Annotated in this window: 56 protein-coding genes, 10 tRNA genes and 2 pseudogenes (2 of these 68 only partly in view); 30 read left to right on the top strand and 38 right to left on the bottom strand. The window is 40.0% G+C overall.

Going from position 1 to position 57671, the window contains the following annotated elements; all coding sequences use genetic code 11:
* The 15 genes and pseudogenes from AC5NT5_RS11555 to AC5NT5_RS11485 all read left to right on the top strand — a co-directional run.
* Positions 1 to 2537 carry the 3' portion of a monovalent cation/H+ antiporter subunit A gene (locus tag AC5NT5_RS11555; RefSeq protein WP_024603510.1) on the top strand. The gene continues 256 nt to the left of window position 1, outside the view, so 2537 of the gene's 2793 nt are visible here — the last part of the coding sequence; its start codon lies beyond the left edge, outside the window; the stop codon is at positions 2535 to 2537.
* Positions 2537 to 2890: a Na+/H+ antiporter subunit C gene (locus AC5NT5_RS11550; RefSeq protein WP_010554685.1), complete on the top strand. Its 354-nt coding sequence runs from the start codon at positions 2537 to 2539 to the stop codon at positions 2888 to 2890. Before AC5NT5_RS11555 ends, AC5NT5_RS11550 begins: the two co-directional genes overlap by 1 nt.
* A complete protein-coding gene (locus AC5NT5_RS11545; protein ID WP_494514075.1) occupies positions 2887 to 4404 on the top strand; it encodes a monovalent cation/H+ antiporter subunit D in 1518 nt (505 codons plus the stop codon). The genes AC5NT5_RS11550 and AC5NT5_RS11545 overlap by 4 nt, the downstream gene beginning before the upstream one ends.
* Entirely contained in the window at positions 4404 to 4940 is a 537-nt protein-coding gene (locus AC5NT5_RS11540) for a Na+/H+ antiporter subunit E (RefSeq protein WP_002958499.1), read from the top strand. Before AC5NT5_RS11545 ends, AC5NT5_RS11540 begins: the two co-directional genes overlap by 1 nt.
* Positions 4934 to 5203, top strand: coding sequence for a K+/H+ antiporter subunit F (locus AC5NT5_RS11535; protein WP_007378493.1), 270 nt, complete (start codon positions 4934 to 4936; stop codon positions 5201 to 5203). The genes AC5NT5_RS11540 and AC5NT5_RS11535 overlap by 7 nt, the downstream gene beginning before the upstream one ends.
* A 9-nt stretch (positions 5204 to 5212) precedes the next feature.
* Positions 5213 to 5545 (top strand): Na+/H+ antiporter subunit G, encoded by a 333-nt coding sequence (locus AC5NT5_RS11530; protein ID WP_002958501.1) that lies wholly within the window; start codon positions 5213 to 5215, stop codon positions 5543 to 5545.
* A gap of 130 nt (positions 5546 to 5675) precedes the next feature.
* Entirely contained in the window at positions 5676 to 6173 is a 498-nt protein-coding gene (locus AC5NT5_RS11525) for a DUF2059 domain-containing protein (RefSeq protein WP_182673883.1), read from the top strand.
* 508 nt (positions 6174 to 6681) lie between these two features.
* Positions 6682 to 7125 carry a MerR family transcriptional regulator gene (locus AC5NT5_RS11520; protein ID WP_309168583.1) on the top strand — a complete coding sequence of 148 codons (444 nt, stop codon included), beginning with the start codon at positions 6682 to 6684 and terminating at the stop codon, positions 7123 to 7125.
* Positions 7115 to 9361 (top strand): heavy metal translocating P-type ATPase, encoded by a 2247-nt coding sequence (locus AC5NT5_RS11515; RefSeq protein WP_494514076.1) that lies wholly within the window; start codon positions 7115 to 7117, stop codon positions 9359 to 9361. The genes AC5NT5_RS11520 and AC5NT5_RS11515 overlap by 11 nt, the downstream gene beginning before the upstream one ends.
* Positions 9362 to 9381: 20 nt before the next feature.
* Positions 9382 to 9721 (top strand): annotated as a pseudogene (locus AC5NT5_RS11510) (cupredoxin domain-containing protein).
* 80 nt (positions 9722 to 9801) lie between these two features.
* On the top strand, positions 9802 to 10017 hold the full coding sequence (locus tag AC5NT5_RS11505) for a TIGR02450 family Trp-rich protein (protein ID WP_002958506.1): 216 nt from the start codon (positions 9802 to 9804) through the stop codon (positions 10015 to 10017).
* A 597-nt stretch (positions 10018 to 10614) separates the two neighbouring features.
* On the top strand, positions 10615 to 10827 hold the full coding sequence (locus AC5NT5_RS11500; RefSeq protein WP_007585535.1) for an EF-hand domain-containing protein: 213 nt from the start codon (positions 10615 to 10617) through the stop codon (positions 10825 to 10827).
* A gap of 169 nt (positions 10828 to 10996) precedes the next feature.
* Positions 10997 to 11203: a calmodulin gene (locus tag AC5NT5_RS11495; protein ID WP_182673880.1), complete on the top strand. Its 207-nt coding sequence runs from the start codon at positions 10997 to 10999 to the stop codon at positions 11201 to 11203.
* Between the two features lie 367 nt (positions 11204 to 11570).
* A pseudogene (locus AC5NT5_RS11490) lies at positions 11571 to 11765 on the top strand (EF-hand domain-containing protein); the annotation flags it as partial.
* A gap of 220 nt (positions 11766 to 11985) precedes the next feature.
* Positions 11986 to 12933: a PDC sensor domain-containing protein gene (locus tag AC5NT5_RS11485; RefSeq protein WP_024603579.1), complete on the top strand. Its 948-nt coding sequence runs from the start codon at positions 11986 to 11988 to the stop codon at positions 12931 to 12933.
* A gap of 38 nt (positions 12934 to 12971) precedes the next feature.
* Here AC5NT5_RS11485 and AC5NT5_RS11480 read toward each other — a convergent pair whose 3' ends face one another.
* Both AC5NT5_RS11480 and AC5NT5_RS11475 read right to left on the bottom strand, forming a co-directional pair.
* Entirely contained in the window at positions 12972 to 14591 is a 1620-nt protein-coding gene (locus AC5NT5_RS11480; RefSeq protein ID WP_494514077.1) for a M28 family metallopeptidase, read from the bottom strand.
* Between the two features lie 404 nt (positions 14592 to 14995).
* Positions 14996 to 15235 carry an RNA recognition motif domain-containing protein gene (locus AC5NT5_RS11475; protein WP_494514078.1) on the bottom strand — a complete coding sequence of 80 codons (240 nt, stop codon included), beginning with the start codon at positions 15233 to 15235 and terminating at the stop codon, positions 14996 to 14998.
* Between the two features lie 255 nt (positions 15236 to 15490).
* Between AC5NT5_RS11475 and AC5NT5_RS11470 the strand changes: the two genes are divergently transcribed.
* On the top strand, positions 15491 to 16777 hold the full coding sequence (locus tag AC5NT5_RS11470; RefSeq protein WP_188162039.1) for a VCBS domain-containing protein: 1287 nt from the start codon (positions 15491 to 15493) through the stop codon (positions 16775 to 16777).
* A 78-nt stretch (positions 16778 to 16855) separates the two neighbouring features.
* On the opposite strand, the gene lipA is transcribed toward AC5NT5_RS11470, so the two are convergent.
* The 13 genes from lipA to leuS form a co-directional block, all read right to left on the bottom strand.
* Entirely contained in the window at positions 16856 to 17821 is a 966-nt protein-coding gene (gene lipA / locus AC5NT5_RS11465; RefSeq protein ID WP_002958515.1) for a lipoyl synthase, read from the bottom strand.
* Positions 17818 to 18471: a lipoyl(octanoyl) transferase LipB gene (gene lipB, locus AC5NT5_RS11460; protein WP_010554695.1), complete on the bottom strand. Its 654-nt coding sequence runs from the start codon at positions 18469 to 18471 to the stop codon at positions 17818 to 17820. The genes lipA and lipB overlap by 4 nt, the downstream gene beginning before the upstream one ends.
* 19 nt (positions 18472 to 18490) lie before the next feature.
* The gene (gene ybeD, locus AC5NT5_RS11455) at positions 18491 to 18769 is read right to left on the bottom strand and encodes a DUF493 family protein YbeD (RefSeq protein ID WP_002958517.1); all 279 of its coding nucleotides are present in this window, start codon (positions 18767 to 18769) and stop codon (positions 18491 to 18493) included.
* A 174-nt stretch (positions 18770 to 18943) separates the two neighbouring features.
* Positions 18944 to 20107, bottom strand: coding sequence for a serine hydrolase (locus tag AC5NT5_RS11450; protein WP_002958518.1), 1164 nt, complete (start codon positions 20105 to 20107; stop codon positions 18944 to 18946).
* A 53-nt stretch (positions 20108 to 20160) separates the two neighbouring features.
* Entirely contained in the window at positions 20161 to 20925 is a 765-nt protein-coding gene (locus tag AC5NT5_RS11445) for a septal ring lytic transglycosylase RlpA family protein (RefSeq protein WP_182682065.1), read from the bottom strand.
* On the bottom strand, positions 20925 to 22031 hold the full coding sequence (gene rodA, locus AC5NT5_RS11440) for a rod shape-determining protein RodA (RefSeq protein ID WP_182671323.1): 1107 nt from the start codon (positions 22029 to 22031) through the stop codon (positions 20925 to 20927). Before rodA ends, AC5NT5_RS11445 begins: the two co-directional genes overlap by 1 nt.
* A complete protein-coding gene (mrdA, locus tag AC5NT5_RS11435) occupies positions 22028 to 23896 on the bottom strand; it encodes a penicillin-binding protein 2 (RefSeq protein ID WP_182736027.1) in 1869 nt (622 codons plus the stop codon). Before mrdA ends, rodA begins: the two co-directional genes overlap by 4 nt.
* A 9-nt stretch (positions 23897 to 23905) precedes the next feature.
* A complete protein-coding gene (gene rlmH / locus AC5NT5_RS11430; protein ID WP_002958522.1) occupies positions 23906 to 24376 on the bottom strand; it encodes a 23S rRNA (pseudouridine(1915)-N(3))-methyltransferase RlmH in 471 nt (156 codons plus the stop codon).
* Between the two features lie 37 nt (positions 24377 to 24413).
* On the bottom strand, positions 24414 to 24731 hold the full coding sequence (gene rsfS / locus AC5NT5_RS11425; protein WP_494514079.1) for a ribosome silencing factor: 318 nt from the start codon (positions 24729 to 24731) through the stop codon (positions 24414 to 24416).
* A 55-nt stretch (positions 24732 to 24786) separates the two neighbouring features.
* Positions 24787 to 25422: a nicotinate-nucleotide adenylyltransferase gene (gene nadD, locus AC5NT5_RS11420; protein WP_182673876.1), complete on the bottom strand. Its 636-nt coding sequence runs from the start codon at positions 25420 to 25422 to the stop codon at positions 24787 to 24789.
* Positions 25423 to 25439: 17 nt separating this feature from the next.
* The gene (holA, locus tag AC5NT5_RS11415; RefSeq protein ID WP_002958525.1) at positions 25440 to 26477 is read right to left on the bottom strand and encodes a DNA polymerase III subunit delta; all 1038 of its coding nucleotides are present in this window, start codon (positions 26475 to 26477) and stop codon (positions 25440 to 25442) included.
* Entirely contained in the window at positions 26477 to 26968 is a 492-nt protein-coding gene (locus tag AC5NT5_RS11410; RefSeq protein WP_024594704.1) for an LPS-assembly lipoprotein LptE, read from the bottom strand. The genes holA and AC5NT5_RS11410 overlap by 1 nt, the downstream gene beginning before the upstream one ends.
* A 1-nt stretch (position 26969) precedes the next feature.
* Complete coding sequence (leuS, locus tag AC5NT5_RS11405) at positions 26970 to 29558, bottom strand: leucine--tRNA ligase (RefSeq protein WP_182673875.1); 2589 nt, start codon at positions 29556 to 29558, stop codon at positions 26970 to 26972.
* A gap of 175 nt (positions 29559 to 29733) precedes the next feature.
* On the opposite strand from leuS, the gene AC5NT5_RS11400 reads away from it, so the two are divergent.
* The 5 genes from AC5NT5_RS11400 to AC5NT5_RS11380 all read left to right on the top strand — a co-directional run bounded on the left by AC5NT5_RS11400 (position 29734) and on the right by AC5NT5_RS11380 (position 34141).
* A complete protein-coding gene (locus AC5NT5_RS11400; protein WP_002958528.1) occupies positions 29734 to 30192 on the top strand; it encodes a zinc ribbon-containing protein in 459 nt (152 codons plus the stop codon).
* 77 nt (positions 30193 to 30269) lie between these two features.
* Complete coding sequence (locus AC5NT5_RS11395; protein WP_234047851.1) at positions 30270 to 32699, top strand: Lon protease family protein; 2430 nt, start codon at positions 30270 to 30272, stop codon at positions 32697 to 32699.
* Positions 32700 to 32701: 2 nt separating this feature from the next.
* A complete protein-coding gene (gene bamJ / locus AC5NT5_RS11390) occupies positions 32702 to 33178 on the top strand; it encodes a BamJ family beta-barrel-assembly machinery protein (RefSeq protein ID WP_039489326.1) in 477 nt (158 codons plus the stop codon).
* A gap of 25 nt (positions 33179 to 33203) precedes the next feature.
* Positions 33204 to 33458, top strand: a complete 255-nt coding sequence (locus AC5NT5_RS11385) for a hypothetical protein (RefSeq protein ID WP_169059895.1) — start codon at positions 33204 to 33206, stop codon at positions 33456 to 33458.
* Between the two features lie 146 nt (positions 33459 to 33604).
* Complete coding sequence (locus AC5NT5_RS11380) at positions 33605 to 34141, top strand: hypothetical protein (RefSeq protein ID WP_182673873.1); 537 nt, start codon at positions 33605 to 33607, stop codon at positions 34139 to 34141.
* Between the two features lie 21 nt (positions 34142 to 34162).
* On the opposite strand, the gene AC5NT5_RS11375 is transcribed toward AC5NT5_RS11380, so the two are convergent.
* Both AC5NT5_RS11375 and AC5NT5_RS11370 read right to left on the bottom strand, forming a co-directional pair.
* On the bottom strand, positions 34163 to 34687 hold the full coding sequence (locus AC5NT5_RS11375; protein WP_494514080.1) for a CIA30 family protein: 525 nt from the start codon (positions 34685 to 34687) through the stop codon (positions 34163 to 34165).
* Between the two features lie 67 nt (positions 34688 to 34754).
* A complete protein-coding gene (locus AC5NT5_RS11370; RefSeq protein ID WP_494514081.1) occupies positions 34755 to 35531 on the bottom strand; it encodes a hypothetical protein in 777 nt (258 codons plus the stop codon).
* 180 nt (positions 35532 to 35711) lie between these two features.
* Here AC5NT5_RS11370 and AC5NT5_RS11365 point away from each other — a divergent pair, with 180 nt between their 5' ends.
* From AC5NT5_RS11365 to AC5NT5_RS11350, 4 genes are all read left to right on the top strand, one after another.
* On the top strand, positions 35712 to 36797 hold the full coding sequence (locus AC5NT5_RS11365; protein ID WP_494514082.1) for an alkene reductase: 1086 nt from the start codon (positions 35712 to 35714) through the stop codon (positions 36795 to 36797).
* 152 nt (positions 36798 to 36949) lie between these two features.
* Positions 36950 to 37960, top strand: coding sequence for an RDD family protein (locus AC5NT5_RS11360; protein WP_494514083.1), 1011 nt, complete (start codon positions 36950 to 36952; stop codon positions 37958 to 37960).
* 29 nt (positions 37961 to 37989) lie between these two features.
* Positions 37990 to 38838, top strand: coding sequence for an alpha/beta hydrolase (locus tag AC5NT5_RS11355; RefSeq protein ID WP_494514084.1), 849 nt, complete (start codon positions 37990 to 37992; stop codon positions 38836 to 38838).
* An 89-nt stretch (positions 38839 to 38927) separates the two neighbouring features.
* Complete coding sequence (locus AC5NT5_RS11350) at positions 38928 to 39377, top strand: hypothetical protein (protein ID WP_039489341.1); 450 nt, start codon at positions 38928 to 38930, stop codon at positions 39375 to 39377.
* Between the two features lie 480 nt (positions 39378 to 39857).
* Here AC5NT5_RS11350 and lnt read toward each other — a convergent pair whose 3' ends face one another.
* Genes lnt through miaB form a run of 5 tightly spaced genes read right to left on the bottom strand, consistent with a single transcriptional unit; the run spans position 39858 to position 45316 of the window.
* Complete coding sequence (gene lnt, locus AC5NT5_RS11345) at positions 39858 to 41408, bottom strand: apolipoprotein N-acyltransferase (RefSeq protein ID WP_494514085.1); 1551 nt, start codon at positions 41406 to 41408, stop codon at positions 39858 to 39860.
* Entirely contained in the window at positions 41389 to 42273 is an 885-nt protein-coding gene (gene corC, locus AC5NT5_RS11340; protein ID WP_002958541.1) for a CNNM family magnesium/cobalt transport protein CorC, read from the bottom strand. The genes lnt and corC overlap by 20 nt, the downstream gene beginning before the upstream one ends.
* 22 nt (positions 42274 to 42295) lie before the next feature.
* The gene (gene ybeY / locus AC5NT5_RS11335; protein WP_149594559.1) at positions 42296 to 42754 is read right to left on the bottom strand and encodes an rRNA maturation RNase YbeY; all 459 of its coding nucleotides are present in this window, start codon (positions 42752 to 42754) and stop codon (positions 42296 to 42298) included.
* 4 nt (positions 42755 to 42758) lie between these two features.
* Positions 42759 to 43817: a PhoH family protein gene (locus tag AC5NT5_RS11330; protein ID WP_182682085.1), complete on the bottom strand. Its 1059-nt coding sequence runs from the start codon at positions 43815 to 43817 to the stop codon at positions 42759 to 42761.
* Between the two features lie 50 nt (positions 43818 to 43867).
* Positions 43868 to 45316, bottom strand: coding sequence for a tRNA (N6-isopentenyl adenosine(37)-C2)-methylthiotransferase MiaB (miaB, locus tag AC5NT5_RS11325; RefSeq protein WP_494514086.1), 1449 nt, complete (start codon positions 45314 to 45316; stop codon positions 43868 to 43870).
* A gap of 256 nt (positions 45317 to 45572) precedes the next feature.
* On the opposite strand from miaB, the gene AC5NT5_RS11320 reads away from it, so the two are divergent.
* Together AC5NT5_RS11320 and AC5NT5_RS11315 are read left to right on the top strand one after the other, a co-directional pair.
* A complete protein-coding gene (locus AC5NT5_RS11320; RefSeq protein ID WP_494514087.1) occupies positions 45573 to 46742 on the top strand; it encodes an FAD-dependent monooxygenase in 1170 nt (389 codons plus the stop codon).
* 154 nt (positions 46743 to 46896) lie between these two features.
* Positions 46897 to 48480, top strand: a complete 1584-nt coding sequence (locus AC5NT5_RS11315; protein ID WP_494514088.1) for a putative bifunctional diguanylate cyclase/phosphodiesterase — start codon at positions 46897 to 46899, stop codon at positions 48478 to 48480.
* A gap of 41 nt (positions 48481 to 48521) precedes the next feature.
* Here AC5NT5_RS11315 and AC5NT5_RS11310 read toward each other — a convergent pair.
* The 16 genes from AC5NT5_RS11310 to lolB all read right to left on the bottom strand — a co-directional run bounded on the left by AC5NT5_RS11310 (position 48522) and on the right by lolB (position 55202).
* Positions 48522 to 48596, bottom strand: a tRNA-Gln gene (locus AC5NT5_RS11310).
* A gap of 39 nt (positions 48597 to 48635) precedes the next feature.
* A tRNA-Leu gene (locus AC5NT5_RS11305) sits at positions 48636 to 48720 on the bottom strand.
* A 71-nt stretch (positions 48721 to 48791) separates the two neighbouring features.
* Positions 48792 to 48866 (bottom strand) — tRNA-Gln (locus tag AC5NT5_RS11300).
* 39 nt (positions 48867 to 48905) lie between these two features.
* Positions 48906 to 48990, bottom strand: a tRNA-Leu gene (locus tag AC5NT5_RS11295).
* Between the two features lie 71 nt (positions 48991 to 49061).
* Positions 49062 to 49136, bottom strand: a tRNA-Gln gene (locus AC5NT5_RS11290).
* Positions 49137 to 49174: 38 nt separating this feature from the next.
* A tRNA-Leu gene (locus AC5NT5_RS11285) sits at positions 49175 to 49259 on the bottom strand.
* A gap of 90 nt (positions 49260 to 49349) precedes the next feature.
* A tRNA-Met gene (locus AC5NT5_RS11280) sits at positions 49350 to 49426 on the bottom strand.
* A 5-nt stretch (positions 49427 to 49431) separates the two neighbouring features.
* A tRNA-Gln gene (locus AC5NT5_RS11275) sits at positions 49432 to 49506 on the bottom strand.
* A 39-nt stretch (positions 49507 to 49545) separates the two neighbouring features.
* Positions 49546 to 49630, bottom strand: a tRNA-Leu gene (locus AC5NT5_RS11270).
* A gap of 47 nt (positions 49631 to 49677) precedes the next feature.
* A tRNA-Met gene (locus AC5NT5_RS11265) sits at positions 49678 to 49754 on the bottom strand.
* Between the two features lie 454 nt (positions 49755 to 50208).
* On the bottom strand, positions 50209 to 51300 hold the full coding sequence (gene ychF / locus AC5NT5_RS11260) for a redox-regulated ATPase YchF (protein WP_002958547.1): 1092 nt from the start codon (positions 51298 to 51300) through the stop codon (positions 50209 to 50211).
* A gap of 53 nt (positions 51301 to 51353) precedes the next feature.
* On the bottom strand, positions 51354 to 51938 hold the full coding sequence (gene pth, locus AC5NT5_RS11255) for an aminoacyl-tRNA hydrolase (protein WP_002958548.1): 585 nt from the start codon (positions 51936 to 51938) through the stop codon (positions 51354 to 51356).
* 19 nt (positions 51939 to 51957) lie between these two features.
* The gene (locus AC5NT5_RS11250; protein ID WP_002958549.1) at positions 51958 to 52569 is read right to left on the bottom strand and encodes a 50S ribosomal protein L25/general stress protein Ctc; all 612 of its coding nucleotides are present in this window, start codon (positions 52567 to 52569) and stop codon (positions 51958 to 51960) included.
* 149 nt (positions 52570 to 52718) lie between these two features.
* Positions 52719 to 53666, bottom strand: coding sequence for a ribose-phosphate pyrophosphokinase (locus AC5NT5_RS11245; protein ID WP_002958550.1), 948 nt, complete (start codon positions 53664 to 53666; stop codon positions 52719 to 52721).
* Positions 53667 to 53754: 88 nt separating this feature from the next.
* A complete protein-coding gene (gene ispE, locus AC5NT5_RS11240) occupies positions 53755 to 54612 on the bottom strand; it encodes a 4-(cytidine 5'-diphospho)-2-C-methyl-D-erythritol kinase (protein ID WP_494514089.1) in 858 nt (285 codons plus the stop codon).
* Positions 54613 to 54614: 2 nt separating this feature from the next.
* Positions 54615 to 55202: a lipoprotein insertase outer membrane protein LolB gene (gene lolB, locus AC5NT5_RS11235; RefSeq protein WP_033020640.1), complete on the bottom strand. Its 588-nt coding sequence runs from the start codon at positions 55200 to 55202 to the stop codon at positions 54615 to 54617.
* Positions 55203 to 55285: 83 nt separating this feature from the next.
* On the opposite strand from lolB, the gene hemA reads away from it, so the two are divergent.
* The 3 genes in view from hemA to prmC are tightly spaced (at most 7 nt apart) and all read left to right on the top strand, a layout consistent with a single transcriptional unit that may run on beyond the window.
* Entirely contained in the window at positions 55286 to 56542 is a 1257-nt protein-coding gene (hemA, locus tag AC5NT5_RS11230) for a glutamyl-tRNA reductase (RefSeq protein ID WP_175413900.1), read from the top strand.
* A 7-nt stretch (positions 56543 to 56549) separates the two neighbouring features.
* On the top strand, positions 56550 to 57635 hold the full coding sequence (gene prfA, locus AC5NT5_RS11225; protein ID WP_002958554.1) for a peptide chain release factor 1: 1086 nt from the start codon (positions 56550 to 56552) through the stop codon (positions 57633 to 57635).
* A gap of 2 nt (positions 57636 to 57637) precedes the next feature.
* Positions 57638 to 57671, top strand: partial view of a peptide chain release factor N(5)-glutamine methyltransferase gene (gene prmC / locus AC5NT5_RS11220; protein WP_149602955.1) — the 5' portion only. 806 nt of this gene lie beyond the right edge of the window; 34 of the gene's 840 nt are visible here — the first part of the coding sequence; it begins with the start codon at positions 57638 to 57640; the stop codon falls past the right edge of the window.

Genomic DNA, 57671 nt, shown 5'->3' with positions numbered 1-57671 from the left:
TAGGCATAGGCTTGCTCGTTATCCTCTACACGCGTTACTACCTCAGTGCCAACGACTCAATGGCTAAGTTATATAGTTATTTAATGCTGTTTATGACCGCAATGCTTGGCATTGTTATGTCTAACAATGTTATTCAGCTGTGGTTGTTTTGGGAATTAACGAGCATCAGCTCATTTTTATTAATTAGTTTTTGGTGGCATAAGTCTGAAGCGCGAAAGGGGGCTCGTATGGCTCTTGCTGTAACAGGCGCGGGCGGCTTAGCGTTACTTGCAGGCTTAATGCTATTAGGTGATATTGTTGGTAGTTATGACCTAGATGTTATCCTAGCGAGTAAAGCGATAATTCAATCTCACGATTTATACGAAGTAGCATTAGTATTGGTGCTATTGGGTGCGTTTACTAAATCGGCACAATTTCCATTTCATTTTTGGCTTCCTCATGCAATGGCAGCGCCTACGCCAGTGAGCGCGTATTTACATTCTGCAACCATGGTAAAAGCCGGTATATTTTTATTAGCACGTTTTCATCCTGCCTTAGCTGGCACCGATACGTGGTTCTTACTTGTTGGGTTAACAGGTTTAGCTACGCTGTTGTTTGGTGCTTATATAGCGTTATTCAAACACGATTTAAAAGGATTGTTAGCCTACTCAACAATAAGTCATTTGGGTTTAATAACGCTATTACTCGGGCTTGATACTGAGCTTGCGACTGTTGCTGCTATATTTCATATAATTAACCATGCAACGTTTAAAGCGTCGTTATTTATGGCCGTTGGTATTATCGATCATGAAACAGGCACGCGCGATATGCGTAAATTAAATGGTATGTGGCGATACTTACCATACACTGCAACGCTTGCAATGGTCGCGGCGGCTGCAATGGCAGGGGTTCCATTACTTAATGGGTTTTTATCTAAAGAAATGTTTTTTGCAGAAACGCTGCATCAGCAAGTGCTTGGTTCTATGTCGTGGTTAATTCCAGTACTGGCAACCGTTGCAGGCGCATTAGCTGTTGCGTACTCCGCACGCTTTATTCATGACGTGTTCTTTAATGGTGAGCCAATTGATTTACCTCGCACGCCGCACGAACCGCCACGTTATATGCGAGTACCAATAGAAATATTAGTTGTGATTTGTTTGCTAGTGGGTATGTTCCCACACTTTACAATTGATGGCATTTTATCTGCGGCGTCTTTAGCTGTACTTGGAAAAGAAATGCCAGTTTACGAATTGGCTATTTGGCACGGGTTTAACTTGCCTCTATTAATGAGTGCAATGGCGATTGCTGGCGGTTTATTTATTTATATTAATCGTAAATATCTATTTCAGTTTCAAGCGTCATTACCACCTTTAAACGCTAAAAAAACCTTTGAACGTGTAATTTTAAGTGTTGTTGCCTGGTGTCAGTCAAAGGTAAGCAGTATCGAAAATGGATCGCTGCAGCGCTACCTAGTAATTATGTTAGCGGTAGTCTTACTGTGTGCTGGTTGGCCATTATTTGAAATGCAACAACTTGCCGGCAGCATGCCACTTACCCCTGTTGATGTGCACAATGCAATTGGGGCAGGCTTATTGATTATTGGTGCTCTTGCTACCGTTATTTGGCATCGCTCTCGAATGGTATCGTTGTTAATGCTCTCAATCGTAGGGTTAATGGTATCGGTTGTGTTCACACGTTTTTCTGCTCCAGATTTAGCGCTTACACAGTTAACTGTTGAGGTTGTTACTATTATTTTACTAATGCTGGCATTGTTTTTCTTGCCCCAGCATACGCCAAAAGAATCAAGTTCATTACGCGTACTTCGAGATTTAGGAATTGCCTCTACTTTAGGTGTAGTTATAGCGAGTATCTGTTATGCATTACTTACACGTCCATTAGATTCAATCTCAGACTTCTTTATTGCTAACGCTAAAATTGGTGGCGGTGGTACTAATGTAGTTAACGTTATTTTAGTCGACTTTAGGGGCTTTGATACGCTTGGTGAAATTACCGTATTAGGCATTGCCGCATTAGGTATATTTAAAGTACTTTCTCGAATCCCATTATTTATGCCAGCAAGTGACAGCGAAGGGCGCCCATGGGCACGAGAGCGCCACCCAATCTTACTGGCGAGTATTTCACAAAGTTTATTACCGCTTGCGTTATTGGTTTCTGCATATATTTTCTTACGCGGACATAACTTACCTGGCGGTGGCTTTATTGCAGGACTGGTAACGTCAATCGCGTTTATTTTGCAATACATGGCGCATGGTACAGCATGGATAAACGGACGTTTTGATGTTAATTATCGTAAAATCATAGCTTCAGGCATTGGTATTTCACTGTTCACTGGTGTGGGTAGCTGGTTCTTTGATAAGCCATTTTTAACAACTTGGTTTGACTACTTTGATATTCCGTTTGTCGGTAAAACAGAGCTTGCCAGCGCGATTGCATTTGACCTAGGTGTTTACTTAACGGTTGTAGGCGCTACGCTAATGATTTTGGCAAGCTTAGGTAATATGACGGCAGATACCCAGAAAAAAGAGGTAAATATTTAATGGAATTATTGTACGCATCTTGCGTTGGAGTATTGGTCAGTTGCGGTGTGTTTTTACTGCTAAGAGCTCGTACGTTCCCTGTAGTACTTGGGCTTACTATGATTTCATATGCTGTTAACTTATTTTTGTTTTCAGCAGGTCGCCTTACTATTAATAAAGCGGTAGTGCTTGGTACTGGTACAGAATATGCCGACCCATTACCTCAAGCTTTAGTGCTTACAGCTATTGTTATTGGTTTTGCGATGACCGCATTCGTGGTTATTTTGGCAATACGTGGACGCGCCGATTTAGGTAGCGACCATGTTGATGGTTATGTGCCTAACACCTCGGCAGATAATAAGGAGCAAAAATGATCCAACATTTAGCTTCGCTCCCTATTTTATTACCTATGCTGACGGCTGTAATTTTATTGCTACCGCCATGTGGTAAAAGCGTTAAAATTCGCCGCTTAGTTTCAATTGTAATGGCAATAGCTACTTTTGCCATTAGTGTGCTTTTACTTGTACATATTAATAATACGGGTATTAACGTTTACGCTATTGGTAATTGGTCTGCACCATTTGGAATAGTCTTAGTAGCCGATATGTTGTCTACCTTATTGGTTACGTTAACTTCATTTTTAGGTTTGGGCGCTATTTTATATGGTAGTGCTGGCGATGATGAAAAAGGCAGCTTTTATCACCCACTTGTTCACTTTCTGATATTAGGTGTAAATGGCGCGTTTTTAACTGGCGATTTATTTAACCTATTTGTATTTTTTGAAGTGCTACTGATTGCATCATATGCACTGTTAATGCACGCAGGTGATAAACAAAATACTCGCGCGGCATTGCAATATGTAATATTGAATTTAGTTGGCTCAAGTGTATTTTTAATCGGTTTGGGGATTTTGTACGGTGTGCTTGGTACGCTTAATATTGCAGATATGACGCAAAAGGTATCACTACTTACAGGTGACGATGTATATCTAGCAAAAGCAGGCGGCTTACTACTATTAATAGTATTTGCTTTAAAAGGCGCACTATTACCTCTGCATTTATGGCTTCCAAATACTTACGCAAGTGCTAAACCTGTGGTTGCTGCATTGTTTGCGATTATGACCAAAGTAGGCGTTTACGCCATGCTTCGTGTTTACACTGTGATATTTGGTGAACAAGCCGGAGCGCTTGAACACATGGCGCAGCCTTGGCTTTGGGGCTTAGCAATTGCGACCATTATAGTAGGTGCAATTGGTGTGATGGCAGCGCAAGACTTACGTAAACTCACCTCTAACTTAGTATTAGTATCGGTAGGTACGCTGGTTGCGCTAATAGCATTGCAAAATGTAAATGCCACTGCTGCACTTTTATATTATTTAGTGCATTCAACACTTGTTAGTGCCGCACTATTTTTACTAGCAGACTTAGTTTCAATCCAGCGCGGTAAAGTTGGCGATAGACTAGTAGCAGGTCGCTCTGTAAAACAGCCACTTTTATTAGGTGTGTGCTTTATTATTGCGTCTTTAACGGTAGTTGGTATGCCACCACTGTCAGGCTTTGTAGGTAAAATTTGGATACTTAAAGCGACATTAAACAGTGAGCAAGCTTTACTATTTTGGCCAGTATATTTAGTAACAAGTTTTGCGTTGTTAGTAGCGCTTTCGCGCGCTGGCACAACTTTGTTCTGGGAGCATAGAAGCAAAAGTAGCGAAAATGCCGATTGTGCAAGTGCACACCCGTTGCAGGTAACTGTAATTATAGCTTTACTTGCATGTTCGCCATTGCTCGTTATTTTGGGCGGACCAATAAGTGAATATATGCTAAATGCTGCTACTCAGTTACATGATCTAAGCGGCGGTATTAATGCTGTACTTAAAGGAGGCATGTGATGAGATTACAAGCCCGTTTTCGTTGGTTACCAACGCCATTTCGTAGCTTATTTTTGTTTATGGTTTGGTTATTGTTAAACAATAGCGTATCGGTAGGGCACTTAGTATTAGCGACTATTTTTGCGATACTTATCCCTATTTTAAGTTTTTCGTTTCGAGACCCTCAGCCACTGATTTTAAAGCCAGGCTTGGCGCTTAAGCAGTTACTTATAGTGCTGTACGATATTGTTGTTGCAAATTTACAAGTGGCTTTACTTATACTTGGGCCATCAAAAAAATTGCGTCCGGCATTTATAAAAGTACCGATAGATTTAACACACGACATGCCAATTACTATATTGGCTAGTTGTGTATCGCTTACACCTGGTACTGTGAGTGCAGAGGTTTATCCAATTGCTGAGTCGTTACCTGAAGGTGAAGAGCCAACGCAACGCTACTTACTGATACATGTGCTTGATCTTAAAGATGAAGAAGCACTTATCAAACAAATAAAACAACGCTACGAAGCTCCACTAAAAGAGATATTTCAATGTTAGATACTGTATTACTCATTGTTTTTTCGATGATTGGCTTATCATTATTGCTTAATTTATGGCGATTGATCATCGGTCCGTCAGTGCCTGACCGTGTTTTAGCGCTCGATACTATGTACATTAACGTCATCGCACTGATTATTTTATACAGCATTAGTATGGATACAGGGCTTTATTTTGAAGCTGCACTGCTTATTGCCATGCTCGGCTTTATAAGTACGGTTGCAGTGTGTAAGTATTTACTACGTGGCGATATAATTGAATAAGGTGAAAACATGATCAGCGAATGGGTTGTATCAATATTATTGTTATTTGGTGGTACGTTTATTTTAATTGGCTCAATAGGTTTAATTAAACTACCTGACTTTTTTATGCGTTTGCATGGACCAACTAAAGCAACCACGTTAGGCATGGCGAGTATGTTAATTGCGGCTATGGTCTATTTTGCAAGTTCAGAGCATGGCCTAAGTGTTAAAGAAATACTCATCACTATATTTTTACTAATTACAGCACCGATTAGTGGTTACATGCTAATAAAGTCAGCTATTCATCATAAGCTAAAAGCCAAAGAAGGCACTAAAGGTCTAGATAATGTAGAAGACGACTAACGCAAAAATTAATTTATAAAAGGCCGAATAAATTCATTTTATTCGGCCTTTTTAATGATTGCTTGTACCCTTTACAATACAAATTATTCATGTGACTATAAATTAATTATTTATATGAAAGGATATTATTATGGGTAAGGTACTACTTTTATCGTTGCTAATTTTTTCTAGTAGTTTATATGCTGAACAAAATACTAAGCAGCAAAAAATAGATGAACTCATTAAAGTAATGAATTTAGATTCAATGGTTGACTCTATGTACGGCCAGGTTGAAGGTATGATGAAAGGCATGTCAGACCAAATGGGTGTTAAGCCTTCTGAGCAAGCAATTTTTGATAAGTACTACGGCGACATGACGACGGTATTAAAAACTGAGATGAGTTGGGCTAAAATGCAGCCAATGATGGTCAATGTATACGACAAGCATTTTAGTGAGCAAGAAATTGCCGATATGTTAGCATTTTATAAAACAGATACAGGGCAAAAAATACTCGAAAAAATGCCTGTTGTAATGCAAGAGTCTATGCAAATGTCACAAAGCTTAATGAAAGATGCTATGCCTAAAATACAAACTTTAGCGCAGCAACTAAGCGACGAATTAGAGCAAAGCCGTAGCGAATCAAACTAGGGCAGCGCATGTTTGGTATTTATGCTGCGTTAACGCCTGTTTATGGGGGATAACCACACTACATAGGCTCTGGCTTGCCTAAAGACCAAACAGTCTGCATAAATTAAATCACCAATGATCAACACGCCCTTAGATTAATACGCGCCTTACTTAGGCGCTTCTGTGCTAAATTACGCCCCCTTCAAATAATACACGGCCAATACCAGCTTAAGTTAATTATGTTTGTGTCACTATACCAATGAGCAACAATACATAATCAATTTGAAGGAATAAATTCGGCGCTAACTGCGTTAAACATTTTTGGGATACGACTGCATGGATGCAGGGGCAATTAATAATAACAACTAAATAACGAAACCTTTGCTCTGTTATCCACTCGATTTATTGTCTTAAATAGAGCACTTAATTGAGCCAATTAGTATTATTTTGTTACTTTTAAAATAGCCATTGACCAATGTGTTGCACCTAGGTTTATTATGAAGCTATTGAAACACGACGGAGCTAAATTATGTATGTTAAACAACTTGCCAAGTTAATGGGCGTGACTGCCGATACTGTACGTCATTACACACGAATTGGGTTACTTCATCCAATACGCAGTGAAGGAAATGGCTATCAAGAATATACAAAGCAAGACCAGCAGCGTTTAAAGTTTATTATTAGCTCTCGTCAACTTGGTTTTTCTCTCAAAGATATTCAACACATTATAGGCGAGTCAGAGCAGGGGAATTGTCCTTGTCCGTTAACGCGTAAACTCATTACTAAACGCCTAGAAGAAACCGAAGCACTATTTCAAGAAACATTAAAATTACGAAACAGAATGCATGCAGCTCTGGCGCAATGGGATACATCAGCCGATGGTGCAAATGCCAGTGACGTGTGTAGTTTAATAGAATCTTTTGTTGATCCAATAAACGATTCTGCAAATAAGGAGCAGCGTAATGACGACTAATACAAAAGACACCGCGCAAAACTTTATTATTGAAGGTGCTAATTGCGGCAGTTGTGTGGCTAAAATTGAAAAAGCCCTTAATAGCGTGCAAGGCGCGCAAAACGTGGAAATGAACTTTGCACAGCGTACTGTCCGTGTAGAAGGTAAAGCCCGCGAAAGCACGCTTATTAAAGCAGTCGAAAACATTGGTTATTCAGCTAAGCCAATGAGTAATGAGTCTGATCAAGATGCACTTGATGAAAAAGCAAAGTCGGACGAGGCACATTACAAAAAGCTAATGCGTAATATGATATTAGCGTTAGGAGTCGGTGCACCGTTAATGATATACGGGCTTATTTTTGATATGAGTGTGACCACCGACACACAACGAATAGCCTGGTTTTTAGTGGGTATAGTCACGCTTGTGGTTATGGCTATATCAGGTAAGCAATTTTACAACGGTGCTTGGCAGGCATTTAAAAACCATGCTGCCAATATGGATACATTAATAGCGCTTGGTACAGGTACTGCGTGGTTGTATTCAATGTTCGTAGTAATAGCACCAAACTTATTACCACAAGTCGCAAGACACGTATATTTTGAAGCATCATCGATGATCATCGGTTTAATTAGTTTAGGGCTCGCTTTTGAAGTAAAAGCACGTGGGCGCACCTCACAAGCAATTAAACGCTTAATTGGCCTGCAACCAAAAACTGCACGCGTTATTCGCGATGCTCAAGAGCAAGACATCGACATTAGTGATGTTGTAAAAAATGATGAAGTACGCGTACGCCCGGGTGAAAAAATCCCTGTGGATGGCGATGTTATTGAAGGCAGCAGTACGGTTGATGAGTCAATGCTTACTGGTGAGCCAATGGCTGTAAGCAAAAAAACGGGCGACAAAGTCGTTGCCGGAAGTATTAATAAAAGTGGCACTTTATTATTTAAAGCCACGCACATTGGTAGCGAAACCACACTTGCCAATATTATCAATATGGTAAAGCGTGCACAAAACTCAAAGCCATCAATAGGGCGCTTAGCTGATGTTATATCAGGGATATTTGTACCAACAGTCATGATTATTGCGGTGCTTGCAGGCCTTACATGGTTAAACTTTGGACCTGAGCCATCAATTGCTTATGCCGTTGTTGCGGTTACCACTGTACTTATTATTGCTTGTCCTTGTGCGCTAGGACTCGCAACCCCTATGTCGGTTATGGTGGGTATTGGTAAAGCTGCAGAGTCAGGAATATTAATTCGAAATGGTGAGTCGCTGCAAACAACATCTAAAATCACCACCATGATTTTAGATAAAACAGGCACTATTACTCAAGGCACACCGCAAGTTACCGATGTAGTTACCTTTAATAACAGTAATGAAAATACAGTAATGCAACTTGTTGCCAGCCTTGAAAGTAGCTCAGAGCATCCACTGGCCCAAGCAATTACGGCATACGCTAAAAAGCAGGGCTTAGCTTTGAGTAAAGTAGCCGACTTTAGTGCAATTACAGGTAAAGGTGTCACTGGCAGTGTTGACGGGCAAACATTATTGTTTGGCAATAAAGCGCTAATGGATAAATACAACGTGGCCGTTGATGATGCAACCGAGCAAGCTCAAACACTTGCCAGTGATGCTAAAACGCCCATGTATTTTACAAGTAATAATAAGCTCCACGCTATTATTGCAGTAGCCGATCCAATTAAAGAGGATTCAGTTGAAGCTATTAAACGCCTGCAAGATAAAGGTATCCACCTAGTTATGCTAACAGGTGACAACAAAGCCACTGCACAAGCCGTTGCTAAGCAAGTCGGTATTGATGACTTTATTGCAGAAGTAATGCCCGATGACAAAGTAAACGAAGTAACAAAACGCCAAGCAAATGGTGAAATAGTGGGTATGACAGGTGATGGTATTAACGATGCCCCTGCACTTGCACAAGCCGACGTAGGATTTGCAATTGGTACAGGTACCGATGTTGCAATAGAAAGTGCAGACATTACCTTAATGCGTGGATCGCTGCATGGCCTTGCTGATGCAATTGCAGTGAGTAATGCAACTATTTCAAATATTAAACAAAACCTATTTGGTGCCTTTATTTATAACGTGGCGGGTATTCCGATTGCAGCCGGCGTGTTGTATCCATTTTTTGGCATACTACTTAACCCTGTTGTTGCAGGTGCAGCTATGGCACTTTCATCGCTTACAGTGGTAAGTAACGCTAATCGCTTACGTTTTTTCAAACCAAATGAATCGTAATTTAAGCTAAGGAGTACATTATGTTGATGATTAATATAGGTGGTGCACTGTTAATAGCCGCAATTATTTATTGGTTTTGGCTATACAAACCAGAGCAAACACAAAGTAATGATAGTCGTTGATAACGGTGTTTATAAGCCAGGACATATTATAGTGGCAGCCAACAAAGAGGTTGTACTTACCTTTGATAGAAAAGACAGCGCGCCGTGCGCCGAAACAGTGGTATTTCCACAGCTTGATATAAGTAAAACGCTGGCAATGGGTGATGGCAATACAGTTAAACTACCTACGCTTGAAGCCGGTGAATACGACTTTCATTGCCAAATGCAAATGTATAAGGGCAAGCTAGTTTCAGAGTAACCTGAACTAAGTAGGTGTTGGGGTCGTATAGTTGCCTTATATAAGCTGTATAAATAGATGAATAGGAGTCGTTATACTAAATGAATAAACTAAACCCTAAAAAATTATTGAATAGTAAATGGACCGCAACACCTGCTATAAATAAAGAAAAACACTTCATTATTGTTGAGGTGGAATTTGATGAAGACGGTAATGTAATTGAATGTATTACCGAGGCTGTTATGTCAAAAAATCAATATCCAATTAGTTGGCGAGATTTAAAAGATAACCAAAAGTGGCTGCAAGGGTGGAAGTAGTTTAAGTCTATATAATTTACCTCACTCCAATAGCTGGCACACGATGTAGGTTTGCTTAACTCAAGCGAACATATGTTTTACAGCGCATTAAATTATGAGTTTAATGCTACAACTTAGCTTTAGCATTGAAACCTTCCTAAATAAATTCGCCATTTGGCAACAAAACAGTTAATTTCAAAATATCTTTCCAAAATTTTTATAATAAATTTCAAAAACAATCTAACTTACTGATTATAAGTTAATTAATTATTTAATAGCCGCAAATAAATCCGATGTAATTTCCATGTTCATATTCAGTTTATCTTGAAGGCTAACCTAAACGCCCCCTTATTGGCTTTTTAGCAAAAGTGTGTCTTTTTAATTAAACTTAACCAATTGATTTATAATGGTTTATTATTTTTAGTTAAATGACTGTTGCTAAATAGCAACAATAACACCTCCTCAAATTAAGCTTTTCTCGCTTTATATCATTTAACTCATTGTTTTTAAATAATAAATAAAAAGTGGCACCGAAGTTGTAATACCTAGAGTGTATTAAGCAAAACGTGATGAAAGCCAAAGGCCTTAATCGCAACAACCCAATGAAGGAATACTATTATGAAAACATTTCAATCAACATTAGTACTAATGGCGCTAGCTTCTTCATCAGCGGCTTTTGCAGCAACAGATTTTGATACGCTAGACGTAGATGGTAATGGCGCAATCAGCCAAGCCGAAGCATCAGTGGATGCTGAGCTTTTAAGCAAATTTGAAGAACTCGATACAAACCAAGATGGTGAGCTATCTGAAGATGAGTTTTCTAAGGCCTAAAATTAAAGCCTTAAGCAGTTAATGCTCTGTAATGTTATCTAAATTCTGAGTTGCCAAAGACAACCTAAGTAGGCACGGGAGCCTACTAAAAAGAATAACTAGGAAGTGACTAGAGAGCACTATAGAGCAAATTTATTTAGGACACCGCATACTTTTGAAGGATTAAATTATGAAAAAGCTACAATCAACATTTGTACTTATGGCTATTGTTTCTTCGTCAGTAGTATTTGCAAACACAGACTTTGAAACACGCGACGCAGACGACAACGCTTCAATTAGTCGCTCTGAAGAGTCACTGCAAGTGATAGAGCAATTTGACGAGCTGAATGTTCAAAGTAGCGGTGGTCCGACAGAAAATGATTTTTTTGAATATTAATTTATAGACACTTTACTCCTAAAGGATCTTTGAAAAGGACTTCTTACCCCTAATCAGGCCCAAAGCCTAAGGAAACGATTATGAAAACATTACATAAAACTTTAGGGCGTATTGATCTTTGTGGATTGAAATTTGTTCAATCTAGGGGCGATTAAATCGAGGCGCGAGGTTTGTAACCTAGTGGGCTAAGTAAAAACCGAGCAACAAAGAGTTAATCGTCCCTAGAAAGAACCCAAAGGGCAGCGCATGTTTGGTATTTATGCTGCGTTATCGCCTATTTATGGGGAATAACCACACTACATAGGCTCTGCCTTGCCTAAAAACCAAACATACTGCTGCAAATTCACCCACCAAAGATCAACACGCCCTACCACTTGTAGCCCTAGCTTCTTCTTCAGCGGCGTTTGCTGCGGTAGATTTTGATTCTTTTGATACAGATGGCGACGGCGTAATTAGTAAAACAGAAGCTCAAGTAAACTCGCAACTAGTACAGCTTTTTGATCAATTAGATACAGATGGAAATGGCGAGTTATCTAAAGAAGAGTTTTCGAAGGTTCAGTAATAAGCTCTATGTAGAACCTTACCAGTCATACTCACAAAGCAGCTAAGTAATTAATACTTAGCTGCTTTTTTGTGCATTTAATTTAATATATTACTTTTTAGTCACCAAAGTAGTGCAAAACTTGAGTTTGAATAGTGTCAAGTTACTGATTATTAAGTTATTTTATTGTTGGTTTTAAACTTGCAAATCTATTTATAACTTAGGTTAATGAGTATTTAAAATGGCGCGAATGAGTTATATCAGTAGTGTTGAGCGCTACCACGAATATGAGCATGTAATACACAGTTTACTTGAATCTATTTTAATGAGTATTGAGGACGGATTAACTAAAGAGCGTGATACCCGCTATCTGATTAAGCAGTACCCATTTTTAGAATTACAATATTGTTTGAATGCAGAAGGTTTGCAGCAGGGTAATAATGTCTGCTTTAAACGCGCATATAGCAAAAAATTAGGTGAAAGTGGTAATCAACAGGATTTAAGCGAGCGACCCTATTTTTTGAACGCTAAAGCAAGTGATAAAGTGTGCTTTACTGATCCCTATATTTCTATAGCGACTAACCATTTATGTATATCGGCGATTAAAGAGCTAAAAAAACCAATTAATAATCAGCATTACTTGGTCGTCGATGTGAGCTTAACGCAGCTTATTGAGTTTGTAATGGGTGATACTGCGCGCGCTAATATGTCGCCTTACTTTAAAGCGGGTTACGGTATTATTGTGGCGTGCTTATTTTGCTTAGTATTATTTTTACTGAATATCGTTTTTAGTGATATATACGCGCTATTAACCCATGTAGATACCTCATCAGATCCACTTGAACCCTTTAGTATCATTATTTACATCACCCTAGCATTAGCAGTATTCGATTTAGGTAAAACAATACTCGAAGAAGAAATCCTTATGCATAAGGATATTTTTAGGCACTCATCTACGCGGCGCACTATTACACGGTTTATATCTACCGTGTTAATTGCTATATCAATTGAGGCGCTGTTAACTATGTTTAAAGCGGCGTTGGGGCAATCGGAGTATTTAATGCCTGCAATAGCGATGATGCTTGCAGTAGTGGGGCTTTTAATTGCACTGGCTATTTATGTTTATTTAGGGGCAAAGGCCGAAACGCTATTAATGCGCGCTCGTTTAAAACAAAAATCCTCCAAGTAGGAGGATTTTTATATTACATAACTCTATTAAATAGCTATTTATTGCTTATCTTGCGCGCGTTTGGCTTTAAAGTCAGACTCGCTCGTCCACTTTGGCCAATCGCCATTATTTGCAAGCTGTGTGGCTATATCAACAATAAGATCTATATCTTGCTTAACACCACCTAACGACCAATCAGCTGAGTAGTCGTCTGCTTCTTTATGGTATTTATGCGCAATGTACTCAGGGTCGGTATCGCCCAGACTCATAAATAATAAACTAGGCACGCCTTGCTTAGAAAGCGAGAAATGATCAGATCTAAAAAATAAGCCATTTTGCGGGCGAGGATCCATTTTAACAACACGGCCTTGTGATTTTGCAGCCTTTACTAAATAGTTTTCCATTGTCGATAAATCTTTACCGTATTGTAAAATGTAGTCAGTGCCATCAAGCACGTTCATGCCATCAATATTTAATAAACCGACCATGTGTTTTGTAGGTACAACCGCACCCGATGCAAACTCTTCAGAACCAATTAACCCTGTTTCTTCTGCTGTAAAGTTAGCAAAAATAATTGAGCGTTTAAATGGTTTTTGCTTGTTCATTTCGCTCATTATACGTGCTATTTCAAGCGTGGCTGCAGTGCCTGAAGCGTTATCTACTGCGCCATTATAAATCTTAGGGCCAGTATCAGTTTGTTTAGTACCAAAGTGGTCCCAGTGAGCGCTGATAACAACGTATTCGTCAGGTGATTCGCTACCTGTAATTTGTGCAACTACGTTATGCGATTTGGCATGTGATACTTCGTTTTTAAAGGCAAGGTTTGCTTTTAAGTTAAATGGCGTCGCTTTAAAGTCATTATTTAATGCTGCTTGTTTTAAATCTTGATAGTTAAGCTTTGCGGCGTTAAACATTTTCTCAGTCGCATCAAGTGTTAGCCAGCCCATAACCGGTAATTTAGACGCGTTTAAATTGTTATCCATTAACGTGTATTTAGTGCCGGTGTTTGAACTTTCAACTACGCCCCAAGGATATGCCGCAGGTGCTGTTTCATGAACAATAAATACAGCCTTTGCACCTTGGCGAGCGGCTTCTTCATATTTATAAGTCCAACGACCGTAGTAGGTCATTGCATTACCAGTAAAAAGGGCGTCGTTTTGAGTAGCAAAGCCTGGATCGTTAACTAGCACAACCACAGTTTTACCAGTTACATCGATATTTTTATAGTCATTCCAGTTATATTCTGGTGCATTAATACCATAGCCAACAAATACAACGTCAGAATTGCGTACATCAATTAATGGCTGAAGTTGCTCGGTACGTGCGGTAAAGTCTTTACCTGATTCAAAGCTTAAATCACCTACCTTCAACTGCATATCCTGATTAGCTGTCACCATTGCCATTTTTACAGGCTGTAAGTATTTACCTTTATAAGCACCGGTTAAACCCAGCGCTTTATATTGCTCGCTTAAGTAGCCTACGGTTTTTACTTCACCATGAGTAAGCGGGCCTCGGCCTTCAAAGTCATCAGAGGCTAGCGTTTTAATATGCTGTTTAATATTGCTAAGGCTTACACCTGCTGTATTTTCTAATGGAGTTTGTTCGCTTGCAGGCTCTGAGCAGCCAAAGAGTGCAACTAGCAAGCTCAGGCTAGCGCTTTTTAAAAGAGTAGATGCCATAGTCTTCATATTGTTATTTAATTAGGCTTTCAATATAAAGGAAGCACCGCAGCGATGTCGAATTTTTATAGAGAACTTTTCATTCAATTGCAGATTGATTTTATAAAGTGTATAAATAACGAACAACCTAAAGGAGCATATAATGGGCCAATGTAAAAAAAGTGGGTATTTATTTATAGCTAGTGGCATTGCATTTTTTGCTGCTGCAATATTAGCTGAGCAGGAGACATTTTTTGTGCTGTCTGCTTCTTTTATAATACTGGGCACTATAAGTATAAAAAAGCGGTTTAATAACCGCTTAGTTTTTTTAGCTAAATATAAAGCTTAAATACAATACTTAATACTTGGCACTAAAAGCAAAAAACCAGCATTAGCTGGTTTTTTTGCATAGGTTGCAGCTAGCTTTATGCGTCTGCAAGTTTTACGCGGATCTTACTTTTATCAACAGTAGATTGGTTAAGTGCAGTAATTGCGCTTTTACTTTCTATGTCGTTTGGCATTTCTACAAAGGCAAAACCTTTAGATTGGCCAGTTTCTTTATCAAGTACCAAGTTACAGGTAGTCACTTTACCGTGCTCTGAAAATAAAGTACGAAGCTCATGCTCAGTGGTAGCACGAGACAAGTTACGAACTAATAGTTTCATAATGAACCTAAATAATTATGTCAGTATTAATTATCTCAAGTAACTCAGGTTTAACCTAATTTTATTTTAAAACAAATATAAATAAACACTCTATAGAAATAATTTTTTGTATCACTATGAAAATAATAGATTTTATAATTAAATTTAAAATATCAGTAAATTGGTAATGTTAATTGGTAATTGAATTGTGGTTATTTGTACAATAAATTGGTAAATTCATATTTAATTAACTTACTATTAACCGCAGAACTACTCATGTCTAAATATACCCTAAAACCCTGTAATACAGTTACAGCTATACTTCTATCTTGTTTAGTTACTGGTTGTGGCAGCTCAGGCTCTGATCCTACGGTGCAAAATAATGAAGCGATTTCTTCACAAACTCCTGCAACAATTGCTGGTAACACTCTAGGTGAAGTTATTAGCGATAGTAATGATGCAATAACAGGCTCGTTAACTATTACGGATCAACAATCAGGTGAAGCTGCTTTTGTAGCACAAGAAAATAGCGCTACAAGCTATGGTTTTTTTAGCTTAAATGCTGGTGGAGATTGGTCATACACACTTGACGATTTAAACGCTTCAATAACATCTTTAAGTGAAAGTGAAACACTACAAGATACAATAACAGTAAACTCTGTAGATGGTACCAGCGCACAAATTATCATAACAATTGTAGGTGCACCAATAGCTCAAGCTGATGGCTTTGAGAAAATATCACACGTTTTATTGCGATCAGATGGCGTTAATTCGGGGCTTGGCGCATACACGCTTATTGAAAATACCTTCGGCGAAGGGTCAATTGAATCTCCAGACTTATATGGTGGCAATCATGAAAGTGTTGTCCATATTATTGAAGATACCGATACGATAATTGGTAACCATTTTGTCTTTTTAGCTCACCGAGATGATGACCAAGATAAAGACAAAGGCGTAAGTGATAGACAACGTAACGAAATAAAAACCTACGATAAATCACCACAAGAAACACTGGCGTTTGAGGGTGAGACATTTCAATATAGCTGGAAATTTAAAGTAAGCAGCGAGCTTGAGCTTACGAGTAAGTTTAGCCATTTTTTTCAAATAAAAGCCCGTAACGAAAGTAACGACAACACCAATGGTAATGACGATCAGCCTATTATTACGCTCTCGGGTGCGCAAAAAAATAGTACAGGTAACCAGCTGCAAGTGCGATATAGTGCAGGCTTTGACGAAAACGGTATCAGCACAGGGCTTGATAAAAACCTCATTGAAACCGACTGGTCACTCATTACAGATGAATGGGTCGAGGTATTTGTACAAGCTACATTTAGTGAAAATGGCAAGTTTGATATGACGTTAACGCGCTTAAGCGATAATGCAGAGATATTTAATATAAGCGAGCAAAACATAGATATGTGGCGCGGCTTTAGTGATGCTGATTTTGCTCGTCCTAAGTGGGGAATATACCGCTCAATTGTTGAAACCGACAGCCTTCGCGCTGATGAAGAACGTGTTAGGTTTGCTGATTTTTCTATTACAAAAGGTAAGATAGCGCAGTAGCTATTTTATCAATTAGCATGAAAAAGCCGTTAATGATTATGCATCATTAACGGCTTTTTTAATTTTTTGAGAAAGTGATTACTTCACTTCTTTACCCGCTGCTTGTTGATCAGCATGGTAGCTTGAACGTACAAACGGGCCAGAAGCCGCGTGAGTAAAGCCAATTTCGTCTGCATACGCTTTTAAGCCGTCAAACTCTACTGGTGGCACGTAGCGCTTAACCGGTAAGTGATGCTTAGAAGGTTGTAGGTATTGGCCTACAGTTAGCATGTCAACGTTGTGAGCACGTAAATCGCGAAGCACTTCTTCAATTTCGCTAATTTCTTCACCTAAACCAACCATTAAACCTGATTTAGTTTTTACTTCTGGGTGAGCTTCTTTAAAGCGACGAAGTAACTCTAATGACCATTTATAGTCAGCACCTGGACGAGCTAGTTTGTATAAACGTGGCGCAGTTTCAAGATTGTGGTTAAACACATCTGGTGGCGTCTCGATTAATATCTCTAGTGCGCGGTCCATACGACCACGAAAATCAGGTACTAAAATTTCGATAGTAATAGTTGGATTATGTTTACGAATCTCGCGAATACAATCGGCAAAATGCTGTGCACCACCATCACGTAAATCATCACGATCAACTGAAGTGATTACAACGTAGCTTAGCTTCATATCTTTAATAGTAAGTGCTAGCTTTTCAGGTTCAGTGGCATCAGGTTTTAATGGGCGACCATGTGCAACATCACAAAATGGGCAACGACGAGTACAAATTGCACCTAAAATCATAAAGGTAGCTGTACCGTGGTTAAAACATTCAGATAGGTTAGGGCACGAAGCTTCTTCACATACCGAGTGTAAGCCATGCTTACGTAGCGCTTTTTTAATACCGTCAATACGATCGGTTGATTTAGGTAAGCGAATTTTTAACCATTCTGGCTTACGCAACATTTCAGTTTTTTCTGTAGGTAAAACTTTTACTGGGATCAACGCCATTTTTTCTGCGTCGCGTAGTTTTACACCTGGTTCCATTTTGACTGGTTTATTCATTCGTTTTCAAACCCTTCAGTATGCTTAACCTGTGTTGCATTAAGCTTCTTGATCATGTGTTTCACCAATCCTTCACCCGCACTTTCTAGGTTTTGAGGACCATCTAATTCTTTAGTTTGCACCATATTCATGCCCGCATAACCACATGGGTTAATGCGTAAAAATGGACTTAGGTCCATGTTAACATTTAATGCTAAGCCATGAAACGAGCAACCTCGACGAACCCTTAAACCAAGGGATGCAATTTTACTGTCATTAACGTATACACCTGGTGCATCAGCTTTAGCATAAGCTTCAATACCATACTCGGCGAGTGATTCAATAATGCACTCTTCAAGCCAAGTAACCAGTTCACGTACACCAATCTTTAAACGACGTAGATTAAATAATACATACATCATTTGCTGGCCAGGGCCGTGGTAAGTTACTTGCCCGCCACGGTCAACTTTAATCACCTCAATGTCGCCAGGAGCTAGTAAGTGTTCGTCCTTACCAGCCTGACCTTGGGTGAATACACTCTCGTGCTCTACAAGCCAAATTTCATCTGGCGTATTTTCATCACGGGTGTCGGTAAAGTCCTGCATTTTTTGCCAAATTGGCATATACCGCTGACGACCCAGTTGGCGTACGATCAAAGTGTTTTCGTTCACAACAAATCTCAACTATGGATTAAAGCATGTGGCGTACGTCATCAATATTGCTGATCACGTTGTAAATTTCTTCAATGTGTTTGCCACTAGTAACTGTTGCTACAAGGCTTACTGACTCGTAATTACCTTTGCTGCTTGGTTTTACTTTAGGGGCGTAATCGCCAGGTGCTATTGGTTGTAACTTAGCTAAAATTTGATCAGTTAAGTTTACGTTAGCTAAACCCATTATTCTGAATGTAAATGGGCAAGGGTACTCTAGGTACTCATCAAATTTAGTATCTTTAACAGGTTGAACCACGACGGTGACTCCTCATACAAAAGTGTGGACTCTATGCAAGCTTGAAGCTTAATACAGATAGGCAATTAGCAGTCTTGCTTATATGGGGCGCATTCTAACATTTTTCAAGCAAAAAAAAACGCCTCACAGTGGAGACGTTTAAATTAGTTACCTAGTTAATAGGGGAGATATAAATTACTGCATGATCTGTAAGCGTAAGTAATCATAAATTTTGCTAAAGAAGCTGCCTTCTTCCACTTCTTCAAGTGTAACTAGTGGGTATTGAGCAATATCTTCGCCCTCTAGTTGTAAGAATAACGTACCTACTTTAGTACCTTTAGCAAGTGGTGCTTCAAGCGTATTATCTAGCTCAAAGTTAGCTTTAAGGTTTTTATGCTGACCACGTGGGATAGTAATTGGTGTATCTTCTAAAATACCTAAAGATACGTTCTCTTTGTTACCCATCCAAATACGTTGTTCTGCAAAGCTATCGCCTGCTTTGTACGGAGTAATTGTTTCATAAAAACGAAAACCATAGTTAAGTAGCTTTTTACTTTCTACTTTACGAGCTCGTTCGCTTGAGGTACCCATAACAACAGCAATTAAACGCATATCGTTTTTAGTTGCTGAGGTAACTAGGCTGTAACCAGCTTCTGATGTATGCCCTGTTTTAATGCCGTCAACATCTAAGCTTTCATCCCATAATAATGAGTTACGGTTATATTGCTTAATGCCGTTGTAAGTAAACGATTTTTGCTTATAAAGTGCATATTCATCTGGCACATCACGAATAAGAGCAGCACCAAGTGTCGCCATATCGCGTGGAGTTGTGAAGTGCTCGTCAGTATCAAGGCCGTGGCTGTTGATAAAGTGACTGTTGCTCATACCTAATTTAGCAGCATGGGCATTCATTAAATCAGCAAATGCACTTTCGCTTCCAGCAATATGCTCAGCCATTGCTACACATGCATCATTACCTGATTGAATAATAATACCGTGGTTAAGCTCATCAACACTAATTTGTTTACCTACTTCAATAAACATCTTTGAAGATTCTGGAAAGTTTTTAGCCCATGCTTTTTCGCTTACCGTTACCATATCGGTAGTGGCAATATTACCTGCTTTAATTTCAGTACCAATTACATAACTGGTCATCATTTTAGTTAAACTTGCAGGTGCTAGCTGTGTATCGGCTTCACCTTCAGCAATAACTTTACCTGTTGTAAAGTCGACTAAAAAATAACCTTTCGCATTAACTTGAGGTGGTGCCGGAATAATTTGGGCGCTGGCTGAGAATACGGCGGCTGTACAAACTAGGCCGCATACACCTTTGAGGATTTTATGTTTAATAGATTTCATCATACTCATTAATGGTTAAAGTTAAAGATTCGCGTTACGCCATTCTAAAGGCCTTACTGAGTGTAAAGCAAGAACGCGTTTTGAAATTGATTTTCTTTTAATTTTTTTAATACTTCGTTTGCATGAGGGGTATCTTTTATTGGCCCTAAATGCAGTCTGTAAATATCGTCTTTTTGCACAATATTTGTTGGTAATTTGTATTGCTCTCGCAATGTGCTGGCAAGTGCTTCAATATTAGCAAGTGTACTACCTGCAGCTACCTGAATATAGGTTTGACGCGCAGTTGCCCCCGCAAGCGTAACGGCCTCTAGCTTAACCTTTGCTGTACCATGGGTGTAGTAGCCAAGCTTATAAGCGGCTGCGTACGAAAGATCAATTATTCTATCGTCATGAAACGGGCCACGGTCGTTCACGCGTACTATTACCGACTTACCATTTGCTGTATTGGTTACTCTAACAAAGCTAGGTAGGGGGAGCGTTTTATGCGCTGCGGTCATCGCAAACATATCATACGTTTCACCATTTGAGGTGTGATAACCATGAAATTTACGACCATACCAAGAGGCAATGCCTTCCTCACTATAACCCGTCTCATCAAGCATGGGCGAATAGCTTTTACCAAGCACTGTGTATGGGCGGCTAGCGCTAGCGCTTTTAGTGGTTTCAGTAACTATAGCGTCTTGCATCTCAAGTGTAGTTGGGGCTCTTAATGGCGCTGCATCATGACGCATACTATAACGGCTACTAGAACCGCTACTACAAGCACTTAAAAGCAAAATTAATAACGTGGTAAATATAAGCTGATTTGTGTGTCGCATTATTTTAAAAGCATCCTTTTATCTGTCGCGATTGACATAATAATGCCAAATCCTGCCATTAACGTCACCATCGATGTACCACCATAACTAATCAGTGGTAAAGGTACGCCTACAACAGGTAATAAACCCGATACCATGCCTATGTTTACGAATACATATACAAAAAAGGTGAGGGTGAGTGCGCCTGCGAGCAATTTACCAAATGCATCTTGTGCATTAACAGCAATGTATAAACCACGACCAATAATAAATAAGTACAGGCTAAGTAAAACACATACGCCGAATAAGCCAAATTCTTCGCTTAAAACCGAAAATATAAAGTCGGTGTGGCGCTCTGGCAAAAACTCTAATTGCGATTGTGTACCAAGCAACCAGCCTTTACCTTCTATGCCGCCTGATCCAATAGCAATTTTCGATTGAATAATATGATAACCCGAACCAAGCGGATCGCTCTCAGGATCTAAAAAGGTGAGTACACGTTGTTTTTGATAATCGTGCATACCGTAGTGCCAAAATGGCCATGCAGCAAGCGCTACAATCGAGCTTAAAAAGCCTATTAAACGCCAACTCAACCCAGACAAAAATAATACAAATATACCTGAGCTTGCAATAAGTATAGCGGTACCTAAGTCGGGTTGTTCTTTAATTAATAATGTAGGGAGCATTACAATCATAAAACCAATAATTAAATGTAGCGGGCGAGGTGGTAAGTGGTTTCTACCTATATACCAAGCTACCATCATCGGGACAGCCAACTTCATTAATTCTGCAGGTTGAAATCGTGTCACCCCTAAATTGAGCCAACGCTGCGCGCCTTTTGAGCTTACACCAAATAAAAGTACACCGACTAGCATTAATAACCCAACACAATAAAGTGGGATCACTAACCGCTTTAACGTGGCAGGCGAAAACTGGGCTAAAACAATCATAGCAACAACCGCACCGCCCATACGGGTCATGTGCCTAATCATCATAGAAGACTCTTGCCCGCTTGCGCTGTAAACAACCATTATGCTGCCAGCCATCATTATAAGTAGTGCAATAAGCAGCGGTAGGTCTAGGTGCATACGCATCCAAATAGAGCGTTTATCGTGCAAAGCGGTCATGGTGTCTCGTTCCTTGCAAGATTAACAGGATTGGCTGCAAAGTAGTAATCCATAAGTTGGCGAGCTATTTGAATGCCGCCGTGGTTGTTTTCTAACACAACAGAAACCACAATTTTAGGATCGCTATAAGGTGCAAAGCCTACATAAATTGTATTATCGCGTTGGCGCTCTTTAAGAGATTCTGCATCGTAGCGTTCACCTTGGGCAATACTAACTACTTGCGCGGTACCGGTTTTACCAGCCGAGTCGTAGTTAGTCCCTTTAAATGCTTTGTGGGCTGTGCCTGATATTTTTTGTACTGTATTATGCATTGCATCTAACGATACCTGCCAATGGCGCGGATCTTTTAAAATAACAGGGGGTTTTTCTTCGTTGTTAATTTGCGTTATGTCGTTATCTTTTTTTATCACTTGCACCAAATGAGGGGGATGATTAATACCACGATTAACTAATATGTTAGTTGCATTTGCAATTTGAATAGGTGTGGCAGTCCAGTAACCTTGGCCAATGCCTACCGAAATAGTATCACCGCGCCACCAAGACTCTTTAAAGCGTCCTTCTTTCCATTCTTTTGAAGGTAGAATAGCAGTAGTTTCTTCGTGAATATCAATACCTGACAAATCACCGTAGCCAAAACGGGCCATAAAATCGCTTATTTTAGTAATGCCTAATCGATAAGCCGCATCGTAAAAATAGGTATCACACGACTCTTCAATCGCTTTATATACATCTACATGACCATGGCCCCAACGTTTCCAATCTCGCCATTTATGTTCAACATTTGGAATTTGAAAAAAGCCAGGATCCCACATTGATGTTGACTCATTTACTATATTTTCTTCAAGCGCTAATACTGCCATTAAAGGCTTTACAGTAGAGGCCGGCGCATAACGACCTTGCGTAGTACGGTTTATTAATGGTCGGTCTTGGTTAAGCAGCGCTTTATAATTTTTGCTGCTAATGCCGTGTACAAATAAGTTTGGATCGTAACTTGGGTTTGAATAAAGTGCCAGCACGCCGCCATCTTTGGCGTCCATAACTACAACAGCGCCACGCATATCTTTAAGCGCATGTTGTGCTATTTGTTGCAAGCCCACGTCTAAAGTAAGTACTAAGTCGCTACCAGGTTGCGGTTGGGTCATGCTCAGGGTGCGTATTACACGGCCACGGTTATTAACTTCTACCCGTTGTGAGCCTACTTTACCGTGCAGTGTTTCTTCGTAATATTTTTCTATGCCGAGTTTGCCAATATCATGTGTGGCGCGGTAATTGGTTGCACGGTCTTCTTGTTCTAATTGGTTTAGCTCTTTTCTATTAAGCTTGGCAACGTAACCGAGCGCATGCGTTAGTGTGTCGCCAAATGGGTAGTAGCGTGCAAGGCGTGCCTCAATGCTAAAACCAGGGAATTTATGTTGATTAACCGAAAACTTCGCCACTTCTGTTTCGTCTAAGCGGGCTTTTAATACTTGTGATTTAAAACGACGGGTGTGTCTTATATCTTTTAAAAAGTCTTGTTTGTCTTGCTCTGTAATCGCAATTATTTTACTTATTTGATCAAGCGATTCGTCAAGGTCGTCTACCTCTTCGGGGATGACCTCAAGATTGTAAACAGGTTTGTTTTCTGCAAGTAGCACACCGTTACGGTCGTAAATTAAACCACGGTTGGGTGCAATAGGAATAACTTTAATGCGGTTATCGTTGGAGCGGGTTTGGTAGTCTTGGTGATCTTCGACCTGAATAGTATAAAGATTAGAAAGCAATACTGCGACTAATCCTAATACAAAAACAAAACCCACGAATGCTCGCCTAGCAAATAAGTTTGCTTCTGCGGAGTGGTCACGAATAGTGGGTCTATGTTTTAGCATGGCAAGGGGTTACTCGCGATGATAAGGATGGTTGTTATTTAAGCTCCAGCCTCGGTAAAGGCTCTCTGCAACAATTATACGCACCAAAGGATGCGGCAATGTTAAATTAGATAACGACCATTTTTGCTCAGACGCTGCAATACACTCTGGAGCAAGTCCTTCAGGTCCGCCAATAAGTAAACTTACATCGCGGCCATCGAGTTGCCATTTTTCCATATTTTTAGCAAGTTGGTGAGTATCCAGTGCTTTCCCTGTTACCTCTAACGTTACAATACGATTGCCTTTTGGAATAGCCGCTAATGTTTTTTCACCTTCAATGTGTAAAATACGCTTTATATCTGCATTTTTACCACGTTTACCGGCTGGAATTTCGATTAACTCTAGCGCCATATCTTTAGGGAAACGGCGCTGATATTCTGCAAATCCCGTTTCTACCCATGCTGGCATTTTAGTACCAACAGCAATCATTTGTATTTTCACGTATTACTTCCAAGCATTGTCTAAAATGAGTGAGCGTTTAGCCCCACAGTTTTTCTAGATCGTAATAGCTACGTGCTTCGTTTTGCATCACGTGTACAACCACATCACCTAAATCAATCAGTGCCCATTCGCCGTCGCCTTCACCTTCATAACCTAGTGGCTCTGAATCTGCATGACGCGCTTCTTTTGCTAAGTGATCGGCAATTGACTGTACGTGGCGTTTAGAAGTACCAGAACAAATTACCATGTAATCTGTAATATCTGATGTTTCAGTTACGTCAATATGAACGATGTCACGCGCTTTCATATCGTCAATTTTGTCCATAGCAAAGGCGAGTAGTTGTTTTGAATCCAAGGTTTTGTCTCAATTTAAAAATTTAATGGCGCGCATTTTAACACGCTAGGAGTTTTTAAGCATCAATTTGATAGAGCTGATGCACTTCTATGTAATGACTCACTGCATCGGGCAATAGTTCATTCTTTTTATTACTTTTTTTTAGCTGCTTGCGAATTGTACTTGAGGCCGCATCGAGCATTTCGCCCGGTAAAAAATAAAGTTTACCTGCAAGTGAGTGTTTAAGTGCCGCGACTTCGCCGGCATTTGCGTGTTGCATATAGCTTTTGAGCTCACCTTTTACAGTGCAATGTTGAGCTGGGCGCTGGTACACCACAATATGGCAAAGCTGTGTTATTGCCTTCCACTCAAACCACTTATCGAGATTGTTAAACGAGTCCATACCAATTAAAAACAAAATAGGTGTAGTGGGGTGCTCTTTACGAAGTTCTTGCAAACTAAGTAGCGAATACGATGGACCAGCTCGGTTAAGCTCTCTTAAATCGAGTTCAAAATGAGAATAAGGTGCAATAGCTGCGTTTAGCATATTAATACGGTGCTGCGTACTAATTCCCGGCGCTGCTTTATGTGCAGGGAGTGCACAGGGCATAAAATAAAGCGTATCTAAATTAAACGCATTAACGCATTGCTGCGCCATATTTAGATGGCCTAAATGGACGGGGTCGAAAGTGCCACCAAAAATTGCGATCATTTAACACCCATTATTTATTAATTAACCGCGTGGCAAGGCATAGGAATGTTGAGCGGCTGGCAAAATTTAATACAAATATGAGCAAGCGCTTGGTAAGGTGCAATTAAATTACCTTGTTTGTAACTGGCATCAAACAACGCAACATCACTGTTTATTTGTTCTAGTGTGTGCATATTTAAACGGTTAATTGCGTTTTGAACTGGACCTTGTTGGTTTTTCCAAATTGCTTTTTGTTTAAATAAATTTGCTATAGGTTCGCCATTTAATAAACCAAGTTGCACACTTATAAGTGTATTAAGCTCTTTGGTTATAGCCCACAAAATACTCACCACTTCGGTGTTATCGCTGGCAAGTTTGTTTAGTACTTTTATAGCTTGTTTAGCGTGGCCATTTAATAGTGCATCGCTTAAATCAAAAATATCAAACTTGGCTTGATTTAACAGCCCTTGCATAACTAGTTGCTGAGTAATTAATGCATTGCCGTGCAGTAGCGAGAGCTTTTCAAGCTCCTGAAAACAGGCTAATAAGTTGCCTTCGGTGGCATTTATTAAGCTTACTTTGGCGTCGCTTTGCATATTAAGTGATAAACGTTGGCATTGCTCATCAAGCCATCGTTTTACATGAGAGCCCGTAAGTGGGTAGCAAGGTACGAACACGCCTAGTTTATCAAGGGCTTTAAACCACGCACCACGTTGTACTTCTTGACTGGCTTTAGCGCCTTTAACAATTAAAATAGTATCGGGATTAACCAGTTCAACTACTTTTTTAAAGGTATTGCTGCCAATAACGCCTGGCTTTTGTTGGTTTAAATCAAGCTCAATAATAGTGCGGGCGCTAAACAGCGACATGCTCTGATACTGGGCTATGATCTCTTGCCAATCGAATCCTTGCATTAAAGTAAATTTAATTACTTCATCAAAACCTTGTTGCTTAGCACAGTCGCGAATTTGTTGTACGCACTGCGCTTCTTGAAAAGGCTCTTCACCAAATACTAAATAAAAGGGCTTTAGCCCTTTATTTAATTCACTCGGTAGTTGATTAGCGTAGCAGCGCATTATAGTTGCGACAGCTCTCTAACAATACGACGACTGGCTTGCTCACGAATCTCGCTAATGAGTAGCTCAAGCTCTTTTGCTTTTGCTAATGCATGATCAGGATCGTCTTGGTAATTACGATAAAGCTCAAAACGTTTTTCTATCGCTTTTTCGCCTGGGAGTTTAACTACATACGACACGCCATAAGCAAGTTCGTATTCAGCAACCTGACCATTTTGAAACAGCGAAAGTGTTTGGCGTTCAATACTTTCTTTGCGTAAATACAATTGGGCTTTATCTTTAGCTGACGATACAAGCTCTACGTTACTCGCTTTAAGCTCTTTTTTAAGCTCAGTAAATAAAGTCGATTTTTCATCATCGCCTACAAGTGTTAGCTGTTTTAAGTTATCAGGCAAGCTAGAGGCTTTTTTTAAATGAAAGCCACAGCTTGATAACAAAAAACAGACTAGCACTAAGGCTAGTCCATTTTTAATGGCGTTAAATGCAGCCATATTAGTTAGCTACCACGTTAAGTAGTTTACCTGGTACGTAAATGATTTTACGAATAGTTGCGCCATCCGTAAATTTAGTTACGTTAGATTCTGCAAACGCAAGGGCTTCTACTTGCTCTTGAGTGGCATCAGCTGCCACTGTTAACTTAGCGCGAAGCTTGCCGTTTACTTGGACAATAATTAACTTTTCGTCTTCAACAAGTGCCGACTCATCAACTTTTGGCCATGCTGCATCTAAAATCTCGCCTTCTTTACCAAGCTCTTTCCAAAGCTCATGTGATAAATGCGGAGTAATAGGTGCAAGCATAATAACTAATGCTTCAAGTGCTTCGTTAGCAATCGCTACATCTTGTTTGTCGCTCAGTGGTGCTTTTAATAACTTATTAGAAAGCTCCATAATGGCTGCAATAGCGGTGTTAAAGGTTTGACGACGTTCAACATCATCAGTCACTTTAGCAATTGCTTTGTGTAAGTCGCGACGTAGTACTTTTTGCGGGTTAGTGAGCGCTGATTTATCAAGTGCTTGGTAACCTACTGTTTTAACATCTACTGCGTATTTCCATACACGTTTTAGGAAGCGATGTGCGCCTTCAACACCTGAGTCTGACCATTCAAGCGTTTGCTCTGGTGGTGCTGTAAACATCATAAATAAACGCACTGTATCTGCACCGTATTGGGCAATTACTTGTTGTGGGTCTATACCGTTGTTTTTAGACTTAGACATTTTACTCATGCCTGATGAGAATACCGGCTCACCGTCTTCTTTATGCCATGCTTTAGTTACGCGGCCTTTGTCGTCGGTTTCGGTATTTACATCGCTTGGCGAAATCCATACATCGCCGCCTTTTTCATCTTTACGATAAAATGTTTCAGCAAGTACCATACCTTGACAAAGTAAGCGGTCGAACGGCTCGTCTGAATTTACTAAACCAAAGTCACGTAATAATTTATGGAAAAATCGCGAGTACAATAAGTGTAAAATAGCGTGCTCAATACCACCAATGTATTGGTTTACTGGTAACCAATAGTTAGCAGCCGCTGGATCTAGCATGCCTTCGTCGTAGCGTGGGCTACAGTAGCGTGCGTAGTACCAAGATGATTCCATAAAGGTGTCAAACGTGTCAGTTTCGTGAAACGCAGGTGCGCCATTTACTGTTGTTTTAGCCCATTCAGGGTCTGCTTTAAGAGGTGACGTTACACCATTCATTACCACATCTTCTGGTAAGCGAACTGGTAGCATATCTTCTGTTGCTGCAAGTTCTTTGCCTTCTTCGTCGCTAAGCATTGGGATTGGAGAGCCCCAATAACGCTGACGGCTCACACCCCAGTCACGTAGACGGAAGTTTACTTTACGCTCCCCAACACCGAGTGCTTCAAGCTTGTCGGCAATGGCTTTAAACGCGGCGTCAAAATCAAGACCATCAAATTCACCTGAATTTACAAGTACGCCTTTATCGGTAAATGCTTCTTGCTCAAGGTTTACTTCAAGATCTGAGCCTTCAACCGGTGCAATTACTTGTTTAATATCTAGGCCGTAAGCCGTTGCAAATTCAAAATCGCGTTGGTCGTGTGCAGGTACCGCCATAACAGCGCCTGAGCCGTAATGCATTAATACAAAGTTAGCGACCCAAATTGGTACTTGCTCGCCCGTTAATGGGTGAGTTGCGTAAAAGCCTGTTGCTATGCCTTTTTTCTCCATTGTTGCCATGTCTGCTTCGGCAACTTTGGTGTTTTTGCATTCTTCAACAAACATTGCAACAGCATCGCTATTTTTAGCGGCTTCTTGTGCAATAGGGTGACCACCGGCAACAGCAACATACGTAACACCCATAAAGGTGTCTGGACGAGTTGTATATACGCTAAAAGTTTCGTCGTTATCGGTGCGTTTAAATTCAATATCACACCCTTCAGAGCGGCCAATCCAGTTGCGCTGCATTGTTTTAACTTGCTCTGGCCAGTCTTCTAACTTGTCTAAATCGTCAAGTAGCTCTTGTGCGTAGTCGGTAATTTTAATAAACCACTGTGGAATTTCTTTTTGCTCAACCACTGCACCAGAGCGCCATCCGCGGCCATCTATTACTTGCTCGTTAGCAAGTACAGTTTGATCCACTGGATCCCAGTTAACCGTCGACATTTTTTTATACACTAAGCCTTTTTCGTAAAGCTTAGTGAAAAACCACTGCTCCCACTTGTAGTATTCTGGATGACACGTCGCAATTTCGCGATCCCAGTCATAACCAAAGCCTAATTGCTTAAGTTGGTTACGCATGTAATCAATATTTTCGTATGTCCACTTAGCAGGAGCTGTTTTGTTTTTAATAGCAGCGTTTTCTGCAGGTAAACCAAACGCATCCCAACCCATAGGTTGCATTACGTTTTTGCCTTGCAGACGCTGGAAACGAGAAACAACATCACCAATGGTGTAGTTACGTACATGACCCATATGCAGTCGACCACTCGGATAAGGAAACATAGAAAGGCAATAATACTTTTCTTTGCTCTCATCTTCAGTGACTTTAAATACCTGGTTTTCTTCCCAGTAGCTTTGTACTTTTGACTCTATATCTTGCGGGTTATATTGCTCTTGCATCTATGGTTCCAGACTTCTTGCAAACTAATAAAAAATTGCCATTAGGATACCCCAAATAAAGTGCTATTCACAGCGTCAAAAACGCGGTTTTGATAAATTCTAACCTTCAGTTCAGGTTAACCTATACTTATCTAAGTTATAGGGTGATTTAACAGCAATTTTGAAGGAGTAAAAAATGGCAGATTATAAAGCATGGCTTGGCGATTTAACCAAATGGCTAAAAGATGTAAAAGATCATGAAGTAAAAGACGCAGTTACTCGATTTGTTGAATCTGAGCAGGCACTTAAAGATTTAGGGCAAGAAAGATACGCTTTATATAAAAGTTATTTACAGCGCGATATAGAACATGTCCAAGAAAACGAATCGCACTATAATTCGCTTGCATGGCAAGAGCTTAAAGAATCATTATGGTTTGAGCTTTCGCACATAGAAGATAAAACTCAGCTTGAGTGGCAATCTCTTAGTCAAGATTTTAAGCACAATGGTGTGTATCACGCAGGCGAATGGATAGCCATGGGCACATTAGTATGTAAGAATTGCACTCATAGTTACGATGTTTATCACGCGACACAAATTACACCGTGTATTGAATGTGATGGAATCTATTTTAGTCGTAAGGCGCTGCACCCTTAAATATAAGTATTAAGTGGCTGCGGGCCACTTAATACGCCCAAAGGCCAGCGAATATGTTGGTAAAAAAAGAAGTTAGAATGACGAAAAAATTGCTGCCACTATCTGTTTCAAAGCTCGCACCGAGTATTTCTACTAATCACGTACATACGTGTATGAGCAATCCATACCCCGAGCAACTAACATTTATAGGCCAACAACGCGCCCAAAGTGCCTTAGATTTCTCTTTAGGGATGGAACTGCCGGGTTATAACGTTTATGTAATGGGCGAGGCTGCCCATGGGCGCTTTACGCTTGTTAAAGATAAACTTAAGCAACATGCAAAAGACCGCCCAACCCCAAACGAATGGTTATACGTAAATAATTACGATGACCACAGAGAGCCTATTGCGCTGTTTATGCATGCAGGGCAAAGCAAGCAACTTAGTGACGACATAGATTCATTTTTAGATGAAGTACTCGACACATTTCCTGCTGCATTTGATAACCCAGGATATCAACGCAAAAAAAAATCAATCGACCGTGAATTTAACGATGCCTACGACAGCGCTATTACCGCAGTAGAAATTGCGGCATTTGAGCAAAGTGTTGCATTAGTCGAAGAAAAAAATTCAGTTGGGTTTGCACCGCTTGTAGATGGTAAACAATTAAGCGATAGCGAATTTGGCGAACTTGAAGAAACGTTACGCGAAGAGTTTTTTGAAAAAATTGAAAAGCTAGAAGATGCATTAATAGAAGCGTTAATTGAGCTGCCACGCTGGAAGCGCGAATCAAAAGAAAAACAGCGTAATCTTAAAAAGTCGACTGCAGAGCAGGCCACAAAACCGCTTTTAAAAGACTTAGAACATAAATATGCAACTCATATTGGTGTACTGCGTTATTTAAAAGATATACGCGTTGAAATTATAGACGCGGTACTTGAATGGCTCGATGACGAAGACGAAAGCGAAGAAAGCAAAGAAGACTTTGATCGTAAAGGCATGCTTACCGACTTTTTTGCACCTAATATTTTAGTTGAGTTTAAAGAAGACGATGCAGCACCCGTGGTTTACGAGCCCAATCCAACATTTGGTAATATATTTGGTAAAATTGAGTATTCCACATCGCAAGGGTCTTTAATTACCAGTTATCGTTCTATTCAGCCAGGAGCATTGCACCGTGCTAATGGCGGTTATTTAATTATGGATGCTGAAAAGGTAATGGCTAACCCTCAAGTGTGGGATGGTTTAAAACTTTCGCTTAAAACGCATCAAATTAAAAACGACTTACCGTATCAAGATAGCTCAGTAGGCAGTAGTTTTACACTTCGCCCGCAGCTTATACCGCTTGACGTGAAAATTATTTTATTAGGCTCGCGCGAACTGTATTACACCATAGGTGAATACGATGAAGAGTTTGCAGAGTTATTTAGAGTATTAGCTGACTTTGATTACTACTTACCAAGTAGCGATAAATTACAGTACCAATTTATAACTAAAGTTACCGAGTACTGCGAGCAAACATTAAAGTGCACTACCACGCAAGCTGCTATGGTGCGTTTACTTAAGTTTAGCTACCGCCAAGCAGAGCATCACAATAAGCTTTCTGCGCGTTTTGCTGATGTACTTGAATTAGTTGCAGAGGCAAGTTACTACGCAAAACAAGATAAATTAACTGTTATAGATGCGCATCATATTGATGAAGCCATTGAAGGTAAGCAATACCGTACCGGCCAAATTAGTGAAAACATGTTAAGCGATATAAAAGAAGGTCATACACTTATTGCAACCGACGGCCAAGCCATTGGTAAAGTAAATGGCTTAACCGTATTACACATTGGCGATACCTCTTTTGGTACCCCTGCGCGTATTACGGCAACGGTTTATGCTGGCGCCGATGGCGTAATAGATGTTGAACGTGAAGCCGAGCTTGGTAAAGCAATTCACTCAAAAGGGGTAATGCTACTTACCGGTTATTTAGGTAATAAATACGCACAGCACTTTAGCTTAACGCTTAGCGCTAATATCGCTATTGAGCAAAGCTACGGTTATATAGATGGCGATAGTGCATCTTTGGCAGAGTTGTGTGCGCTTATTTCGTCTATTACAAGCCTACCTATTAGCCAATCAATTGCACTTACAGGCTCTATTAACCAACATGGTGATGTACAGGCTATTGGTGGCGTAAACGAAAAAATAGAAGGCTTTTTCAAACTGTGTAAAATGCGTGGCTTAACAGGTTCGCAAGGCGTTATCATTCCTAAATCAAACCAAGTTAACTTAGTGCTTGATGACGAAATACTTAATGCGGTTGAAGCGGGTAAATTTAATATTTACGCAGTTGAAACCGTAGACCAAGCGCTTAACCTGTTAATGGATATAGAAGCTGGCGATATTATTGATGACCAGTATCCAGAAAACTCAGTAAACGGAATTGCGCTTGCTCGCCTTAAAGAAATTGCCGACATAGTTAATGGCGATAACGATAACGATGACGAAAAAGACGAAGAACTAGATAACGAAAAAGGTTAATAATGATCAATATAATTTTGGCGGTGGTTATCGCCATTTTTTGTTTTTTAATATTTCAAAATAGTAAAAAAGCAAAACAACAAGCAGGCATAAATGCACAAATAGGGGCAGATTACTTAGCCGCTAACGCAAAAGTAGAAGGTGTAGTAGAAACAGCTTCTGGCTTGCAGTACAAAATAGTACACAAAGGTGAGAGTGAAAACACACCAAGCCCAACAAGTATGGTTAACGTGCATTACCACGGCACACTAATCGACGGCACGGTGTTTGACAGCTCAGTAGAGCGTAAAACACCGATTAGCTTTGGTTTGCACCAAGTGATTAAAGGCTGGACTGAGGGCTTACAACTGATGAGCCCAGGCGATAAATACACCTTTTATGTACCGCACCAATTAGCGTACGGCGAAAAACGTGTAGGAAGTATTCCTCCTGCTTCAGTACTTATTTTTGAAGTAGAGCTACTGGCAATTGAGTCTTAGTGATTAAATAACAAGGAAGTAAATTATGAATAAAGACGAATTACTTAAAATAGCCAAAGGTGATATTAACTTTACCTTTCAATCTATTATTTATGCATTAGCGCTATGCTTACTAGTTGCAGCTGTTTTTTTACTAGAGATGAGCGTTAACCTACAAATGGGTTTAATTGTTTGTATTATCGGTGTGTTTGGAATGACTATTTATAATAATTTAAATACTCGCCTAAATGCGGCGCTTGCACTTATTGCGCTCTCACAAGATAACCAAAACACTAAGTAAGCAACGAGTTAGTTTAATAAATTGGTATAAGCCCTGCTTTAATAAAGTGGGGCTTTTTGCTTTTAGCTAACATTAAAATTTACTCAAGAATTTTAATGCGAGGTCGATACCTATAATAGTTACAAAGCTATTTTAGGGATAAAATAATGAAGATTTTAGCGGCTCCCATTGCATACCAAGTACACAGCTCAAATACTCAACCTTTAGCGCAATCAGATAAACTACCGGTTGAAAAAGCGAGTGAAGAAAAGAGCGAGGAAGAAAATGAGGAAGAGCCAAAATATGTGTTATCAAAATTTCTAGATACCAAAGCACAAGAATACAGTGAAGATCACGCAACGTTTAGCAATCAGTATAAAAACCTAGAAAAAGTATACAAGCACTTCACTGGGCGAGTTATTGCGCTGCAAGAACAAATTAACAAACTTAAACAAAGCCCTGTACAACGTAGTTTAACTATAAATACTTCTGCAAGTGAGCTAAATAAAAGTGATGCGAGTTTAACTCTAGATGCAGAGCACTTAGGCTCTAAAAAATATAAAAATACGCAACAGCAAGAACAAATAGATTTGTTAGAGCTGCAATTAGGGGAGTTAAAGTCAGAGCAAGCAGCAATAAAACAACAAATGGTTGAGCTGGTTATTAGTGAAATGAAGAGGCGGGGCGACGACTATACTATTTAGCGCCACCAACATGCTGGTGGGCTAGCTTTTAAACTCAATTTTACCCACTTCAAGTTTAAATTTACCTTCTTGCTTACCTGCAATCATAAAGCCTAGCTGTTTTATATCATCAAAATCAATAATCGGTTGTTGCTCAAGCACGCGACCGCGATACGTTAAAGTAAAATCACTCGGAGCAAAGTTTATATCTACCCATTCATTTTTTACAGTTTTAAATGAGTGAGTGTACGCTGCGCCATCAAGGTAATTAGTTGTTCTGAGCCTGAGCTGATAGGTTTGTCCATCGCCTTTAACACGCAAAACTATAGCTTTAGTATTTTGGCTTTGTGTATTTAGCTCTGTACGTATTGATGCAAAACCGCCGTTATTATCAAGCGAAACATTGCCTGTAAAAAGCAAACTTTCTTGAGTTTGTGTTACTTGGCTATTAGATACACCGCCCATTACTGAGTCGTTAATAACGTACCAGCGCTGGTTTGCATTAGCTTGTGCACATACAACTAATAAATTAAATACAAAAAGTGAGGATAGTTGTTTGGTGATCATGGCTTACTCCTAATTACTTTAAGCTTGTCAATACGGATAAACATATTATTTGTTCACTTATTTAAAGCTAATTATTTTTACGGCTCCATTTTTTCATGATTTTTTCAAACATAATTTCTTTATCAGTTTTATCCTCAGGACAGGGTTTACCGCTACCTTGTGGCATGCCATTACTACCAAATACGGTTGAAGTATCAATTAAATAGCATTTACCATTAAATTTTTCTAATCGTCGTGTGCCAGTTGTATTTTGGCTAATAACTTCTGAATTATCAGATTTTACTGGCGTTTTAATAGTGGGCTTATTGTTTATCTCATCATTTTCAGATCTTTTATCTTCACCAAAGGAGACTATTTTTTTATGAGTCATATTATTTACAGGAGAGCCAAATAGCGGCGCGTATGGATTTAGCTTTTTAAATGTTTGAGAGGCTTTTGTTGTAGGCTTTGAAGGCTCAGCTAACAGGGGTTCAACAGGTTTTACAGGGTCTTTTTTAAGGTCTGTTTGTGCCTTTGGTAACGTGATGGTTTTGGCTTGCGATTTTTTAGTCACCCTTACTTTGGCTTTTGTAGAATCTTTTTTTATAGGTGTAGTGTTAGAGGTCACTGAATTTGGTGCATCAGTTTTAGTGTTTACAGGTTTTATATCTGGCGCATTAGCTGTTGTAACAACTGAGCTTAGCTTAGGTAGGCTTGCTAAATTAACCGTAACATAGGCCTGTATTATTGCGTTTTTTCCTTGCTTTGGCGCCGCAACTTTAATAGATTGCGAAAACAAAAAGTACAACACAATAGCGTGTATACACAACGAGATAACCCACGGCCATGCATTCCCTTTATTCACATCAAACCCTCAACTTAATAGTGCTGTTAAGAGTCAATTAAATACATTTAGTTCACCTAAAGTTAATGTGTTTTACTTTGTGGCTTTATTGCAGATACAACAAAACTATTTTGCAGTTTTTGTTGTTTTTGCATGTGCTTGGTTACGTTATTATGAGCGCAATCAAACTTAGGAGGCATTATGACATTACTTTTTGAACCAATAGAACTTGCAGGTAAAACATTAAAAAACCGTATTGTTATGCCCCCAATGACTCGCTCGCGTTCAACGCAGCCTGGCGATATAGCCAACGACTTAATGGCAACATATTACGCACAGCGCGCAAGTGCCGGACTAATTGTAAGCGAAGGAACACAAATTAGTGAGCTTGGTAAAGGTTACGCTTGGACTCCGGGTATTTATTCAAATGAGCAAGTTGCAGGCTGGAGTAAAGTAACAAGCGCAGTACATAGCGCTGGTGGAGTGATGTTTGCTCAGCTTTGGCATGTTGGCCGTGTTACCCACAGTGACAACACCGGTGGCGTGCAGCCTATTTCAGCCTCGGGCATTGCCGCAAAAGACGTAAAAGTATTTGTAGATACAAACGGCTCACCGGGGTTTGTAGACACCCAACTCCCACGCGAAATGAGCAAACAAGATATTACGCATGTCATAGGCGAATTTCGCCAAGCAGCTAAAAATGCAGTTAATGCAGGGTTTGATGGCATAGAGCTTCATGCTGCAAATGGTTACCTTATTAATCAATTTTTAGACTCAGAGTCAAATGCTCGCACCGATGAATATGGTGGCAGTGTACAAAACCGAATACGCTTTTTAATTGAAGTGGTACATGCTGTTAGCGACGAAATTGGTAGCAGCAAAGTAGGCGTAAGACTTGCCCCGTTAACAACTCTTAATGGCACAGTAGACGAAAACCCTGAAGAAACTTACTTAGCGGTTTCTGAGGCACTAAATAAAGCCGGTGTAGGTTACATGCATATAGCCGAAGCCGATTGGGATGACGCACCTTTAATGAGTGTTGAGTTTAAAAAATCGATTCGCAAAGCCTTCAGTGGTGTATTAATTTACGCAGGCAAGTACACCAAAGAGCGCGCAGACAACGCACTTAGCGAAGGCTGGGCCGACATGATTGGCTTTGGTCGCCCGTTTGTATCAAACCCAGACTTACCAGCACGCTTAAAGCAAGGCAAGCCTCTTAACAGCCACAACCCCGACACTTTGTTTGGTGGTGCAGAGCAAGGCTATACCGATTATCCAACGGTATAATTGCTAGTAAGTAATTAACATTGAGTAAAAACATGAAGGGCTGCATTTTATGCAGCCCTTTTTTGTGCATTGATTCTAATAGCTTTACCTTGAGCAAAAAATAAAAAACGCGTAAGTTAACCGGGTTACCTATTTTAATAACAAGAAAATAAATGAAAGCCAAAGAGATAGAACAATTAGAATTATCAAATTCTAAAACCCGAGAAGTTATTACACCCTACGCTTTTAAAATTGACAGTGCTTTACTGGGCTTACCTTTAGCTACACCTATTCAGCGTGCACTAGCTATTGTTATTGATGTTGCGCTGATATTTTTAGCGGCCAAGCTTAGCGCGGCTCTAATAGCATTTGTTGCGGCAATGGCATTTTATAAAGGCACGGCGCAGCAATACCTTCCAAAAATGTCGAATGTGTGGCGAAGAATCTTAAAAATAACGGCAGCAAGTATTTTATTTGTAAGCGCACTTACTGTGCTTTCAATTGGCATTGATTACCTAGAAGACGATAATGCTGATCAAGGTTTAGCTGTTCAGGGCGTAAAAATACAAGATGAAATACAGCTTACCGCCACAGAAAAACAACGGGTAAATACTTATTTAGCGCAAACAGCTGATGAAAGCTGTGATCAACCTTGCCAACAAAACGCGCTTGATAATTTAATCGGGGAAGTCCCCGAATTAGCAGAAATGGACGACCTACAAAGCCCACAACTTGCTACCGTACTTTTACAACTATTGGTGCTCAGTGAAAATAACGAAATAAAGCCTACACAGTTAATAGAAGAAAAACCTGCACAAACAAACACAAATAGTATTTTGCAGTGGGGCAAAGGCATTATTCAAGACTTAGGCTTAGGTTTTGGCTGGGCTGCTGTTTACTTTACGTTGTTCTCGTTACTTTGGCGCGGCCAAACACCGGGTAAAAAGGTTTGTAATATCCGTGTTGTCGCCCTAAGCGGTGAGCCATTAGGTTTATTAGATTGTTTTGGTCGCTACGGCGGCTACGGTGCAGGCTTTGCAACGGGCTTATTGGGCTTTTTACAGATATATTGGGACCCAAACAGGCAAGCAATTCAAGATAAAATATCAGCCACTGTGGTTATTAAAGTTAACTTGAATCAAGTTGTAAATGTGGAAACGGTAGAAGAGACTGTAAAAAGTTAAGTTTGCTCTTATTAATTACAAGGATGGTTATGAAAGCTTTATTAATGGCGTTTAGTTATCTGTATTTTATTACAGCTTCGTATGCGTCAGAAAATATTGTGTTAGCAAAAAAACATCAGCTTAAGTCTATTATTTTAGGTGAGCAGCGCAGTTATAGTGTTTATTTACCGCCAAGCTACAAGCAAAACCTCGAAAGAGTATATCCTGTTATTTACCTGCTTGATGGCGACCCAACCCATTTAAAAGCCTTAGCGGGGCTTGTTGAAGCACTCAGTACTGAGCGGCTAGAAAAACAAATTCAACAAGCAATTATTGTCGCTGTTCCTAATAGTAAAAATGCGATAAGAGAGCGCGACTTTACCCCTACCAATGTCGATTGGACTTTTAACGGCAAGCTACTAGAAAAATTTGAAAAAATTGGCAATGCCGCAAACTACACCGCTTTCTTTGAAAAAGAACTTATTCCCTTCATTAATAAAAATTACCGTACATCAAATAAGCGGGTATTAATTGGGGAATCTTTCGGCGGCTTGTTCGCAAGTTATGTTTTACTTACAAATCACTCTTTATTTACTGATTACTTAATTATTGATGCAACCTACCTTTGGGATAATAATTATCTCAATCGTTATTTTGACGAGCAACAGCTTATAAATAAGCAGCTTAAAGGCAATGTATATTTTACTTTTGCTAATAATGCAGCTTTTGGTGAAATTGGAGAGGCTAATTATAAATGGGGCTTAGAGCTTGCTAAAAAACTAAAAGCGCACCCGAGTAACAGTTTATATATAAATCAACGTTACTTTGAAGAAGAAACTCATGGCACGGTGGCAGCGCTTAGTTGGTACTATGGTTTAAAAAGCTTATTACAAAAATAAGTCTTAATTTATATACTAGGTTAGTGAAAGGAGTAATTTTGGGTATATTGTTAACGAAATTTAGTAGTGAAAAATTAAAAGGGAATTAAATGAGTAATAATTTTAATGAGGCTATAAAGGGCTTTTTTTGGGGGATAGGGTTTGTAATAGCAACACTCGGTGGTATCAGTGTGTACGCGCTAACAATAGCCGCAGAAGTTGATAGTGGCTTTAAAGAGCAGGTATCAAATAAAGCATTGGAGGGCACTGACGACTTAAATAGTGATTATAAACTTACCCTTTCTGATATCTTTAAAGAAAATGGGCGAGTAAGAATAACTGCCGAGTTAAAAAATATCACCAATGAAAGCATATATGCAGGTGGTGTTATAGCATCTACATTCGATAAAAACGGAAAGTTTGTTGGTAATTGTTTAGGTAAAAGCGATGATATTTTTATAGAACCAAATAAAAGTAGCTATATTGATATTCATTGTAATCTACTGAGGCCACAGGTGAGCAGAGTACACTCAGCAAAGCTAAAGTTTAAGTGGTTTTGATAGTTGCTGTAAACTACCCCCATAGAAAGCAAAAAGCATAACGAGTAGTTATGACTAAAAAGTTATTTAGTTGGGAGCGAGGACGCCAATAGTCGGGTTACGATAAAATGTTACTATGCTGTATGCTAACCTCATTTAAATTTGATACTTAATTAAACTCCCGCAAGTAAGTGAAATAAAGTCGCATACCGATAAAGTTAAAGTCGGTCGGCATTTAGGCTCAATCTCAATATTGTATTGATGTATGCCGTTAAAGGTGGTGAGTTTATCTGTGAAAATCCAATTATAAATTACAGTCAAGTTTAACTTTTTAAACCTGATATTGAGCAACACCAAGCATTAAAAATAGAACAAAGCTCGTTATATTTTTAGCATAGGATAGATTAAAAAGTAAATTTGCGTAGGTTGGGTAGAGCGAAGCGAAACCCAACAATAAACACTTTTTTAAATAGCTGTCCACCGACAGCTATTAATTTTAATTCACTTTCTCAACCTAACCCCAAACCCAACAACTCCCATCAACAACACAAATCCCCACACAAACACATTGCCGTATTGGCTGTACACGCTGTCGCCTTTTATGAGCTTAATGTTGGCTTTCAATGTTGTAGCTTCAAACTGAGGCATGGTTTGTTGAGTGTGGCTTATAGGGTCGTATACGGCGCTTACACCATTGTTAGTAACACGCACTAGAGGGCGCTGTAGTTCGAGCGCGCGCATACGGGCTATTTGCATGTGTTGCAAAGGCCCAATAGAGTCGCCAAACCAGGCATCGTTACTTACCGTAAAGAGTAGGTCGGAGTCGCTTTTGTAATTACCGCGCACTAAGTCGGCAAAAACAATTTCGTAGCAAATAGCAGGGAGTAAGTTATAGCCATTGGCGCGTAAGTTGTTTTGTACTTTGTCGCCACGGGTAAACGATGACATAGGCAAATCGAATAATGGGGCAATAGGGCGCAAAAAGTCTTGAAACGGTACAAATTCGCCAATAGGTAGTAGCTGGTGTTTTTGATAGCGGTTTTTATCAAGGTAATGGTAATGCCCATGCTCGTCGCCGCGCTCTTTATTACCGACAACAATTAAGGTGTTAAATATATTTTTGGTGTCTCGCTGGTAGTCAACAATACCGGTTACAAGGGCGGTTTTATTAAACGAGGCGGCACTGTCTAAATTGGCTAGGTAGGAATCGGCAAGCATTTCTATTTCAGGCACTGCGGCTTCTGGCCATACTATTAAGTCGGCATCCCAATGTGGACGTGTCATGTCTTGGTATTTGCTCATTGTGGTCCAAAACTCACTTGGCTCAAAGCGCAGGTGTTGCTGTATGTTGCCTTGTACGAGCAAAACTGACATGTTTTTATCTGTGTAATGAATGCTGCCTGTGGTATTGGCACCTGTAAAAATAAGCGCAACAGCTGTCGCAGTAACCGCCGGGGTTTTAAAATCTTTTTGGGTAAGTCTATATAGTGCAAAGCCAATAGCGACACAGGTAAGAGTTAAGCCAAACTCGCCAATATAAGGGGCGAGCAGCCTTAAAGGCCCGTCGGTTTGTGTGTAGCCAAAGCTTAACCACGGGAAACCGGTAAGTACGGTGCCACGTAAATACTCACTAATTGCAAAGCAGGCAATTAGTAATGCGCCAAAGCTTTTAGGGCCACTAGCAAAGCGTGTAGTTGCCCAAAAGGCAAGTGCGGGAAATAATGCTAAGTATGAGCACAAAAAAGCCATTAACGAGAGCGACGCTATAAGCGGCATACCGCCAAAGGTGGCAATAGAAACATGTACCCAGCTTATACCTGCACCAAACCAGCCTAGGCCAAATATAAAGCCATATTTAGCACCGGTTTTTGCGTGTGCTTTACCGGTATTATTGGGATTAATGCAAAAAATTATGGCGCCAAGACTAATAAATACGATGGGCCAAATTTCAAAAGGGGCATAGCCAAAAGTTAAAACAAGGCCCGCAACGAGTGCGAGCCATGCTTTTTTATCTTTTGCTAATAGGGTAAGTCTAGTTAGCAGTTTCTTCACTGTCGTTATCATCAGCCTTAGGAACGGTGACTTGCAGTTGCAAAATACGACGATTGTCGGCGTTGGTTACTTTAAATTGGTAACCTTCTATGTCAATCGTTTCACCACGGCTTGGCATATGGCCAAATGCGTGCAGTACAGTTCCGCCAATAGTATCGGCTTCGTCTGTGCTGTAGCCTGTTTTAAAATGCTCGTTAAAGTCATCTACAGGTGTGAGTGCTTGCACTACGTGGACATGTTTAGCAAGTTGACGAATATCTTGATGTTCTTCTTCTTCGTCGTGCTCATCTTCGATTTCGCCAACAATTATTTCAAGAATATCTTCAATCGTTACTAAGCCTGATACGCCGCCGTATTCGTCAATAACAACAGCCATATGGTAGCGTTGCTGACGGAATTCGTTTAGCAATGTATCAACACGTTTGCTTTCAGGTACTACCATTGCTGGACGTAAATAATCGCGTATTGATGGTAAATGCTCGTCTTTATTTAAGATCAGTGGCAATAAATCTTTAGCGAGTAAAAAACCTTCTACATGATCTTTGTCTTCAATCACCACTGGAAAACGAGAGTGAGTTGAGTCAACCATCATTGGAATTAGTTCTTCAAGCGGGCTGTCGATCTCAAGAGTGATCATTTGTGAGCGCGGAACCATTATGTCTCGCACTTTAAGCTCAGACACGCCAAGCACACCTTCTATCATCTCTTTTGTTTCAGGATCGATTACGTCTCGTTCTTGCGCATCGGCAATAACTTCGACCAGCTCTTCTCTATTCTGGGGTTCCCCTTGCAACATTTGGGCTATTCTGCCCAACCACGTTTTGCCAGAAGAACCCTGGCTAGATTGCGAGTTACCGTCGCTCATTGCGTCTAATTGCTCCGTTAATTTAAATATCGTCCCGGTATGGGTCTGCTATGTTTAGCTCTGCAAGTATTTGCTTTTCGATGCTTTCCATCTCAAAAGCGTCTTCACTCTTTATATGGTCAAATCCAAGCAAATGCAAGCATCCGTGAATAACCATGTGGGCAAAGTGGTCATGAAATGACTTCTCTTGCTCAATTGCTTCAGCTAATACAATGGCTGGGCAAATAATTAAATCACCAACCAAGGGAATATCTATTCCTGGTGGTGCTTCAAATTCGAACGACAGTACGTTGGTCGGTTTATTTTTACCGCGATAGTCGTTATTAAGCTGTTGCGATTGCGCTTCGTCGCTAATAACGATACTGAGTTCTGACTCATCACGGTATTGGCTAAGGGCTTTGTCGGCCCATAGTGCAAATTGTTCTTCGCTTGGGAGGTTGTCAAACTCACAGGCTATTTGTAAATCAAGTTCGGTTGTCAAAGTATTACTCTTTAGTAGTAGGCTGTTGAAGAGCAGCGAGTGCATCTTTTGCATTTTGCTTTTCAATGCGCTTAAGTCGCTCGCTTTCGTCGTTACGCTCGTAGGCTTCAACTATGCGTGCTACAACAGGGTGACGAACTACGTCATGGGCTTTAAAGTAGTTAAAGCTAATTTCTTTTACGCCATCAAGCACTTCAATTGCATGGCGAAGACCTGAGCGTGTGCCACGAGGTAAATCGACCTGTGTAATATCGCCTGTAATAACCGCTTTTGAGTTAAACCCTATACGTGTTAAAAACATTTTCATTTGCTCGGCGGTGGTATTTTGGCTTTCATCTAAAATAATAAAGGCATCGTTTAGAGTACGTCCGCGCATGTAAGCAAGCGGTGCGACTTCGATGATATTTTTTTCGATAAGCTTTTCTACTTTTTCAAAACCTAGCATTTCAAAAAGCGCATCGTAAAGAGGGCGCAGGTATGGGTCTATTTTTTGACTTAAGTCGCCTGGTAAAAAACCAAGCTTTTCGCCGGCTTCTACAGCAGGGCGTGTTAATAATATACGACGAATTTCTTGGCGCTCAAGGGCGTCGACGGCGGCAGCAACTGCAAGGTAGGTTTTACCAGTACCTGCAGGGCCTATACCAAAGGTAATGTCGTGGTTTAAAATATTAGCCACATAAACACCTTGGTTGTCGTTACGTGGCTTAATAACACCACGGCGGGTTTTAATAACCATTTCTTTGCCATAAGCGCTGCTGGATGCATCTTGCTCTAAGGCTTTTGATTCGGTAATAGCTAAATGAACAGCGTCGGGTTCTATTTCGCCTAAAACACCACGAACTGGTTGAGTATCAACATAAAGGTTTTTTAAAATTTCTACAGCGCCGGCGCAGTTGTGTAGTTTACCGGTTACTTTAAAAAAGTTGTCACGGTGAATTATTTCAACAGCCAGGTGGCGTTCAATTTGTTTGATGTTTTCGTCAAACGGGCCACATAAAGAAGAAAGGCGTTTGTTATCGGCAGGTTCTAAATAAATCTCTAATGTTTTTAACTGATTACTCAAAATTGCTTCCTATAGTACTGCGCCAGCGTTAACTGGCGCTAATTGTGTGACTAAGGAACGAAAGTAGCTACGCCAATTTCGTTAACAGTGTCTGGTTTTGGCTCTGCAGCTGCAGCTTTAGTTAAAATAGCTGAAGGAGCGACTTCACGTCGTAAGTTCATTTCTGATTCTGTACGAATTAAGTCACCACGTAAAGAGTTAGGTAGTGCTTCGGTAATACGTACATCAACAAACTGTCCGATCACTGTGTGCGGGCCAACAAAGTTTACTACACGGTTGTTTTCGGTACGGCCACGTAATTCCATAGGGTTCTTCTTAGAAGGACCTTCAACAAGTATACGTTGCTCTGTATCGAACATTTGGCGGCTAATTTGCTGCGCCATTTGTGTAATACGGTTTTGTAGTAAGTATAAGCGCTCTTTTTTCTCTTGCTCTGTTACGTCATCCGGCAAATCTGCCGCTGGCGTACCTGGGCGTGCGCTGTAAATAAAGCTAAAGCTCATATCAAAACCTATGTCGCTAATAAGCTTCATGGTTGCTTCAAAGTCTTCTTTGCTTTCGCCTGGAAAACCAATAATGAAATCTGATGACATGCTTAAGTTAGGACGAATTTTACGTAACTTACGAATTGTCGATTTGTATTCAATTGCCGTATGGCCACGTTTCATTAGGTTTAATATACGGTCTGAACCACTTTGTACTGGTAAATGTAAGTGATCTACAAGCTCTGGTACATCGGCGTAAGCGTCGATTATATCTGGGGTAAATTCTACCGGGTGCGATGTGGTGTAACGAATACGGTCAATACCATCAATAGCTGCAATAAGACGAATTAAATCAGAGAAGTAACATATTTCGCCATCGTGTGTGTCGCCGCGGTATGCATTTACGTTTTGACCTAAAAGATTTACTTCACGTACGCCTTGCTCTGCAAGTTGTGCAACTTCAAGTAGTACGTCATCTACTGGGCGACTAACTTCTTCACCGCGGGTATAAGGTACAACACAAAAAGTACAGTACTTAGAACAGCCTTCCATAATTGATACGAAAGCAGATGGGCCATCTGCTTTTGGCTCTGGCAGGCGGTCAAATTTTTCAATCTCTGGGAATGAAATATCAACAACCGATGAGCCTTTGTCGCCTTGCACTTGTTTAATCATTTCTGGTAAACGGTGTAGCGTTTGCGGACCAAAAATAACATCTACAAATGGCGCACGTTGGCGAATAGAGTCACCTTCTTGTGAGGCAACACAACCACCTACACCAATGATTAAATCTGGCTTGTCGTCTTTTAATAACTTCCAGCGACCTAATTGGTGAAATACTTTTTCTTGTGCTTTTTCACGAATTGAACAGGTGTTAAGTAAGATTACGTCGGCATCTGTTGCATCTTCAGTTAGCTGGTAGCCGTTGGTGGCATCTAAAAGTTCAGCCATTTTCTGAGAGTCGTATTCGTTCATCTGACAACCCCAGGTTTTAATATGCAGCTTTTTGCTCATTGAAATATAGCCTCGTGTTCAATTCGATAGTGGCACAAAAATGTGCTTGAAACAGGATTAAGGAGCAAGCATGCTCACTTAAAGGAGGCGTATTTTAGCTGGATACCCGTCCAGATCCAAGTATAGTTTTCATGTTTGTGATCTCAAATCAATACGAGGCGAGTTTAATCAGCGGTTAGGGATATCCTCTGGTATAAAACAAATTAATTTTGATACAATTAAAACAGACTCAAGTAATAATAAAATGATGAAAAACATGACTAAAAATAATGTGATAGTAGTTGGTGGTGGCATGGTTGGCGCGGCTATGGCGATAAAGCTTGCTCAACAGGGCTTTGGCGTACGCATAATCGAAAAACACCTAATAGACCCATCACAGATTCTTAGTAGTGATAAGGTTGATATTAGAGTGTCGGCTATTAATCGTTTTTCAGAAAATTTACTTGATGAATTAGGAGCAATGCCGCTTTTAAGGCAAAACCGCATAGCGCCTTATCAGCAATTAGAGGCATTTGAGCGCGGTGATGATAATTTATTGTTTGACTGCGCCGATATAAACACCACGCATTTAGGCCACTTAATTGAAAATAGTTTAATTCAAGCAAGTTTATGGCAGCAATTTGATCATTATAAAATTGAGGTTATTGAGCAAGCCACACCTATTACTAAAATAGAGCAAACGAATGATTTAATTACGCTTGTGTATGGAGCTCAAACCTATACCGCTGATTTAGTGATTGCAGCCGATGGCGGACAATCGCAGCTGCGTGCTAAAGCTAATATAGGAATTACCGGCTGGCAGTATCAGCAACATTGCATGGGGGTATTAATTAAACTCGATGCGCCGCAACAAATAAAAACATGGCAGCAGTTTACGCCAAGTGGGCCACTCGCATTTTTGCCAATGCAGGCACCATACGCTAATTTAATTTGGTACGACGATGCAAATACACTGCAAGCATTTAAAGGACTAAACCCAGCTGAGCTAAAAATGCACATACTTAATAAATTTCCTGAACTTGCTGGAGACTTTGAAGTACAAACTCATGCAATATTTCCGCTTACTCGCCAACACGCTAACAACTATTCACAAGGGCGCTTGGTTTTAGTCGGTGACGCTGCACATACAATAAATCCGCTTGCAGGGCAGGGGGTAAATTTAGGTTTTCAGGATGTAGTGGCACTTGCTGAGGTTTTAGACAATGCAGGGGATATAGGTTGCCCACTAAAACTTAAAGAATACGAGCGAGCTCGCCGTAAGGCTAATTTATTAATGATGAGCATGATGGATGCTTGTTACTTTGGCTTTTCTAACCAAGTCGCGCCACTTAAATGGGCACGTAGCCAGTTTTTAAAAATGGCTAATAATACGGGGCCGATAAAAAACTGGGTTTTAAAATACGCAATTAGTGGTGATTTAGGCTAAATTTAAAGTAGATATTAGAAAGGCTCATTTATGAGCCTTTTTTTATGTCTGTTTTTAAGTCAGCAAATAGTGACTCGGCTATATTGAACACGGTTTTAATTTAACTGGTGTTACATCACTAAATCGCAATTTAATAACTTTAAAGAGCCTGTGTGTGGATAATTTTTTTACAGTAATAATTATTTTAGGTGCGCTACTACTTGTTGCTAGCTTAAAAACAACCGTTAAAGTTTGCAAAAAAACATCGCAAAGAGCATGGAGTGTACTGCTATGCGCTATTATTTTTTTTATTATAGGGTATTGGTGGATACTTTATTATTTTTCAAACCACGACATTGCACCCGTCGTTATGAATATGGTGGCTATGTTGTTACTTGGCGGTGGTGGGTTTGTTTTTTTAGTTATTAAACTGAGCTTAAAAAGTATTCTTAAAATAGAGCAAGCAACGCAGTATCAAAAATATCAAACTGAGCACGATAACTTAACAACTCTACCTAACCGCGATAAATTTTTTAAATCTTTAAGTAAACAAGTTGAATATCCTTCCCCATTTTCACTATTTTATATCGACTTAAATAACTTTAAACAAATTAATGATGCGTTTGGGCATCAGTGTGGTGACCAACTTTTGGCTGCATTTGCCAATAAATTAAATAAAGAATTATGCGGCATTGCTAAGTTATATCGAATAGGTGGCGATGAGTTTGCTTTTTTATTGCATACCGATACAGATGAAAGCATGAATTATTGTGTAAACATTATAAACTCAGCCGTCAAAAGTCCGTTTTGTACGAATGAGCAAATGGTTAAAATACAATTAAGTATAGGCGTAAGCCGTTTTCCTGATGATAGCCGATTGCCCGAACAGCTATTAAAAAAAGCTGACTTGGCACTGCATGAAGCTAAAAAAACATTTCAACCTTTGGTAAATTACTCATCTGCAATAGGTAAACGAGCTGAGGACTTTTTTGATTTATCAGCCAAAATTAAAGTGGCATTACATAAAGATGAGTTTGAGCTTTATTTACAACCCATAATGGACTCTAAAGATCTGCAATTACATGGCCTAGAAGCGCTTATCCGATGGCCGCAAGATGATGGTAGCTTTATTAGTCCAGAAAAGTTTATAACCGTAGCTGAGCGTACAGGGCTTATTTTTCCTTTATCGAAATGGGTTGTACAAGAAGCCGTTAATCATATTAGAAAGCTCAAGCTATTTGGTTTCACCGGTACTATACATGTCAACTTATCGACTAAAGATATTGAAAGCAGCGAGTTTTACGATTTTATAATTAGTTTACTCGCAACCGACCCTACATTAAGCGACTCGTTAATTTTTGAAATTACAGAAGGTGCAATGATGACAAATATACCGGCTGCTAGAAAAATGATGCAACAGTTGAGTATGCGCGGGTTTAAATTTAGTGTTGATGACTTTGGTACTGGCTTTTCGTCACTGTCATTATTAAGAGAGCTGCCAATCAATCAAATAAAAATTGATCAGTCGTTTGTCAAAGATATGCTTACTAACTCGCCTGATTACGCCATTGTAGAATCTACATTGTTTTTAGCGAGTCGATTAAATTGCGATGTAGTTGCTGAAGGAATAGAAACTAAAGAGGTAGAACAGGCGTTGTTGAGTCTTAACTGTGATTATTTACAAGGGTATTTATATAGCAAACCAATAAATATAGATGAATTTATAAATGTTTATTTAAGTGCAGAAAAAGTAAGTTGAATTTAATGAGTATTGAGAAGTTTTAGACAGGGGAGTCAAATTGGCTGGGATACCAGGATTTGAACCTGGGAATGCCAGGATCAAAACCTGGTGCCTTACCGCTTGGCGATATCCCAACTATAAATTTGAATTAGTTTTAGTTCTTAATAAGAACATGGTGCGGAAGGAGAGACTTGAACTCTCACAACCTAAGTTACTGGAACCTAAATCCAGCGCGTCTACCAATTCCGCCACTCCCGCATCACTAAGTTGCTAATTTAAACTCTAAGCTAGAGCAATTCTTTTATCCAACTTTCCTTGGTAGAAGAAGTTGGCTGGGATACCAGGATTTGAACCTGGGAATGCCAGGATCAAAACCTGGTGCCTTACCGCTTGGCGATATCCCAACAAAGAATTCTTTTATAATTTTAGTTCTTATCAGAACATGGTGCGGAAAGAGAGACTTGAACTCTCACAACCTAAGTTACTGGAACCTAAATCCAGCGCGTCTACCAATTCCGCCACTCCCGCATCAACAATTTGCCAATTTAAACTCTAAGCTAGAGCAATTCTTTTATCCAACTTTCCTTGGTAGAAGAAGTTGGCTGGGATACCAGGATTTGAACCTGGGAATGCCAGGATCAAAACCTGGTGCCTTACCGCTTGGCGATATCCCAACAAAGAATTAATGATAATTTTATTTCTTATCAAGAAATGGTGCGGAAAGAGAGACTTGAACTCTCACAACCGAAGTTACTGGAACCTAAATCCAGCGCGTCTACCAATTCCGCCACTCCCGCATCGTTTGTACAATAAAGTACAGGTAGTTATTTTAAACTCTTCATTGAGCTGCAATTTAACTCTTGCAGAGCCATTTCTAAAAGAAGAAATGGTGGCTAAGACGGGATTTGAACCTGTGACCCCATCATTATGAGTGATGTGCTCTAACCAGCTGAGCTACTTAGCCATTGTTGGCTGGGATACCAGGATTTGAACCTGGGAATGCCAGGATCAAAACCTGGTGCCTTACCGCTTGGCGATATCCCAACAATAACAATTGATAGTTTTAATTCTTATCAAGAATTATGGTGCGGAAGGAGAGACTTGAACTCTCACATCCTAAGATACTGGAACCTAAATCCAGCGCGTCTACCAATTCCGCCACTCCCGCACACAAGGTAGTTATTTTAAACTCTTCATTGAGCAACAAAAAAATAATGGTGGCTAAGACGGGATTTGAACCTGTGACCCCATCATTATGAGTGATGTGCTCTAACCAGCTGAGCTACTTAGCCATCTTTTTTTGTTAGCACTTCATCGCTGAGTGCGGGGCGTATTATGCTGATATGACCCAAATTCGTCAACACCTTTTTTGCAAAAAAACACTTAACTGTGTTTGTTTGCAGGAAAATTAAGCTAAGCGGCTAAATTTTAATAAAAATGATGATTTTTTGAGTGCAATTCACATACAAAATTTGTCGCTAAATAAAAAAAGCAAAAACCAATAGTTTGAAGCTGTTTGATTATTCGACAAATTATTACGCTCTGGTTAAATCTTAACATTAATTTGTTTAAGAGGTACTTATTATTGAGGTTTGATCTTCTGCGCAGTGTGTTTTTTAAATTAAACGTAGGCATTTAGGTTGGGGCTATATCAATTTTATAAGTTTATAACGTTGGAGGTACAAAAAAGGCTCGTAAAAACGAGCCTTTAAAATTATTACCAATGCTAATTTGGTTTAATTTGACTTATACGTTGAACAAGAAGTTCATTACATCGCCGTCTTTAACAATGTACTCTTTACCTTCTTGACGCATCTTACCTGCTTCTTTTGCGCCGCTTTCACCTTTAAAGGCAACAAAGTCGTCAAAAGCAATCGTTTGCGCACGAATAAAGCCACGCTCGAAGTCGGTATGGATTTTACCCGCTGCTTGTGGCGCTGTTGCACCTACAGGGATTGTCCATGCACGCACTTCTTTAACACCCGCAGTGAAATAAGTTTGTAATTGTAATAATTCATAACCACCACGAATAACAAGATTAAGACCGGGCTCTTCTAAGCCAAGATCAGCCATAAACTCAAGCTTGTCTTCATCATCTAATTCTGAAAGCTCAGATTCGATAGCAGCACATACAGGAACAACAATCGCATCTTCTGCTGCAGCAATAGCGCGTACACGGTCAAGGTATGGATTATTTTCAAAACCATCTTCAGCAACGTTTGCAATATACATAGTTGGTTTAATAGTTAAGAAGTTGATAGAGCTGATTGCTGCTTTTTCTTCTTTAGTTAATGCTAAAGCGCGTAAAGTTAAGCCTTCATCAAGATGCACTTTTACTTTTTCAAGTACGGCATTTTGCTCTTTGGCGTCTTTATCACCACCTTTTGCTTTTTTTGCGTTACGGAAAAGGGCTTTTTCAGCGCTATCCATATCAGCAAGTACTAACTCAGTGTTGATTACGTCAATATCGTCAGCAGGGTCAATAGTGCCTGCTACGTGAATGATGTTTTCATCTTCAAAACAGCGAACTACGTGGCCAATTGCATCAGTTTCACGAATGTTAGCTAAAAACTGGTTACCAAGGCCTTCACCTTTAGATGCGCCTTTTACCAAACCAGCAATATCTACAAATTCCATACTAGTGGTAAGAACTCGTTGAGGATTAACAATTTTAGCAAGTTCGTCTAGACGAGGATCTGGCACAGGTACCACACCTGTATTAGGCTCAATGGTACAAAAAGGAAAGTTAGCGGCTTCAATACCCGCTTTAGTTAGTGCATTGAAAAGCGTTGATTTACCTACGTTAGGCAAGCCAACGATGCCACATTTAAAACCCATAGTAAGATACCTTGTTTAGAATTCGTTTAAACGGTGTACTTGGACCCAAGTTACTAGGGTTTAAACGAATGTAGTCTGTTTTGTGCTTTTAACACACCATCTTTTGCAAGTATTTCCATGCAACGAACTGCTTCATCAACAGCAGCATCCATTTTTTCTTGGTCTTCTTTGGCCGCTTTTCCAAGCACCCAACCAGTTACCATTTCACGATGCCCCGGATGACCTACACCAATGCGCAAGCGCATAAAGTCTTTTTGATTTGCCATTTTTGCAATAATGTCTTTTAAACCATTATGACCGCCATGCCCGCCACCTTTTTTTAATTTGGCAACGCCTGGGTCTAAATCCAATTCGTCATGGGCAACTAAAATGTCCTCGACAGGGATTTTGAAAAAATTAGCTAAACTACTGACCGCTTTACCACTTAAATTCATGTAAGTAGTGGGGATCAATAATTTGAATTCTTGGCCTTGAATGATCACTTTGCCTGTAAGGCCGTGATATTTAGGATCGTGTTTTAGAGTGCAGTTATAGCGTGCAGCGATTTGCTCGATGAACCAAGCACCTGCATTGTGGCGTGTGTTTGCGTATTCGGGGCCTGGATTAGCCAGGCCCACAAGCATTTGAATAGAATTCAAGGTTGCGAGACCTTAAATATTATTCTGCTGCTGCAGCGTCGTCTTCAACTGGAGCTGCTTTGTTTGCTTTGATAGTCAGGATAGACTGATCATGGCCTTCGCCTTTAGCTAAATCTACAGAGCTAACGCCTTTAGGGAAAGTTAGGTCAGAGATATGAACTGAATCGCCAACAACAAACTTAGAAACATCTACTTCAATGAATTCTGGAAGTGCTTTTGGAAGACACGTAATTTCAACTTCAGTTAACTGGTGAACAACAGTTGCGCCAGCTTTAGTTACAATCTCTTCACCGATGAAGTGTAGAGGAACTTTAGTTTGAAATTTATGAGTAGCATCTACACGTTGGAAATCAAGGTGAGTAAGCTTAGGCTTGAATGGGTGACGTTGGATATCTTTTAAGATTACTTCAACAGCTTCGCCATCAACGTTAAGCGTAAGGATATGCGTGTAGAAACCTTCGTCTTCTTGAGCTTTGATCATATCTTTATGAGCAAAAGTAAGAGATAAAGCTTCTTTATCAGCTCCGTAAAGGATTGCAGGAACTTTGTCTTCGCGACGTAGGCGGCGGCTCGCACCAGTACCAGTTTCTACGCGAAGTTCAGCGTTATACGTATAAGTTTTGTTAGACATGATGTCTCCAGTTATTTAAATGTGTAGGGCCTTTGCGACCAAGGTCCCTAGCCAAAAGGCGCGCTATCATACCACCACGCCCAGATAAAATAAACATCGCTTACAAAAAAAGCGCCAAAAGGCGCTTTTATATTCAGGAATGTTTAATTTTAGTGTTCAAACATCGCTGAGATAGATTCTTCGTTACTAATACGACGAATAGTCTCTGCTAACATGTCAGCAAGCGTAAGTACCTTAACTTTATCAAGGGCTTTAAGCTCATCAGATAGCGGAATTGAGTCAGTTACAATTACTTCATCAATCATTGAGTCACGTAAGTTTTCGGCTGCTTTACCTGAAAGGATAGGGTGTGTTGCGTATGCAAATACACGCTTAGCGCCATGTTCTTTAAGTGCTTCTGCGGCTTTACACAATGTACCACCGGTATCAATCATATCATCTACGATAATACAATCACGACCTTCAACGTCACCAATAATGTGCATTACTTGAGAAACATTTGCTTGAGGGCGACGTTTATCAATGATTGCTAAATCGGTATCGTTTAGTAGTTTTGCAATTGCACGAGCACGTACAACACCACCAATATCTGGAGATACAACAACGACGTCTTCAAAGTCGCGTTCTTTCATATCTTCAAGTAATACAGGGCTGCCAAATACGTTATCTACAGGTACATCAAAGAAGCCTTGGATTTGTTCAGCGTGTAAATCAACCGTAAGAACACGGTCAACACCAACACTTGATAAGAAATCTGCAACAACTTTAGCGGTAATTGGAACACGAGCAGAACGTACACGACGGTCTTGGCGCGCATAACCAAAATAAGGAATGACGGCAGTAATACGACCTGCAGATGCACGACGTAGAGCATCAACCATAACGATAAGTTCCATCAGGTTATCGTTTGTAGGGGCACAGGTTGATTGCAAGATAAAAACGTCCGAGCCACGAACATTTTCATTTATTTGAACACTGATCTCACCGTCGCTAAAACGGCCAACAACAGCATCGCCTAATTCAATATATAAACGTTTTGCAACTTTTTGAGCTAACTCAGGTGTTGCGTTACCAGCGAAGAGCTTCATGTCAGGCACGGTAGGGTTCCTCAGGCACTGAATATTTGGACTAACGGGCAATGATAAATATCACTGCGGGTTAACTTATGATTACTTGTACGTTACTTCATTGATCGAATATGGCGGTTAACTCCGTATGAGCAGGTGAGACATTTGCGCTTGAAGCCACAAAACCCTGCCAAGTATGGGGGAGATTTTCAAGTACATCTTGTGCTTGAACTTGGCTAGCAAATTCGACAAAACAACATGAACCTGTTCCGGTCATCTTCGACGGTGCGTATTTTAGCAACCACTGGAGGGTTTTTTCAACCTCGGGGCAAAGCTTTTTAACTAAAGGCTCACAATCGTTGGTCAAAGTATGGTGTTTCCAGTCGCCTATTATTTTTGGTGTGTCGCGTTTTAAATCTGGATGTGTAAATATTTTTGCAGTACTTACATGTTGGTTAGGGTGTACAACGCAGTACCATTTTTGTTCAAGTGTTACGTGGTGTAGTTTTTCACCAATACCGTGCGCTATGGCGCTTTGACCTTGTATGAACACTGGAACATCTGCCCCTAACTTGAGCCCTAATTGAGCTAGTGTTTCTAAATTTAGTGCCAATTTCCATAACTTATTTAGGGCTAATAAAGTACTCGCTGCGTCAGATGAACCTCCTCCAACACCGCCCCCCATCGGCAAGCGCTTAATTAAATTTATTTTTACACCCAAAGAGCTTTTACAGTGTGTTTGTAATAATAAAGCCGCTTTATAGATGAGATTATCATTTAGAGGGATGTCTTTAGTATCACCATCGACAGAAATACTCCCATCTGTTGTTAACTCAAAATGCAGCTCATCACCAAAATTTAAAAAAGTAAATAAGGTTTCAAGTTCATGATAGCCATCTTCTCGGCGAGCATTAATATGTAAAAATAAATTGAGTTTTGCCGGAGCAATAAGTGAAAAAGAGGTTTTGTTATTCATACTTATTTAAACTGCCAATCGTATAGTTGAATTTTAATTTTTATTTGTTGGTGCTTTAACGTCAGTTTAGTAGGTAACCAGTAACCTGCGTTTTGTACATAAGTGCCATAATCTATTTGCCATTTTTTGCCTGTATTATCAAACCATAATACTTGCTTTGCACGCCCAAGCTCATCAACAATTAAACTTTCATCGTCAATAGTGCCTTTGAGCCAGTTATCGGCATTATCAACCGGTAGTGTAAAACCCGTTAATCGTTTTAAAAGCTCTGCAGCGTTAGTATCAAAGTATTGTTCACCGTCAAACTCTAATTCAGCACCGTTAGCTGTTTGTTTAAGCGACAAAATACGAGTACCAATAAAAGTAGTCAGTATTAAATTATTGGAATTTGTTGTTTGCTGCCAATTTAAGTTTGCAGATTGACGCTCTTCTGGGCTAATAAATGCAAGTTTACCTTCTACTTGCCAAGTTTTTTGAGCAGCTAAACGTGGTTTCCAATCATCATAAAGTGTTGTTTTTGTATCAATTTGATGAGCACAGCCACCTAAAAACAAAAAAAACATGAATAAAATCAAATATTGTCGAATCAAATGTTGTTCCTTACTTTCCATATTCCGCTGATTTTTGGTAAAATTACCGCCTTTGAAGTAGGGCTCAGCAATATTTGGCAAATATGACCATAATAGCACTAGGTATAAATCACAAAACCGCATCCGTAGAATTACGTGAAAAAGTGGCTTTTTCGCCTGAGCAAATTTCAGAGGCGTTGCAACAATTAAGTGGCCATGCCGACTTTAATGAAGCGGTTATTGTGTCTACCTGCAATCGAACCGAGATCTATTGTAGCCTCGCTCAGCAAAATTCCCAAACACTGTTGAGCTGGCTTGCCAGTTTCCATGGTTTGGATGAACATGAACTGAGCAAAAACATTTATTGTTACGAAGATAACGATGCTATTAATCACTTAATGCGCGTGGCGTGTGGGTTGGATTCTTTAGTGTTGGGCGAACCGCAAATTCTGGGGCAAATAAAGCAATCGTTTTTTAGTGCTAAAAACCACGATGCAGTAGGTGTTACGTTTGATAGGTTGTTTCAAAAAACATTTTCGGTAGCGAAACAAGTTAGAACTGAAACCGATATTGGCGCAAGTGCGGTATCGGTAGCGTTTGCTGCAGTTAACTTGGCAAAGCATATTTATGGCAAGCTTGATAAGACCAATGTGTTATTAATTGGCGCAGGTGAAACCATTGAATTGGTTGCTAAACATTTATACCAAAATGAGCCTCAAAATATCACTGTTGCAAATAGAACTATTGAACGAGCTCGTAATTTAGCTGACGAAGTGTCGGCAGATGTGATTGCTTTGGCGCAATTGCCTGAGCGTTTGCATAAAGCCGATATAGTGATTAGTTCTACAGCCAGCACTTTGCCTATTATTGGTAAAGGGGTGGTTGAGCAGGCGCTAAAGCAGCGACGTCACAAACCTATGCTATTTATAGATATAGCGGTTCCCCGTGATATAGAAAGCCAAGTTGGGGAGCTAGATGCTGCCTATTTATATTCCGTTGATGACTTACAAACCATTGTAAGCGAGAATATGGCAGCGCGCGAGCAAGCTGCACAGCAAGCGCAAATAATTATTACTGAGCGCACCAAAGAATTTGCAATGTGGATGCGTTCACTCGATTCGGTAGATTTAATCCGCCATTATCGAAACGATGTACAAACAATTAAGTCTGAACTTGTAGAGCGTGCTGTTAGTCAGCTCAATACAGGTAAAGATGCAGAAAAAATTATATTAGAGCTCGCCAATAAATTAACCAATCGCTTAATGCACGCGCCTACCCGTGCAATACAAGATGCAGCGAAAAAAGGTGAAGTGGCGCAGCTAAACCAGTTGAAAAAAATGTTAGGTATTGATCAGGAATAACCGTTAAATGAAAGAGTCTGTTTATAATAAATTAGAAACCTTAGTAGAGCGTTACGAAGAAGTACAAGCGCTGCTAAGCGACCCGTCGGTCATTAGTGATCAAAACCGTTTTCGTGCGCTTTCAAAAGAGTATTCTGAGCTTGAAGAGATTGTAAAAACGTTTTTAAACTATAAAGAAACGCAAGACGATTTAGCCAGTGCAGAAGAAATGCTTAAAGATTCTGACCCTGAAATGCGTGAAATGGCGCAAGAAGAATATAAAGAAGCAAAAGCACAAATACTAGTGATTGAAGATCAAATTCAAGTATTAATGTTGCCAAAAGATCCGCGAGATAACAACAACGTGTTTGTTGAAGTACGTGCAGGGACGGGCGGCGATGAAGCGGCTATTTTTGCTGGTGACTTATTTCGTATGTACAGCCGCTACGCAGAAAATAAAAAATGGAAAGTAGAAGTTGTAAGCACCAATGAAGGTGAGCATGGCGGTTACAAAGAAGTTATTGCAAATATCAGTGGCGAAGGCGTTTACGGTCAATTAAAGTTTGAATCAGGCGTACACCGCGTACAACGTGTGCCAGAGACTGAATCACAAGGTCGTGTTCATACCTCAGCGTGTACTGTTGCGGTTATGGCAGAAGTACCAGAAGCTGAAGCGATACAAATCAATACAGCAGATTTAAAAGTTGATACATTTCGTGCATCAGGCGCAGGTGGTCAGCACGTAAATAAAACTGATTCTGCTATTCGACTTACACATATACCTACCGGTGTTGTGGTTGAGTGTCAGGATCAGCGTTCGCAGCATAAAAACCGCGCTAAAGCGATGTCAGTACTTGCAGCTCGACTGCAACAAGCTGAAGATGAAAAACGCCATGCGGCAGAAGCTTCTGAACGTCGTGACTTGGTAGGTAGTGGCGATCGTTCTGAGCGTATTCGTACTTATAACTACCCGCAAGGTCGTATTACCGATCACCGTATTAACTTAACACTTTATCGTTTAAACGAAGTGGTAGCCGGTGATTTAAGTGCGATTATTGACCCATTAATGCAAGAGCATCAAGCTGACTTACTTGCGGCCATGGGCGACGAGTAATTGTGGCTCACACTCTTGAACAAGCAATTGCTGCAG

It is taken from the genome of Pseudoalteromonas sp. J2K-J599, from assembly GCF_059295115.2.
Note: the sequence above shows the minus strand (reverse complement) of the source record. Positions and strands in the feature narration are given on the sequence as shown.

Bases quoted from the DNA above. Each gene is read 5' to 3' on its own strand.
- AC5NT5_RS11550 (WP_010554685.1), top strand. From the start codon at position 2,537: ATGGAATTATTGTACGCATCTTGCGTTGGAGTATTGGTCAGTTGCGGT.
- AC5NT5_RS11545 (WP_494514075.1), top strand. From the start codon at position 2,887: ATGATCCAACATTTAGCTTCGCTCCCTATTTTATTACCTATGCTGACG.
- AC5NT5_RS11540 (WP_002958499.1), top strand. From the start codon at position 4,404: ATGAGATTACAAGCCCGTTTTCGTTGGTTACCAACGCCATTTCGTAGC.
- AC5NT5_RS11535 (WP_007378493.1), top strand. From the start codon at position 4,934: ATGTTAGATACTGTATTACTCATTGTTTTTTCGATGATTGGCTTATCA.
- AC5NT5_RS11530 (WP_002958501.1), top strand. From the start codon at position 5,213: ATGATCAGCGAATGGGTTGTATCAATATTATTGTTATTTGGTGGTACG.
- AC5NT5_RS11525 (WP_182673883.1), top strand. From the start codon at position 5,676: ATGGGTAAGGTACTACTTTTATCGTTGCTAATTTTTTCTAGTAGTTTA.
- AC5NT5_RS11520 (WP_309168583.1), top strand. From the start codon at position 6,682: ATGTATGTTAAACAACTTGCCAAGTTAATGGGCGTGACTGCCGATACT.
- AC5NT5_RS11515 (WP_494514076.1), top strand. From the start codon at position 7,115: ATGACGACTAATACAAAAGACACCGCGCAAAACTTTATTATTGAAGGT.
- AC5NT5_RS11505 (WP_002958506.1), top strand. From the start codon at position 9,802: ATGAATAAACTAAACCCTAAAAAATTATTGAATAGTAAATGGACCGCA.
- AC5NT5_RS11500 (WP_007585535.1), top strand. From the start codon at position 10,615: ATGAAAACATTTCAATCAACATTAGTACTAATGGCGCTAGCTTCTTCA.
- AC5NT5_RS11495 (WP_182673880.1), top strand. From the start codon at position 10,997: ATGAAAAAGCTACAATCAACATTTGTACTTATGGCTATTGTTTCTTCG.
- AC5NT5_RS11485 (WP_024603579.1), top strand. From the start codon at position 11,986: ATGGCGCGAATGAGTTATATCAGTAGTGTTGAGCGCTACCACGAATAT.
- AC5NT5_RS11480 (WP_494514077.1), bottom strand. From the start codon at position 14,591: ATGGCATCTACTCTTTTAAAAAGCGCTAGCCTGAGCTTGCTAGTTGCA.
- AC5NT5_RS11475 (WP_494514078.1), bottom strand. From the start codon at position 15,235: ATGAAACTATTAGTTCGTAACTTGTCTCGTGCTACCACTGAGCATGAG.
- AC5NT5_RS11470 (WP_188162039.1), top strand. From the start codon at position 15,491: ATGTCTAAATATACCCTAAAACCCTGTAATACAGTTACAGCTATACTT.
- lipA (WP_002958515.1), bottom strand. From the start codon at position 17,821: ATGAATAAACCAGTCAAAATGGAACCAGGTGTAAAACTACGCGACGCA.
- AC5NT5_RS11450 (WP_002958518.1), bottom strand. From the start codon at position 20,107: ATGAAATCTATTAAACATAAAATCCTCAAAGGTGTATGCGGCCTAGTT.
- AC5NT5_RS11445 (WP_182682065.1), bottom strand. From the start codon at position 20,925: ATGCGACACACAAATCAGCTTATATTTACCACGTTATTAATTTTGCTT.
- rodA (WP_182671323.1), bottom strand. From the start codon at position 22,031: ATGACCGCTTTGCACGATAAACGCTCTATTTGGATGCGTATGCACCTA.
- mrdA (WP_182736027.1), bottom strand. From the start codon at position 23,896: ATGCTAAAACATAGACCCACTATTCGTGACCACTCCGCAGAAGCAAAC.
- nadD (WP_182673876.1), bottom strand. From the start codon at position 25,422: ATGATCGCAATTTTTGGTGGCACTTTCGACCCCGTCCATTTAGGCCAT.
- holA (WP_002958525.1), bottom strand. From the start codon at position 26,477: ATGCGCTGCTACGCTAATCAACTACCGAGTGAATTAAATAAAGGGCTA.
- AC5NT5_RS11410 (WP_024594704.1), bottom strand. From the start codon at position 26,968: ATGGCTGCATTTAACGCCATTAAAAATGGACTAGCCTTAGTGCTAGTC.
- leuS (WP_182673875.1), bottom strand. From the start codon at position 29,558: ATGCAAGAGCAATATAACCCGCAAGATATAGAGTCAAAAGTACAAAGC.
- AC5NT5_RS11400 (WP_002958528.1), top strand. From the start codon at position 29,734: ATGGCAGATTATAAAGCATGGCTTGGCGATTTAACCAAATGGCTAAAA.
- AC5NT5_RS11395 (WP_234047851.1), top strand. From the start codon at position 30,270: ATGACGAAAAAATTGCTGCCACTATCTGTTTCAAAGCTCGCACCGAGT.
- bamJ (WP_039489326.1), top strand. From the start codon at position 32,702: ATGATCAATATAATTTTGGCGGTGGTTATCGCCATTTTTTGTTTTTTA.
- AC5NT5_RS11385 (WP_169059895.1), top strand. From the start codon at position 33,204: ATGAATAAAGACGAATTACTTAAAATAGCCAAAGGTGATATTAACTTT.
- AC5NT5_RS11380 (WP_182673873.1), top strand. From the start codon at position 33,605: ATGAAGATTTTAGCGGCTCCCATTGCATACCAAGTACACAGCTCAAAT.
- AC5NT5_RS11375 (WP_494514080.1), bottom strand. From the start codon at position 34,687: ATGATCACCAAACAACTATCCTCACTTTTTGTATTTAATTTATTAGTT.
- AC5NT5_RS11365 (WP_494514082.1), top strand. From the start codon at position 35,712: ATGACATTACTTTTTGAACCAATAGAACTTGCAGGTAAAACATTAAAA.
- AC5NT5_RS11360 (WP_494514083.1), top strand. From the start codon at position 36,950: ATGAAAGCCAAAGAGATAGAACAATTAGAATTATCAAATTCTAAAACC.
- AC5NT5_RS11355 (WP_494514084.1), top strand. From the start codon at position 37,990: ATGAAAGCTTTATTAATGGCGTTTAGTTATCTGTATTTTATTACAGCT.
- AC5NT5_RS11350 (WP_039489341.1), top strand. From the start codon at position 38,928: ATGAGTAATAATTTTAATGAGGCTATAAAGGGCTTTTTTTGGGGGATA.
- corC (WP_002958541.1), bottom strand. From the start codon at position 42,273: ATGAGCGACGGTAACTCGCAATCTAGCCAGGGTTCTTCTGGCAAAACG.
- miaB (WP_494514086.1), bottom strand. From the start codon at position 45,316: ATGAGCAAAAAGCTGCATATTAAAACCTGGGGTTGTCAGATGAACGAA.
- AC5NT5_RS11320 (WP_494514087.1), top strand. From the start codon at position 45,573: ATGACTAAAAATAATGTGATAGTAGTTGGTGGTGGCATGGTTGGCGCG.
- ychF (WP_002958547.1), bottom strand. From the start codon at position 51,300: ATGGGTTTTAAATGTGGCATCGTTGGCTTGCCTAACGTAGGTAAATCA.
- AC5NT5_RS11250 (WP_002958549.1), bottom strand. From the start codon at position 52,569: ATGTCTAACAAAACTTATACGTATAACGCTGAACTTCGCGTAGAAACT.
- ispE (WP_494514089.1), bottom strand. From the start codon at position 54,612: ATGAATAACAAAACCTCTTTTTCACTTATTGCTCCGGCAAAACTCAAT.
- hemA (WP_175413900.1), top strand. From the start codon at position 55,286: ATGACCATAATAGCACTAGGTATAAATCACAAAACCGCATCCGTAGAA.
- prfA (WP_002958554.1), top strand. From the start codon at position 56,550: ATGAAAGAGTCTGTTTATAATAAATTAGAAACCTTAGTAGAGCGTTAC.